Source organism: Kitasatospora sp. NPDC096140 (assembly GCF_040303045.1).
Lineage (GTDB): Bacteria > Actinomycetota > Actinomycetes > Streptomycetales > Streptomycetaceae > Kitasatospora.
On the sequence record NZ_JBEOUW010000019.1, the window covers coordinates 96257 to 152554 of the forward strand.

A 56298-nucleotide genomic window follows, 5' to 3' on the forward strand; every position below is an offset into this window, starting at 1 on the left:
CTGCTGTCGCTGGTCGACAAGTCCCTGCTGGTCGCCGACCTGGACGGCGCCAGCCAGCCGCGCTACCGGATGCTGGTGTTTTCCCCACTCGGGTAATAGGCTGGAAGCAGTCAGCCCGTTACCGATTCTCTGGAAGGACCGCCGTGGAGCTCGCCTCGTACGCCGACCTCGCCGTTCGGCTGGTGAACACCGAGGAGCCGGAGCGCGGCACCGACACGCTGACCTCCGTGGACGCGGTGCGCGCCCTGTTCTCCGACTCCTCCCGGGCCGCCGCGCTCGCCGACGAGTCCGACCTGCCCCGGCTGCGGGCCGTGCGGACCCGGCTGCGCGGGGTCTTCGAGGCCGCCGCCGACGGGGACGAGACCCGCGGCGTCGACCTGCTGAACAGCCTGCTGATGGAGTACCCCGTCAGCCCGCTGATCTCCGGGCACGACTACCTGGACGACGCCGGACGGCCCCGCTGGCACCTGCACCTGGCCGACAACTCGCCGACCGCCACCGCGCACTTCAGCGCGGTCGCCTGCATGGGCCTGGCCGTCCACCTCACCGAGCTGGGCGGCGACCGGCTGGGCATCTGCCAGGCCGCGCCCTGCCGCAACGCCTACCTGGACACCTCGACCAACCGCTCCCGCCGCTACTGCTCGGACCGCTGTGCGACCCGGGCCAACGTCGCCGCCTACCGGGCCCGCAAGCGCCAGGAGGCGGAGGCCGCGCTGGGCGGCGGGCAGTAGGCGCTAGACGTCCTCCACCCAGGCGCCGAGGCGGCGGGCCAGGCCCGGCACCCGGGCCAGCCGCGGGGCGAGCAGCAGCCGCTCCAGCCGGCGGCCCGGCGCCAGCCAGGACGGGCGCGGGCTCAGCCGCAGCAGCACCCGGCCGAGCACCAGCTCGTCCGGGACCGCGCCGTAGCTGCGGCTGTCGCTGTCCACCGGACGGTTGTCGGACAGCAGCCACCACCCGCCGGGCCGGCGCCCGGCGGCCCGCTTCACCACCAGCAGGTCCTGCTGGAAGGGGTGGCGGAAGAGCACCACCGCGCCCGGCCGGATCGGCGCGCCGTAGCGGACCAGCAGCCGGTCGCCCTCGCGCAGGGTCGGGACCATCGACGGGCCCGCCACGTCGACGACCCCGAACGGCAACACGCCGCCCCCGGTCCGGCCCTCCGGTTCCGCGCTCCGTGCCACGACTCCTCCTCCCGCACGCCCGCCCCCAGTCTGCCGTACGGACCGTCACCTGTTCGGTGTCCGGATTACCCCGGTTCCGGGTCCGCCTTTTGCCCTAGGCCCACCGCCCGATCGCGAAACCACGAGGGCGGAAGGGTAATCTCGGGCGCGGGAAGACGATCTAAGGAAGGACTCCCATGTTCTCTCGTCTGTTTGCACCGCGTGCCACCGCTCACGCCCACTGTGACCTGCCCTGTGGCGTGTACGACCCGGCGCAGGCCCGGATCGAGGCCGAGTCGGTCAAGGCCACCCAGGAGAAGTACCAGGCCAACGAGGACCCGCACTTCCGTGCCCGCGCCGTCATCATCAAGGAGCAGCGCGCCGAGGCCGTCAAGCACCACATCTCGGTGCTGTGGAGCGACTACTTCAAGGCCCCGCACTTCGAGAAGTACCCGCAGCTGCACCAGCTGATCAACGACACCCTGAAGGCCGCCTCGGCCACCAAGGCGTCCACCGACCCGGCCACCGGCCAGGCCCTGCTGGACCTGATCGCCGAGGTCGACAAGATCTTCTGGGAGACCAAGCAGGCCTGAGCCTGACGCGTCGCCACCCGACCGCCCCCGTCCGCACCGCCGGACGGGGGCGGTCGTGCGTTCACACCCGACCCGACCTCGGTAAGGGTTGCCTACCCTGAGTGCCTGTTATGCTGCCAGGGCGTCCGAGGGGGAAGTCCGGTGAGAATCCGGCGCTGACCCGCAACGGTGAGCACGGCCCGCACCCGCGGTGCGGCCGCGCCAGCCCGATCGCCCTCGGCCGTTGGACTCCCGAGAACTCGCCGTGGACTGCGAGGGGGACGGCGCCCGGGCACGCCCCCGGCCGGCGCCCGCCCCGGCGCACCCGCGGCCCGAGGCAAGGCGCATCCGTGACCCGCGCACCCATGACCCGCGCACCCGTGACCCGCGTAGCCGGCGGCCCGTCCGTCCACCGGACACCCGTGCTCCCGCTCACCGTCGGCCTCGGCGCCGCCCTGCTGCTGTCGCTGGTCTGCGGGGTCGCGCTGGGCTCCTCCGGGATCGGGCTCCCGCACGTACTGCGGCTGCTGGGCGCCGGACTGACGGGCGGTCGGCTGGAGGCCGACGAGGCGGCCGCGTACGCCATCGTCTGGGAGATCCGGCTGCCGCGCACCGTCCTGGCCGCCGTGGTCGGCGCCGGGCTGGCCGCCACCGGGGTCGCCGTCCAGGCGCTGGTGCGCAACGCCCTCGCCGACCCCTTCGTCCTCGGCATCTCCTCCGGCGCGGCCGTCGGCGCCAACGCCGTCCTGCTGTTCGGCGCCTTCGCCTCGCTCGGGGTGTGGGCGATCTCCGCCTCCGCCTTCGGCTCCGCACTGCTCGCGATGACGCTGGTCTACCTCGCAGCCCGCACCGCGTACGGGCTCACGCCGCTGCGGCTGGTGCTCACCGGCACCGCCCTCTCCTACGGCTTCGCCGCCGCCACCACCCTGATGGTCTTCGCCGCCGACCGCGGCGACGCCGCCCGGAACGCGATGATGTGGCTGCTCGGCAGCCTCGGCGGTGCCACCTGGGGCTCGGTGCCGATCGCCGCCTGCACCGTCCTGGCCGGGCTCGCCCACCTCGGCTGCGCCGCCGGACGGCTGGACGCGCTCGCCATGGGCGACGAGACCTCCGCCTCGCTCGGTGTGGACCCGGACCGGATGCGCCGTGAACTGTTCGTGGTGACCGCCGCCGTCACCGGCACGGTGGTCGCGGTCAGCGGTGCGATCGGCTTCGTCGGGCTGCTGGTGCCGCACGTGGCCCGGATGCTGGTCGGCGCCGGGCATCGCCGGGTGCTGCTGGTCGCCCCGCTCGCCGGGGCGCTGCTGCTGGTCTGGGTGGACATCGCCTCCCGCACCCTGCTGGCACCCGCCGAACTGCCCGTCGGGGTGTTCACCGCCGTGCTCGGCGTGCCCGCCTTCCTGCTGATGATGCGTCGGCGCGGCCACGCCTTCGGAGGCCGACGGTGACCGACGCGATCGGTACGACCGATGCCATCCGTACGACCGGCCCGGCCGCCCCGGCCGCCCCGGCCGGCTCGACCGCCCGGCCCGACCGGGCGAAGGCCCAGGACCTCGGCGTCGACACCGTCTCGGTGGAGTCGGCCGGCACCCGGATCGTCCACGAGGTGAGCCTGGCGGCCGCCGCCGGGCAGGTGGTCGGCCTGGTCGGACCGAACGGCAGCGGCAAGTCGACCCTGCTGCGCTGCGTCTACCGGGTGCTGAAGCCCACCGGCGGGGCCGTCCGGCTCGACGGCGACGACCTGCACGCGCTCTCCGCGCGGGAGACGGCCCGGCGGGTGGCCGCGCTGACCCAGGAGCACTCCGCCGAGTTCGACTTCACGGTGGCCGAGGTGGTCGCCATGGGCCGGCTGCCGTACCGGCGCGGCCTCGGCGCCCCGACCGACGCGGACCGGGAGCGCTGCGCCGGCGCCCTGGCGAAGGTCCGGGCCGGGCACCTCGCCGGACGGGGCTTCCTGAGCCTGTCCGGGGGCGAGAAGCAGCGGGTGCTGTTCGCCCGCGCGCTGGTCCAGGAGCCGCGCCTGCTGGTGCTCGACGAACCCACCAACCACCTCGACGTCGCCCACCAGTTGGAGGTCCTGGCGCTGGCCCGCGAGGCCGGCCCGACGGTGCTCGTCGCGCTGCACGACCTCAACCTGGCGGCGAGCCACTGCGACCTGCTGTACGTCCTGCGGGCCGGCCGGATCGTGGCCTCCGGACCGCCCGCCGAGGTGCTCCGGCCCGCCCTGCTGGCCGAGGTGTTCGGTGTCCGGGCCACGCCGGTCCGGCACCCGGAGACCGGCGCCCTCCAACTGCTGTTCGACCGCCTCGACCGCTCCCTCGACACCCGGACGCCCGGGACCCGGACCGCCGACGCCCGTACCCCCGACGCCCGTACCCCCGACGCCCGTACCCCCGACGCCTGAACCACCGAAGGAACCACCGTGCGCACCAAGGCCGTTGCCGCCGCCACCCTGCTCGTCCTCGGACTCACCGCCTGCGGCGCGGAGATCGCCCCCCGGCAGGCCTCGACCGGCTCCGCCCACTACCCGGTGACCGTGCAGAACTGCGGCGAGGAGCTGACCTTCCCGCAGAAGCCGGCCCGGGTGGTCACCAACGACGTCAACATCACCGAACTGATGCTCTCCCTCGGCCTGGCCGACCGGATGGCCGGCTACGTCATGCCCGACGACAAGGGCCGGGTCGACAAGGTGCCGTGGAAGGACGGCTACCAGCAGACCGCCTGGCTCTCCAGGAAGGTGCTCACCAAGGAGATCGCCCTGGACGCCAGGGCCGACCTGGTGCTGGCCGGCTGGCACTACGGCTTCGACGAGGGCAGCGGCGTCACCCCGCAGGCGTTCAAGGCCCTCGGCATCGACTCGTACGTGCTCAGCGAGTCCTGCCGCAGCGGCAGGGGCACCGAACGCGGCGTGATGGACCCGCTGGACGCGCTCTACACGGACCTGGCCAACCTCGGCGAGATCTTCGACGTCAAGGACCGCGCCGACCGGCTGATCGCCGACTCCAGGGCCCGGATCGCCGCCGTCCCGCAGCCCGAGCGCCGCCCGTCCGTCTTCCTGTACGACAGCGGGCAGGACAAGCCGTACACCGCCGGGAAGTTCGCCGCCGCCGACGAGATCATCGCCAAGGCCGGCGGCACCAACATCATGGGCGACCTCGCCGACACCTGGGTCACCGCCGGCTGGGAGAGCGTGGTGCAGCGCGACCCCGAGGTGATCGTGATCAACGACTACGCGACCCCGGACGCCGAGGAGAAGCGGAAGTTCCTGAAGTCGTTCCCGCCGCTGGCCGGCGTCTCCGCGATCAGGAACGACCGGATCTTCGTACTGGACTACGTCGACCTGGTGGAGAGCCCGCGCAACCCGGCCGCGATCGGCACCCTGGCCGAGTACCTGCGCACCGTGCCGGCCCGCTGAGCGGCCCGGTCTCCGGCCCCTCCGGTCGGTGGTGCCGGGCGTAGGCTCTAGGTACGAGCCGACGGACCCCGACCGGAGGAGCGAATCATGACCACCATGGCGGCCCCCGCCGCCTTCGACACCCGCGCCCTGCGCGAGGGCATCGAACGCTGCGACGCCGACGCCCTCCTGGCGCTCTACGCGGAGGACGCCGAACTGCGCGTGGTCGACCGGAAGACCCAGCCCAGCCACCCCCTGGTGATGCACGGGCTGGAGGAGATCGGCGCCATGCTGAGCGACATCTACGGCCGCGAGATGACCCACAAGCTGGAGCAGGTGGTGGTCCAGGACGACCACGTCGCCTTCCTGGAGTCCTGCCGCTACCCGGACGGCGTCCGGGTGCTGATGGCCTCGATGGCCGACCTGCGGGACGGAAGGATCGTCGATCAGACCTCCGTCCAGGCCTGGGACGAGACGGGGCCCGAGCAGTAGGCTCGCTGGCATGATCCGCACCGCAGTCGCCACCGACGTTCCCGTCATCCACGCCATGATCCGTGAGCTCGCGGAGTACGAGAAGGCCCCGCACGAGGCCGTGGCCACCGAGGAGCAGCTGCGCGAGGCCCTGTTCGGCGCCGATCCGGCCGTGTTCGGCCTGATCGCCGAGGACGGGACCACCGGGGAGCCGGTGGGCTTCGCCCTCTGGTTCCGCAACTTCTCGACCTGGCGCGGCACCCACGGGATCTACCTGGAGGACCTGTACGTCCGCCCGGAGGCGCGCGGCGGCGGCCACGGCAAGGCCCTGCTGCTGGAGCTCGCCCGGATCGCCGTGGAGCGCGGCTACTCCCGGGTGGAGTGGTCGGTGCTGGACTGGAACCAGCCGTCGATCGACTTCTACAAGTCGATCGGTGCGGTGCCGATGGACGAGTGGACCGTGTACCGGCTCACCGACGAGGCACTCGCCGCCGCCGGCCGCCGCTGAGCGGACCGACGGAGTCCGGGAAAGGGTCTGCCACCCTGCGTCGCAATGCCTTACCATGAGTAACCCCGAACCGGGGTGCAACAGGGCAGGCAGAGTGATGGCGGACCCGCAACCCCGGTGCCTCCTTTGAGAGGCGGCAAGCAGGGGTAACAAGCGGGGTACCAAGCAAGCACAGCGCGTCACCCAGGAGGCAAGGGTGTCCCAGATCGACGGCGATCTCGGTGTTCAGGATTTCGTGGAGGTCCGGCTCCCCGCGGCGGGGGCCTACCTCTCCGTGCTGCGAACAGCGACGGCCGGGCTGGCGGCCCGGCTGGATTTCACCCTCGACGAGATCGAGGACCTGCGGATCGCGGTCGACGAGGCCTGCGCCATCCTGCTGCAGCAGGCGGTGCCGGGCTCCGTCCTTTCCTGCGAGTTCCGCCTGGTCGGCGACTCGCTGAAGGTGACCGTCGCCGCCCCGACCACCGACGGCAAGGCCCCCGAGCGGGACACCTTCGCCTGGACGGTGCTCTCCGCGCTGGCCGGCGAGGTCGACTCCTCGGTCGGCGAGGACAACACCGTGTCGATCAGCCTGCACAAGAAGCGCGGCGGGTCCACGGCCCACTAGCCGGGCGCCGGACCGCACCGCACAGACCGAGCAGCACCCGCGCAAGGGCCGTCCGCCGCACCCCCTCCCGGGGCCGGGCGGACGGCTCCCGGTACCGCCTCCGGGCGGTACGACCAACGAGACGATTCCGGGGCCGCGGCCCCGGTGCTCCCGGAACGGAACGGGGGAATGGCCGTGAGTGATCTGGACCGTACCGGCCTCGCGACGGCGGGACCTGCCGTACCGACCCAGGCGAGCGTTCCCGGCCTCGCCGCCAACGACGAAGCGCACCCGAAGGACGCCCACCGGATGAGCCACCCGACCGAGCCGACGTCTGAGCCGACGCCCGACTCCGTCCCCCCGCCGGAGCCGGCGGACCGGGCGGACGAGACGGCCGAGGCTGAGCTGCACGGCGCCGTGCCCGCGCAGGGCGCGCACCGCTCCGGCGCCCCGGACCGGGAGGCCGCCCGCGCCCTGTTCGTCCGCCTGTCGGCGCTGCCCGAGGGCTCGCCGGAGCGGGTCGAGCTGCGCAACCAGCTGGTGCGGATGCACATCCCGCTGGTCGAGCACCTGGCCCGGCGCTTCCGCAACCGGGGCGAGCCGCTGGACGACCTCACCCAGGTCGCCACCATCGGCCTGATCAAGTCGGTGGACCGCTTCGACCACGAGCGCGGGGTCGAGTTCTCCACCTACGCGACGCCGACCATCGTCGGGGAGATCAAGCGGCACTTCCGCGACAAGGGCTGGGCGGTGCGTGTCCCGCGCCGTCTGCAGGAGCTGCGGCTGTCGCTCACCACGGCGACCAGCGAGCTCTCCCAGCGGCACGGCCGCTCCCCCACGGTGCACGAGCTGGCCGAGCACCTGGGGATCTCCGAGGAGGACGTCCTGGAGGGCCTGGAGTCCGCCAACGCGTACTCCACGCTGTCCCTGGACGTGCCGGACAGCGACGACGAGTCGCCGGCCGTCGCGGACACCCTGGGCGCGACCGACGAGGCGCTGGAGGGCGTCGAGTACCGCGAGTCGCTCAAGCCGCTGCTGGCCCAACTGCCGCCCCGGGAGCAGAAGATCCTGGTGCTGCGGTTCTTCCGGAACATGACCCAGTCGCAGATCGCCGCCGAGGTGGGGATCTCCCAGATGCACGTGTCCCGGCTGCTCGCCCGGACGTTGGCCCAGCTGCGGGAGAAGCTGCTGGTGGAGGAGTAGGACTGACGGCCGCTCAGCTCCGGCTGCGCGGCCGTCCGGCCCTCCGGCGGCCCTGTGCGCTCAGTCCTCGGACGGGGCGTACAGGGCCGCCGTCGACTTCGGGTTCAGCAGCGAGCCGATGCCCACCAGCCCGAGCAGGCCGACCAGCGCGCCCACGGCGATCATCGTGCCGCCGCTCTGGAACATGTAGTAGGCGACCGGCAGGCAGATCGAGTTGGTCAGCACCGCCGGGCTGCGGCCCCAGCGGCGCTCCTTCAGCAGCGCGCGGGCGGCCAGCACCGGCAGCACGCCGAGCAGCACGATGACCACGCCGCCGAACTCGTTCAGGGCGAGCTGCTTGGACTGGCCGGACAGCGCGGCCACCATGTCCCAGACGCCGACGACGGCCAGCGCGGCGCCCTCCAGGGCGGTGATGGCGGCGCCCAGGGTCAGGGACGCCGGACGGCCGGAGTCGGCCGCGGGTACGGGTGCGGAGGTTTCTGCGGTCACTCCAGCAGGGTAGCCGCCGGTTGGTCCGTACCGCCCCGTAGGCTTTCCCCATGCGCGCTCTCCTGGTCGTGAACCACAAGGCCACCACCACCAGTGGCCGGACCAGGGACGTCCTGATCCACGCCCTGCGCAGCGACCTCAAGCTGGAGGTGGCCGAGACGCAGTACCGGGGCCACGCGCGCGACCTGGCCCGCGAGGCGGCGGAGGACGGCACGGTCGACCTGGTGGTGGCGCTGGGGGGCGACGGCACCGTCAACGAGGTGGTGAACGGGCTGCTGGCGCACGGCCCGGGCGAGAAGGTCCCGCGACTGGCCGTGGTGCCGGGCGGTTCGACCAATGTGTTCGCCCGCGCGCTGGGCCTGCCCAACGACCCGGTGGAGGCCACCGGGGCCCTGCTGCACGCGCTGGAGCACAAGCAGGAGCGCCCGATCGGGTTGGGCAAGGCGATGACCGACGGCCTGCCCGACCGCTGGTTCACCTTCACCGCCGGCCTCGGCTTCGACGCCGGCGTGGTCGGCCGGGTCGAGGAGCAGCGCAGGGCCGGGCGCAAGTCCACCCACGCCCTCTACGTCACGCAGGCGATCCGGCACTACTTCACCCAGCGTGAGCAGCGCCGATCCGGCCCGGTCTCCCTGGAGCTGCCGGGCCGCGAGGCCGTTCCGGGGCTGGTGCTGTCGATAGTCAGCAACACCTCGCCGTGGACGTTCCTCGGCAACCGCCCGGTCTACCCCTCACCGCTCGCCTCCTTCGACACGGACCTCGACGTCTTCGGCATCACCCGGATGACGGCGTTCGGTACGGCTCGAACGATCCGTCAGATCCTGCGGTCACACACGCCTTCGAGCGACGGCGCACCGCCGGTCGGCCCGTCCGGGAAGCACGTCGTCTCCTACCACGACGTCCGGCACTTCACCTTGGTTTCAGAGGAACCGGCCCCGTTCCAGGTGGACGGCGACCATCTTGGAGACAGGAGTCGCGTCAGTTTCACAGGCGTTCGGCGGGCACTGCGTGTGATTGTGTGACCGGAAGCGGGGTTCGCCCTTCTTCTCGAACGCACAAGCCCCCTTCACTCCATAGAAGTACTGGCTGTGAGCTAGGCGACACCGAAGAATCAAAAATTCCTCCCCGAAGGGGGTTGTATCCGAGCCCGAGGTTTGCGAACCTCTACATGGCGATCGGGACACATCGCAGCGACGGCGACTCCGGAACCACGGAGCACCGACCGCGGGGTGTCCCTCGAATCGCCGAATCCCCCCCAGCACAGACCACCCGGGCCCGGTAGGCCTTTGGTCTCTTTTGCTGTTGCGGGATTCGTGAAAGCGTTCACATTCACAAAGCCATCGATTATGCCGCCCGGGCAACCCCCGTCGGCAGGAGGAGTTGGACGACCATGGACTGGCGCCACCGCGCTGTCTGCCGCGAAGAGGACCCGGAGCTGTTCTTCCCGATCGGGAACACCGGTCCTGCTCTGCTGCAGATCGAGGAAGCCAAGGCCGTGTGCCGCCGCTGTCCGGTGATGGAGCAGTGCCTCCAGTGGGCCCTCGAAACCGGCCAGGACGCCGGCGTCTGGGGCGGCATGAGCGAGGACGAGCGTCGTGCGATGAAGCGCCGCGCCGCCCGCAACCGCGCCCGCACCGCCTGATCGCGCCGATCACACGGCGTAGCACCAGCAGTGACCGCAGTACCGATCAACACATGATCAAAGGCTTCCCTGCACCTCCTGGTGAAGCCTTCCGCACAAAGGACCTTGCCCGGCTTGGTCCTGCGACACCGGACCCGTCCAGCCACTTGATACTGTTCACTTAGAGCAATATCGTGGAGCTGTGGCGCTCACCGTGTGCAACGCACCGGCGAGGTGTCGCTCTACCCAGAGCCCCCGTTCCGGCCGACTCCCCCCGACGGCCGGAACGGGTTGAGAGGCCCTGTCGACCCACCCCCCCCCGGTCGACAGGGCCTCGTTTCTGTTTCCGCGACCGTTCGCTCCCCGCGCTCCGCCGCTCCCCCGCCACGTCCGGCCGAAGCGGCACGGGGCGGCCGGAGTGCGCAGCCGGCGCTTCCGCCGAACGCGCGCCCCCGCCGAGCGCCCTCGTGCAACGGATTCTCAGCAGAATCTCAGCCGGGCCGGACCCGGCGGACCGGGCCCGCGGCGGACCGGGGTCCTCAGCGGACCGGGATCTCCAGAACCACCTTCGTACCGCCGTTCGGACCGGCCACCATGTCGAAGGTGCCGCCCAACTCGCCGGTGGCCAGCGTCCGGACGATCTGCAGGCCGAGGTTGCCCGCCGTCTTGGGGTCGAACCCCTCCGGCATGCCGCGGCCGTCGTCCTGCACGGTGATCAGCAGGTACTCCTCCGGTCGGGCGCCGCCGTTCCAGCTGTCCGACCAGCCCATCCCGGTCGCCGGGGCCCGCCCGCGCAGCGCGCTGACCTCCAGGTTCCCGGAGGCCGTCGGGCCGAAGGCGTGCTCCAGGGCGTTCTGCAGCAGCTCGGTCAGCACCATCGACAGCGGGGTGGCCACCTCGGCGGACAGGATGCCGAAGCTGCCGGTGCGGCGGGTCGCCACCCGGCCGTCCTGGGACAGCTCCATCACCATCGCCAGCACCCGGTCGGCGATCTCGTCGAAGGCCACCTGCTCGTCCAGGGCCTGGGAGAGCGTCTCGTGCACGATCGCGATCGAGCCCACCCGGCGCACCGCCTCGTCCAGCGCGGCCCGGCCGGACTCCGACTCCATCCGGCGGGACTGCAGCCGCAGCAGGGCCGCGACGGTCTGCAGGTTGTTCTTCACCCGGTGGTGGATCTCCCGGATGGTGGCGTCCTTGGTCATCAGCTCGCGGTCACGGCGGCGCAGCTCGGTGACGTCGCGGCAGAGCACCAGCGATCCGGTCAGGGTGCCCTTGGGCTTGAGCGGGATCGCCCGCACGGTCACCACTCCCCCCTGCGCCTCCACCTCGGTCTGCCGGGGTGCCCAGCCGCTGGCCACCTTCACCAGTGCCTCGTGGACGGCGCCGCGGGACGGCGGGGCGAGGTCCGCGGTGGTGCGGCCGAGGTGGCTGCCGACCAGGTCGGTGGTGAGGCCGAGGCGGTGGTAGGCGGAGAGCGCGTTGGGGCTGGCGTAGGTGACGATGCCGTCCGCGTCCAGGCGGATCAGGCCGTCGCCGACGCGGGGGGCGGCGTCCATGTCGACCTGTTCGATGCCGGGGAAGGGGAAGCTGCCGGCGGCGATCATCTGGGCCAGGTCGGAGGCGCTCTGCAGGTAGGTGAGCTCCAGCCGGCTGGGGGTGCGGACGGTCAGCAGGTTGGTGTTGCGGGCGATCACCCCGAGCACCTTGCCCTCGCGCCGGACCGGGATCGACTCGACCCGGACCGGGACCTCCTCGCGCCACTCCGGGTCGCCCTCGCGCACGATCCGGCCCTCGTCGAAGGCGGCGTCCAGCAGCGGGCGCCGACCGCGCGGGACGAGGTGGCCGACCATGTCGTCCTGGTAGGAGGTCGGCCCGGTGTTGGGCCGCATCTGCGCCACCGAGACGTAGCGGATGCCGTCCCAGGTGGGGATCCACAGCACCAGGTCGGCGAAGGAGAGGTCGGAGAGCAGCTGCCACTCCGAGACCAGCATGTGGAGCCATTCCACGTCGGCCCCGGTGAGGGTGGTGTGGCGGCGGACGAGTTCGTTCAGCGAGGGCACATGGCGAGGGTAGCGCCGCCGGTCCGGGCGGGGCGCGGCGGACCGGCGGTCGGACGGCGCGTGACGGCCTCCCGACGGCCCGGAGTTGTTTAGACCAATTCGCCGAGCGGCCTGGACAACCCAGATTGGTCTAGTCCACAATGAAAGAGCACCAAGGAGCGGACCCCGCGCAACTGCCCTGACCGCGCGCGGCCCCTCCTCGGTCGGACGCCGCCGAACGAGGACCCCGCACAGTCCTCGATCGTCCCCGGCGCCCGACGACAGCTCCGGGCTGCGGTGCCGCACGGGTTGAGGGTCCCGTGTCGGCGCCGTGGCCCGTAGTGCTTTCCGGCCGCCGCGCGGCCCCGGACCACGTTTCCGCCGCTCAGCGGACCGGCCCCCGTCCACAGGCTGTGGACGGGGGCCGGTCCGCGCGCGGGGCCGGTCTTCCTCGGTCTACCGCGGTCTACCTCGTCTCGGTGACCTTGGCCAGGGCGCGCGGGGCGTCCGGGTCCTGGCCGCGGGCGATGGTGACCTCGTACGCCAGCAGCTGCAGCGGCAGGATCTCCAGGATCGGCTGCACCTCCTCCGGCACTCCGGCCGGCAGCACGAAGCCCGCCGAGGCGGCGTCCACCTGTGCCTGCTGGCCGATCACCACCAGGTCCGCGCCGCGGCCGCGCAGCCGGTCCAGGACCGGCTGCAGGGCTTCGCCGCCCTTGCCGTCCGGGACGATCGCGATGACCGGCGAGACGTTGTCCACCATGGCCAGCGGGCCGTGCAGCAGGTCCGCGCCGGAGAACGGACTGGCCGGGATGTAGGTGGTCTCCATCAGCTTCAGCGCCGCCTCGCGGGCCGTCGGGTAGCCGTAGCCGCGCGAGGTGATGACCAGGCGCTGGGCGAAGCGGTAGCGCTCGGCCAGCGCCCGCACCTCGGCGTGCCGCTCCAGCACGCCCGCGGCCAGGGCCGGCAGCCCCTGGGCGGCCGAGCCCTCCCCGGGCTCCCGCCGGGAGTACCCCCAGGCCTCCGCGAGGCCCTCGACCAGCAGGTAGAGCGCCAGCAGCTCGGCGGTGTAGGTCTTGGTGGCGGGCAGCGCCTTCTCCGGGCCTGCCAGCACGTCGATGTGGAACTCGGAGACCTCGGCCAGCGGCGAGGAGGCGTTGTTGGTGACCGCGAGGGTGATGGCGCCGGCCTCGCGGGCGGCCTTGGTGGAGGCCACCAGGTCCGGCGAGCCGCCGGACTGGCTGACGGTGATCACCAGGACGTCGGTGAGGTCCGGCTTGGCGCCGTACGCGGTCGTGGTGGACATCGAGGTCAGACCGGCCGGCTTGCCGAGCAGGATCTCGACCAGGTACTTGGCATACAGCGCGGCGTTGTCGGACGTGCCCCGCGCGGTGAGCAGGACGAAGCGCGGGTTGCGGGAGGCGATCTCGGCCGCGATCCCGCGGATCTTCGGGGCGCCCTCGTCGAGGATGCGCTGGAGGACGGCCGGCTGCTCGGCCATCTCCGCCGCCATGATCCGGCCGGGGACGGGAGCGGTGTGCGGGTCGGACATCTGGGTCTGCCTCCGATGAGACGGTTCGACCCCGCCCGGGCGGCTGCCCGACGGGGACCTCTACGGCGGCGAGTCCGCACACTCGCGGCGGTTCTTCGTGCCCGGCAATCCTATGGGCGCGCCCGGCCCGGAGCACCTCCGAACTTCCCTGCCGCACGCCCGTCGTGCGCCCCGCGCGCCCGGCGCGCGATCCGTCTCCGGACCTCCGTCCGACCCGCCGCCCGCCGCTCCCGGAGGCGGGAGGGCGGACGGCGGCGGGGCGGCTCAGGACGTCTTGTTGATCAGCTGGTCGATCGCGGCGTCGGCCTCCTTGGTGGCCTGGTCCACCGACTTGCCCTTGAGGATCGCGCTCAGCATGTCCGGGATGACCTTCTGCTTCTCGACCGCGCCCCAGCCGGGGGCCAACGGGGTGAACCAGGCGTCCGGGACGGCGTTGGCCGCGGCGGCGGTGGACGGCTTGTTCTTCAGCGGGTTCAGCTGGGTGAGGTTGTTCGGCAGGATGTCCTTGTCGGCCAGCGCCTGCTCGGACTTGCTGCTGGTGAACATCCGGATCCAGTCGGCCGCCAGCGCCACCGACGGGGACTTGGCCGTGACGGCGAGGTCGGAGCCGCCGATGAAGGTCGGCAGCGGCTTGCCGTCCGGGCCGGGCATGGTGGCCACCTTGACGGCGTCCTTGAGGCTCGGGTCGCCGGTGACCGGCGCGGTGACGGAGGCCGCCTCGTAGCCGTTGCCGTAGAAGGACGCGGCGTGCCCGCGGGCCATCGACTCGAACTGGTTCTGCTCGTTCACCGTCAGGTCGCCCTTGTTGTACTTGCGCACCAGGTCGACGAAGTGGCCGATGCCCTCCTGGGACTTGGGGTCGTGCAGGGTGCCGTGCCAGTTCCCGGCGCTGTCGAACTTGGCGATGCTGCCGCCGTACGCGGCCACGTAGCTCATCGCCGCGTACCAGTACGGGCCGGGCAGGTAGAGCGGGGAGAAGGTCCTGTCCGCCTTGTTCCTGTCCGCGACCTTGTCCAGCGCGGCCAGCAGTTCGGGCTCGGTCTTCGGGAACTCGGCGCTGCCGGTGACCTGTTGGAAGGCCGCGGAGTTGTAGATGGCGACCCGCGAGCCGGCGTAGTACGGCACGCACCAGAGCTTGTCCTGGTAGGTGCAGGTGTTGGCGAGCGCCTTGATCCAGCTGTCGGAGTTGTCGAAGCTGGTCCGGTCCACCGGGGCGAGCGCGCCGGACAGCACGTACTTCATGGTCTCCGTGTTGCCCAGCTCGACGACGTCGGGGGCGGAGCCCTCCGCGATCGCCTTGTCCAGCTTGGTGACCTTGTCCGCCCAGCCCTGGTACGAGAGCTTGAGGGCGACGTTCGGGTACTTCGCGGCGAACTCGTCGTTGACCCGCTGGACGAGGTCGGGCCAGTTCTTCTGGGCGTCGTCCATCAGCCAGACGGTGACGGTGCCGGTGGCGGCCTTCGAGGCGGCGGAGCCCTTGCCGTCGCCCGACGGTGAGCCCGACGAGGAACACGCCGTCAGGCCCGCCGCCAGTGCCATGGTCCCGAGCGCCGAGATGAGCTGACGCGTCTTCACGCCGTCCTCCGAGGGTGTTGAGAGCCGTGATGCCCGCCGGCAGCGTGATTGGCGCCCGCAGCGGAGAGTCCGGACAGGGGGCGGCGACGTGCTTCGGGGTGGGCCGATACCACATCCGGTGAGGTTGAAATTCGAACCGGATGACTGGACTCTGGCCTAGACCAATGGCGGTGTCAACGGCCAACAGCCTTTGCGACCAAGGCCGTTGCAGAGCCGTTGTACCCCGTGGCGATCAGTCGCCGCCCCGTCACCGTAAGTGGAAATTAAGGTGGATTTAAGGCTCACTTGAGGGAACACGGTCACCCGGCGGATCCGCGGGCCAACGCCGGGGAAACGGAAACGGGCCCGCCATGCGACATGCGCATGACGGGCCCGTGGGCCGACGTCCACCGGCTCCGGCCGGTGACGTTCCCCTGGTCGGTTCAGCCGATCGCTCCCGGCTGCCCGGTGAGCACCTCCACGGCCGCCAGCCCGCAGACCCGGGCGGCGCCGTGGGTGGCGATGTGGAGCGCGCCGACCGGCTCGGACTGGGGCAGCCCCATCTCGACCACGGCGGCGTCCGGGCGGGCCGCCACCAGGCGGCCCAGCACGGCGGACATCCACGGGTAGCGGTGCACGTCCCGGACCACCAGCACCAGGCGGCGGCCCTCGGCCCCGGCCAGCAGCTCGTCGACCAGCGCGTCCAGCTGCTCCGGGGCGGCCTCGGCGGCCGACACCGCGCGGGTGCGGGTGCCGGGGAAACGGTCGGCCAGCATGCCGGCCACACCCCACGGGGTGACGTCGCCGACGGCGATGTTCGGCTCGTCCGAGAACGAGGCCACGTACGGGCGCTCGCTCACCGGAGGCGCCACCAGGCCCGGCGCCCGGACCACCTTCAGCGCCCGGCGCGCGGCCCGCAGGCCGACCGCCAGGTCCGGCTCCGGCCGCTCGCCCTGGGCCGAGATCCGGCCCCAGCTGCCCAGCGCCCGGACCCGCGCGGCGGCGTCCGCCAGCCGCTCCTCGCCCAGCCGGCCGGCCCGCACGCCCGCCACGATGGCGTCGCGCAGCATCAGGACCGTCTCCTCGTCGGCGAGCCCGCCGCCGACGCAGATCGCGTCCGCGCCGGCCGCCAGGGCCAGCACGGTGCCCTCGCCCATCCCGAAGGTGTCGGCGATGGCGCCCATCTCGATCGCGTCGCTGACGATCAGGCCCTGGTAGCCGAGGCCGCCGTCGGCCGGCGCGGCGCGCAGCAGGTCGCGCAGCACGGTCGGGCTGAGGGTGGCCGGCAGCTTCGGGTCCAGCGCCGGGATCATGATGTGGGCGGTCATCACGGCCTTGGTGCCGGCCGCGATCGCCGCCTGGAACGGGATCAGGTCGCGGGCCCGGAGCACGTCCAGGTCGACGTCGATGACCGGCAGGCCGTGGTGCGAGTCCACCGCAGTGTCGCCGTGCCCCGGGAAGTGCTTGGAGCAGGCGGCCACGCCGGCCGACTGCAGGCCCTCGACCCAGGCGGCGGTGTGCCGGGCGCACAGCTCGGGGTCGGCGCCGAAGGAGCGGACCCCGATGACCGGGTTGCGCGGGTTGGAGTTGACGTCCGCGGTGGGCGCCCAGTTGTAGTTGACGCCGGCCGCGGCCAGCGCCCGGCCGAGCTCGCGGGCGACGTCCCTGGTCAGCGCCGGGTCGTCGATCGCGCCGAGCGCCAGGTTGCCGGGCCAGGAGGAGCCGGAGCCCGCCTCCAGCCGGGTGACGTCGCCGCTCTCCTCGTCGATGGCGATCAGGAGGTCGGGGTTCTCGGCGCGCAGCGCCCGGGTGAGCGCGGACAGCTGGTCGAGGTCGGCCACGTTGCGGTCGAACAGCGCGACCGAGCCGAGCCCGGCGGCGAGGTGGCGCAGCACCCACTGCGGCGGCTCGGTGCCGACGAAGCCGGGCTGCAGGACGGTCAGGGCGTCGCGGTGCAGCTGGTCGCTGTCCGGCACGGTGGGAACGAGGATGCTCACGGTGACTCAGCCCTTCACGGCGCCGTCGGTCAGACCGCCGACCGCCTTGCGCTGCAGGAAGATGAACAGGATCAGCACGGGGATGGCGAACATCGTGGACGCCGCCATGGTGGCGCCCCAGTCGTTGCCGAAGGCCGTCTTGAAGGAGGACAGCCACAGCGGGAGGGTCTTGCCCTCCTCCTTGTTCAGGATCAGGACGAGCGGGAACTCGTTCCACGCCGTGATGAAGCCGAACAGCGAGGTCGACATCAGGCCGGGGGCCAGCAGCGGGAAGATCACCTTCACGAAGGCCTGGGTGCGGGTGCAGCCGTCCACCATGGCCGACTCCTCCAGCTCCTTCGGCACCGCGGCGATGAAGCCGCGCAGCGTCCAGATGGTGAAGGGCAGGACCATCATCATGTAGAAGAGCGTCAGCGGCAGCAGGCTGTTCAGCATGTCGTTGTCGCGGGAGATCATGTACACCGCGATGGTCATGACCTCCCACGGCGCCATCTGCGCGATCATGACGACCAGCACGAAGGCCTTGCGGCCGCGGAACTTCATCCGGGCGATGGCGAAGGACGCCAGGGTCGCGATCACCAGCGAGAGCAGCACCGCGCCGACGGTGGCGGTGACGCTGTTGGCGACGTACGTCCAGAAGTTCGGCGCGTTGACCGCGGTGGTGAAGTGGTCGAGCGTGCCGTCGAGCGGGAGGAACACCGGCGTCTTGCTGATGATGTCGCGGTCCTGCTTGAAGGAGGTCGCGACCATCCAGTAGACGGGGAAGATGAAGAAGACGAAGAGGACGACCGCGATCACGTTCGGCCAGGTACGTCCGAAGAGAGAGCGCCTCACAGCTCGTCCTCCTGCTTGATCATGATGCGGAAGTAGTACGCCATCAGCGCGCCCAGCATCAGGATGGTGAGCACCGCGATCGCGGAGCCGATGCCGTAGTGCTGGCCGGACGAGCCCTCCAGGAACGCGTGCACGGGCAGGGTCCTGGTCAGGTTCTCGGGGCCGCCGCCGTTGATCGCGTAGACCTGGGTGAAGGACTTGAACACCCAGATGACTTCGAGGAAGGTCGTGGCGAGGAAGAACGGCTTCAGGTTGGGGAAGATCACCAGGCTGAAGATCTTGCCGGAGCCGGCGCCGTCCATCCGGGCGGCCTCGTAGAGCTCCTTGGGGATGGTGGTCAGAGCGGCGTACATGTTGAACGCCACGAACGGGATCGACTGCCAGACGATCAGCAGGATGACCACGAAGAAGGTCGAGTACTGCGAGCTGAGCCAGTTGTAGTCGGCCATGGAGTGCCAACCGAGCTGGTCCAGGAACCAGTTGACGACGCCCCACTGCTGGTCGAACAGCCAGGTGTAGACGGTGGTCGCGGCGACCACCGGCATGGCCCAGGCCATCAGCAGCGAGATCGACAGCGCCAGGCGCATCCGCTTGCCGAGGTGGTTGAGCAGCAGGCCGACCAGCGTGCCGCCGACCATGATCAGCACCACGTTGACCAGGGTGAAGACGACGGTGCGCCCGGTGACCGACCAGAAGTCCGGGTCGGTCAGCTGCTCCTTGTAGTTGTCGAAGCCGGTCCACTCCGTGAGGTGCATGACCAGCTGGCGCCTGTTGAGGTTCTGGAACGACAGCAGGACCGTCTTGACCAGCGGCCAGCCCAGCAGGGCGATGGTCGCCAGGGTGGCCGGCAGCAGCAACAGGTACGGCGCGAAGCGGGAGCCCAGTCCGGGGGCGCCCGGCGGTCTGGTGCGCTTCGGTCCGGCGCCGCCGGCACCGCCGCCCGCGACAGTCGTCCCGGTCCCGTCCACCACGGCCTCCCCCGCGTCCGGGGACGGTGCCTGCACCCGCTCTGAATGCACAGCCATCGTTCTCACTTCCTCACAACCCGACCACGACGGACGGGCGCCGCCCACCGGCCCCCCGCCGGGAGCCGGTGAGCGACGCCGCTCGATGCCTACTGCTTCTGGTTGAGCCGCTTCGCGATCTCGTCGTCGTACTTCTTGGCCGTGGCGGCGTAGTCGCCGCCCTGCAGGGCGGCGGTCAGGAAGTCCTTGATCGGGTTCGGCTTGTCCTCGACGCTGGCCCAGTTCGGGGTGTTCGGGGTGATGCCGCCGACCGCCGCGGCCGTCTGGGCGGCCTTCGCGAAGTCACCGGTGATCTGGCTGTTCAGCGCGGCCTTGTTGGGGATGTTGCCCGCAGCGGCGACCAGGCCCTCGTTCTTGTCGTTGAGGGCGACCTTCAGGAAGTCCTTCGCCATGTCGGTGTTCTTGCTCTGCGAGGCGACCGCGAGGTTCGAGCCGCCGAGGAAGACACCGGAGGGCTTGTCGGCGGTCTTGCCCGGGAGCGGGAAGAAGCCGATCTTGTCCTTGGCCATCTCCTCCGGCTTGGGCAGCTCCCAGCCGAGGGCGATCATGGCGCCGACGTTGCCCTTGGCGAAGACGTCCTTCTGCTGCGGGGTGGCCTCGTCCTTGTCCTTCGGACCGGTGGCCGAGTAGCCCTGCAGCTTCTTGTAGGTCTCGAAGGCCTTCTGCGCCTCGGGCGAGGACAGGCCGCCGACCCACTTGTCGCCGTCCTTCTTGGCGATCTTGCCGCCCTCACCGGTCAGCAGGCCGAAGTAGGTGTACCACTCCTGGCCCGGCAGGTAGATCGGGTCGGCGACGCCCTCGGTGCCCTTGAGCTTGTCGAGGTCGGTGTAGAACTCGTCCAGGGTCTTCGGGGTGTCGGTCAGGCCGGCCTTGGCCCACAGGTCCTTGTTGTAGGCGACGACGCGGTTGGAGACCCACCACGGGGCGGCGTACTGCTTGCCGTCCAGGATCGCGGCCTCGTTCTGGTTGGCGGCCCAACCGTCGCCCCCCAGGGCGGACTTGTCCTTGGTGATGTCCAGCAGGCCGCCCGAGGCCGCGTAACCGGCGGTCTGGGTGTTGCCGATCTCCAGGACGTCGACGGAGCCCTCGGACAGCGCGGCGGTGACCTTCGGGCCGATGCCGTCCCACTCCTGGATCTGGAAGTCGACCTTGGAGCCCGGGTAGGTGGTCTCGAAGTCCGCCTTGACCGCGTCCGTCCAGCCCTTCGGGGCCGAGCCGGTCATCAGCCACACCTTCAGCGTCTTGCCCTTGTACTTGTCGGCCGCCGAGGAGGACGACGACTTCGAGTCACCGTCACTCTTCTTGCCGTCCGAGCCGCAAGCCGCCAGGCCGACGACCATTGCTGCGACGCCGACCGCCGCGATGAGCTGACGCTTCACGCCATCCTCCTGAGGGATGCCTGGTTTACCCCCGTCGGGCGGCAGCGGCAGACCCACACAAAGCGGGGGAATCGGTGCCGCGGAACCCTTCGAACGGGTGGGGGGATGAATAGTGACCGGCCTAGTGGTGTAGACCAGATGCCTGGAGCTTGGCCTAGACCAATGGGCCTGTCAACGGCTGTTCGACCGATCTCGACCACCCGTTATCAAGCCGACACCGCACATCGTTCATCGCGTGATGAGGTATTCGTTCCGCAGCCATACATGCAACGATGTGAGCCGTTAACGATGTGGTGGGGCCTGTGAAGGCCCTGCGAGAAGCGGGAGAACAGGTCCGATGAGCAGCGACGGGGGAACCACCGCCCAGGCCGAAGACCCCGAGGTGAAGAACCTCCCGAACCAGGCCGGCACCGACCCGACCGCGCGCGTCCCCAAGTACTACGGGCTCAAGCGCCACCTGCTGCAGCTCACCGAGACCCAGCCGGCCGGCACCCCGGTCCCGCCGGAGCGCGCCCTGGCCGCCCAGTTCGACACCTCGCGCACCACCGTCCGCCAGGCCCTGCAGGAACTGGTCGTCGAGGGCAGGCTGGAGCGCATCCAGGGCAAGGGCACCTTCGTCGCCAAGCCCAAGGTCGCCCAGGCGCTGCAGCTCACCTCCTACACCGAGGACATGCGGGCCCAGGGCCTGGAACCCGCCTCACGGCTGATCGAGATCGGCTACATCACCGCCGACGACCACCTCGCCCCGCTGCTCGACATCAAGCCCGGCGGGCGCGTGCTGCGGATCGAGCGGCTGCGCCTGGCCAACGGCGACCCGATGGCCATCGAGGTCGCGCACCTGTCCGCGAAGCGCTTCCCCGCCCTGCGGCGCAACCTGGCCAAGCACAACTCGCTGTACGCGGCGCTGCGCGAGGTGTACGGGGTCACCGTGGCCGAGGCCGAGGAGACCATCGAGACCACCCTGGCCAACCCGCGCGAGGCCGGGCTGCTCGGCTCCGACCTCGGCCTGCCGATGCTGCAGCTGTCCCGGCACTCCTTCGACGCCGAGGGCAACCCGGTCGAGTGGGTCCGCTCCATCTACCGGGGCGACCGCTACAAGTTCATCACCCGCCTGAAGCGCCCGGAGTAGGCGCCCGGAGCAGGCACCCGGGACGGCTCCCGGAGCGGGTGCCGCCCCGGCTGAAGCGTCCGGCGCGGACGCACTCCCCCACCGCGCCACGGGCACCGGCGCGCGCGACCTGCGCGCCGGTGCCTTCCGCTTCCCGTGACGGTGTTTTTCGTGTCCCGCGGCGGCGGGGATCGGTCGGTCACGTCCGACTGGTGGGAAGTTCCGTCGTTCCCGGTGACATGGATCACGCCATGCTCTAGATTGCGCAGCCGTACTGACTGCCGATCACCGATGGTGCTGCCCGGCGGGCTCGCGGGGGCGTGCGGTGCTCCCGGGGCTGCGGCGCCGACGGGGAGAACCCTCCGGAGCGGAGCCGAAGATGCCGTCTGATCCCGATACGTTCGAAGATGTCATGCCCGAGCCAGTCGGGGCGCCCGTCCCGGCGGTGACCCCCGAGCGGGTGCTGGCCGGTCTCGCCCTGCTCGTGCCGATCGTCGCGATGCTCTGGGTGTCCTCGTACGACAAGTCGGACCCGGCGGTGGCCGGGATTCCGTTCTTCTACTGGTACCAGCTGCTCTGGGTGCCTGCGTCGGCCGTCTTCACCGTCGCCGCGTACCTGCTGATCAACCGGGACGAGAAGGCCCGCAAGGCGGCCCGGAAGGGCGGTGTCCGATGAAGGACGTCAACGTGCCGGCCCTCGTGGTCTTCGTGCTGTTCTTCGCCCTGGTCACCGTGATGGGCTTCCTCGCCTCGCGCTGGCGCCGCGCGGACGACGCGGCGCACCTGGACGAGTGGGGCCTGGGCGGGCGCAGCTTCGGGACCTGGGTGACCTGGTTCCTGCTCGGCGGCGACCTGTACACCGCGTACACCTTCGTCGCCGTCCCGGCCGCCGTGTACGCCACCGGCGCGGCCGGGTTCTTCGCCGTGCCGTACACGATCATCGCCTACCCGCTGGTCTTCCTCTTCCTGCCGCGGCTCTGGTCGGTCTCCCGGGTGCACGGCTACGTGACCCCGGCCGACTTCGTCCGCGGCCGGTACGGCTCGCGGCCGCTGTCCCTGGTGGTCGCGCTGACCGGGATCCTGGCCACCATGCCGTACATCGCCCTGCAGCTCGTCGGCATCCAGGCGGTGCTGGACGTGCTGGGCGTCGGCGGCGGGGAGAACGCCAACTGGTTCGTCAAGGACCTGCCGCTGTTCATCGCCTTCGGTGTGCTGGCCGCCTACACGTATTCCTCCGGCCTGCGCGCCCCGGCGCTGATCGCCTTCGTCAAGGACGCCCTGATCTACATCGTGATCATCGTCGCGGTGATCTACATCCCGATCCGCCTCGGCGGCTACGGGCACATCTTCGACGCGGCCGCGCACAAGTTCGGCGCACCGGGCGCCAAGGGGGCGATGACCGTCCCGCACGACAAGCAGTGGACGTACGCGACGCTGGCCCTCGGCTCTGCGATGGCCCTGTTCATGTACCCGCACTCGGTGACCGGTGTGCTGGCCTCCAAGTCCCGCAACACCGTGCGCCGCAACATGGCGATCATGCCCGCGTACTCGCTGATGCTGGGCCTGCTGGCGCTGCTCGGCTTCATGGCGATCGCGGCGGGCGTCGGCAAGGGCGACAAGACCTACAACGCCCAGCTCTCGGTGCCGCAGCTGTTCGCGAGCATGTTCCCGGACTGGTTCACCGGCGTGGCCTTCGCCGCGATCGGGATCGGCGCGCTGGTGCCGGCCGCCATCATGTCGATCGCTGCGGCCAACCTGTTCACCCGCAACGTCTACAAGGACTGGCTCAAGCCCGCCGCCACCCCCGCCGACGAGACCCGCGTCGCCAAGGCGGTCTCGCTGCTGGTGAAGGTCGGCGCGCTGGTCTTCGTGCTCGGCATGGACAAGCAGGCCGCGATCAACCTGCAGCTGCTGGGCGGCCTGTGGATCCTGCAGACCTTCGTCGCCATCGTCGGCGGCCTGTTCACCCGCTGGTTCCACCACTGGGCGCTGTTCGCGGGCTGGGCGGCCGGCATGGTCTACGGCACCTGGAAGGCGTACGGCCTCGCCAGCCCGGCCACCAAGCACTTCGGCGGCAACGCCGCCGAGATCCCCGGCATCGGCGAGATCGGCTACATCGGCCTGACCGCCTTCGCGCTGAACCTGATCGTCGCGGTGGCGCTCACCCTCGTGCTGCGGGCCGCCAAGGCGCCCGAGGGCCCGGACGAGACCAAGCCGTCCGACTACAGCGCCGACGCCGGCGACGACGAGCTGAAGAACGCGCCGGAGCCCGTAGCGGCGCACTGATTCGCGACGTACGCGCCCTGTGATCGTGCCGCCTTCTCCGTGAACACTGGAGAAGGCGGCGCGATCATATGTATGAACAGGCGTGCACGCCGGGCACCACCAGACCGGACCGGCAACCGGCCGGGACCTGATCGACCACGGGGAGCTCGCGGCCATGGCAGAACTCGGTACCACCCTCAACGGCCAGCACCAGTCCACCCAGAGCCACCACCACCTCACGGCCCATCGTCCGGCGGCGGCCACCCGGCTGCCGTCCGTCCTGATCGCGACCCGGCACGGCGAGTCCACCGCCAACGTGGAGTTCCAGCTGGCCGAGGCCGCCGGCGCGCTCAGCGTCCCGATCAGCTGCCGCGACGCCGACATCCCGCTGTCGCTGCACGGCCGGGAGCAGGCCCGGGCGCTCGGCCGCTGGTGGGCCGCCCTGCCCAGCGCCGACCGGCCGCGCAGCGTCTGGTGCTCACCGTACGTGCGCACCACGGAGACCGCCGGAATCGCGCTCGCCCAGGCCGCCGGGCTCGGCGCCGTCCCGGTCTCGCTGGCCGTCCGCTACGACGAGCGGCTGCGCGACCGCGAGCTCGGCGTCCTGGAGATGCTGCCGAAGGCCGCCATCGAGGCCAAGCACCCGGAGGAGGCGGCCCGGCGCCGCAAGATGGGCGAGCTCTACTACCGCCCGCCCGGCGGCGAGTCCTGGGCCGACGTCGCGCTGCGGGTGCGCAGCCTGCTGCGGGACGTCTGCGAGGAGGAGGCCGGCCGGCCCGTCCTGCTGGTCGCGCACGACTGCACGGTGCTGATGCTCCGCTACGCGCTGGACCGGCTCACCGAGGAGCAGCTCGTCGCGCTCGGGCCGGTGCACAACTGCTCCACCAGCATGTGGCGGGCCCAGGAGGGGCGACTGCGGCCGGACCGCTGGAACGTCGTCGACCACCTGGCGGCCGCGGAGGACTGACGCACCGTCGTCTCGGCGCCGCAACGCCCACGCCCTCACGCCGGTGCCGTCACACCAGCGACGGATCGGCGAAGCCGCGCCGGTAGGACAGCGGCGTGGTGCCCAGCCGGCGGCCGAAGTGGTGCCGCAGCGCGGCCGCGTTGCCGAAGCCGCAGCGGGCGGCGATCGCGTCCACCGGCTCGGTGGTGGACTCCAGCAGCCGCTGGGCGAGCAGCACCCGCTGCCCGACCAGCCAGCGGTGCGGGGTGGTCCCGGTCTCCTGCCGGAACCGGCGGGCGAAGGTGCGCGGCGACATGTGCGCCCGGGCGGCCAACTGCTCGACGGTGGACTCCTCGTCGAGGTGGTGGCGCATCCAGTCGAGCAGCGGGGCCAGCGAGTCGCCGCCGCCCTCGGGCAGCGGGCGGTTGACGAACTGGGCCTGCCCGCCCTCCCGGTGCGGCGCCACCACCATCCGGCGGGCGATCTCCCGGGCCACCTCGGCGCCCTGTACCTTGCGCACCAGGTGCAGGCAGGCGTCGATGCCGGCCGCCGTCCCGGCGGAGGTGATCACCGGGTCGTCGTCCACGTACAGCACGTCCGGCTCGACGGTGGTCAGCGGGAAGCGCGCGGCCAGTGCCTCGCCGTACCGCCAGTGCGTCGCGGAGCGGCGGCCGTCCAGCAGCCCGGCGGCCCCCAGGACGAAGGCGCCGCTGCAGATGGAGAGCACCCGGCCGCCGTCCGCCACCACCGCGCGCAGCGCCGCCAGCAGCGGCTCGGGGTACTGCGCGCGGACGCCCGACGCGGTGACCACCGCGAGGTCGGCGCCGGCCAGCCGCTCGGGGCCGTGCGGGACGTCCACGGTGAAGCCCGAGTGGGTGGTGTGCGACCCCGGACGGGCGCCGGCGATCGCGAAGTCGTAGCCGGGCAGTCCGTCGGCGGTCCGGTCGAGGCCGAACACCTCGCAGGCGACGCCCAGTTCGAAGGGGTGGATCTCCTCCAGCACCACCGCGACCACGTTCTGCAGCCTGCCCCCGCTGTTCCGCATGCCGTCCAGGATGCCCCGGGAGCCCCGCGCGGGGGAAGGCGTCGGCTGGCAGGATTTCGAGGGCATCGGTCATTCCTGCCACTCGTGGGCGCCGCCGCGCCCGGCCAGAGTGGAGCGCATGGACAACGACACCATCGCCGGCGCACTCGCCCTGGCCGGAGCCGTCGGCGGCTTCGGCCTGCTCGGCGTCCTGATCGGCCGCGAGGTCTCCCGCGGCGCGGCGGCCGGCCGCGACAACCACCACCGCCCGGGCGGCTACCCGGCCGACCTCGCCCGGCCCGACCGGCTGTACGGCACCGCGCCCACCATCCCGCCGCACCCGCCGCACCCGTCCGCCCCGGCCTGCGCCCCGGCCGAGGCGGCCCGTTCGACCCCGGAGCGTTGCACCCCGGCCGGGGCGGCCCGTTCGACCCCGGAGCGTCGCACCCCGGCCGGCTCCGGCACACTGGCCGCATGGACTACCTCATCCGCCCGGCCCTTCCGGAGGACCTCGAAGACGCCGGCCGCATCACCGTCGAGGCCTTCGTCGACGGCGGCTTCACCTCGCCCGGGAGCAGCTACGTCGAGCTCCTGCGCGACGCCGAGCGCCGGGCCCGGGAGGCCGAGCTCCTGGTCGCGGTCGACCCGGCCGAGGGACGGGTCCTCGGCTGCGTGACCTTCGCGGTCGGCGGCACCGAGTGGGCGGACATCGCCACCGAGCGCGAGGGCGAGATCCGGATGCTCGCCACCGACGCCGCCGCCCGCGGCCGGGGCGTCGGCGAGGCGCTGGTGCGCGCCTCCCTCGCCCGCACCCGCGAACTCGGTCTGGCCGGCATGGCGTTCTCCACCCGCCCGGAGATGACCGCCGCCCACCGCGTCTACGAGCGGGTCGGCTTCCGACGCACCCCCGAGCGCGACTGGGCGCCGTACCCGGGGATGGACCTGATGGTCTACACCCTGGCGTTCTGAGCGCCGGTCACGCCCGCGCGGCGCCGGTCACGGCTGCTTGTCGTAGCCGGGCGCCACGTAGACGGTGTACTGGCCGTGCGGGCCGCTCTTCACGACGGTGACCACCCGGTACCCGGCGGCCTTCAGCGTCGGCTGGATCGCCTTGTCGGTGGCCCCGGTCTGGGTGAAGTCCAGGACCACGACCTTCCACTCGTGCGCCTGGATGCCGGCCTGGATCGCGGGCACGCCGTTCTGCATCTCGCCGGTGGCCGGGTCGCGGCGGAAGACCGCCACCAGGTCGTGCCACTGCTGCCAGTTGCTCTGCTTGCGCAGGTAGTACGCCGGGACGTTGTAGTTCTCGACCAGGTACTTGTCCTCGCCCTTGACGATGTACGGCTCCAGCGCGGCGACGAACCCCTTCGAGTTCGACCACTCGCCGTACATCTCCCGGCCCTGGGCGGCGCCCACCCAGGCCAGCGGGCCGACCACCAGCACGGCGGCCGCGACCCCGGCCACCAGGTGCAGGCGGCCCTTCAGCCACAGCACCGTGCGGGCCAGCACCAGGCCCACCACGACGCAGGAGAACCAGGCCCCGAAGTCGACGTGCTTCTGCAGCGACAGCCAGGTGTGGATGCGGACCTGGTTCACCGGCGCCATCAGCCCGGCCAGCAGCAGCAGGACGGCCAGCCAGAACTCGGGCCAGGCCGCGCCGCCGCGCCGGCGCGCCCGCACCAGCTGCACCACCACGCCGATCAGCGCCACCACCAGCAGCGGGCCGACCCAGCGGGCGGCCTCCGAGGCCACGTAGGAGTACGAGTCGTGGCCGGGGGCGCGCTTGAGCGTGGTGTGGTTGAAGCCGTTGACGTAGCGCTCGCCGGCCGCCGCGGCCGCCGCCCCGACCGCCACCACGAAGGTGAGCAGGACCAGCAGCCCGCGCCGCCAGGCCTCCCGGGAGCGCAGCGACCCGCGCGGCCCGGCCAGCACCGCGATGCCCGCCACCACCGGGACCCACAGCAGCGCGGCGTACTTGGTGGCGCCGGCCAGCGCCAGCAGCAGACCGGAGGCGACCAGGCTCGGGTACCCGCCGCCGGTGGTCAGCCGCACCGCGAAGTACCCGGCCCAGGCGAGGATCGCCAGCGCCATCGCGTCGTAGGTGGCCAGGCCGCCCAGGAACTGGGTGGGGCCGAGCGCCACGAAGGCCGCCGCCGCGCAGAAGGCCGCGAGCGAGCCGTGCAGCCGCCGGGTCGCCAGGTGGACGGCCACGGTGGCGGAGAGCATGAACACCAGGCTCAGCAGCCGGGCGCCGTTCAGCCCGCCGGCGAAGTCCGCGGCGGCCACCACGACCGGGTAGATCAGCGGGGAGCCGGAGAAGAAGGTCTCGTACGTCGACACCGGGGTGCCGTGCCGCAGGTGCGCGATCTCCTGGTAGCCGGCGTAGATGTAGGTGCCCTCGTCGATGAAGGCGGTGTTGCTGAGGATCAGGTGGTACGAGAGCGCGCCCTGGACGAGCAGCACGGCCAGCAGCGGCAGCCAGTCGGCCCGCAGCGCCGGCCGGGCCGGGTGCGGCACCCGGGGCGGGCCGGACTTGCGGCGGCGCCGGTCGGCCGGGGACGGCTGCGCCGGCGCGGCGGCCGCGCGGTCGCGCTCGCCGAGGGCCACCCCGCCCTGCCTGGCCCCGCCCAGGACGGGCTTGCGGGTGGACTCGGGCCGGATCCAGCGGCCGTCCGCGCTCATCAGTACTGCTCCTCATCTGGGCTTTCGCATCCGGACGCGCGCCGGCGGGCGCGCGCCCCGGGGCGCGCTTCGGCCGCCGCCCCCCACTGCCGGGGCGCGGCGGCCGGACGATCGGGAGGCCGGGCGGCCCCGGGCGGGCTCAGCCGCTGAGCCAGGCCCCCACCGGTGGGACGGACGGCGGCGAGCTCGGACCGGCGACGATCTTGACGATGTCGGCCTCCGGCAGCACCTGGCTCCAGAGCTGGATGTCGGCGACCGCGCCGTGCCAGGGGTCGGCCCACTGCGAGTTGGAGCTCAGCCGCCCCACCTGCAGGGAGTTGGTGCCGCTCGGCTGCACCCCGGCCGACTTGGCCGAGGACTGCGGAGCGCCGTTGACGTACAGGGTGAGCTGGCCCGTCGGGTCGTCGTACACCCCGGTCAGCAGCACCCACTGGTTGACCGTCGCGTCGCCCTTGGACCAGGCGATCGCCGAACCGCCGCCCGGCACCTGGACCTTGAAGTACCACTGGTCGTGCCCGTTGTTGTTGGCCCGGCCCAGCGAGTACGAGTAGTACTGGCCGTCGCCCTGGCTGACCGCGCTGCGGTTGCCGTTGGGCAGGTCGACCAGCACCCGGGCGGAGACCGTGAAGCTCTTGTTCACGTCGACGATCGAGGTGGACGTCGAGGCGAAGGAGTCCGGCCCGCTGGGCAGCCTGAGGACCTGTCCGGAGAACCCGGCCATCGTCCCCTGCTTGGCGTCGGCGCCGAGGTTCAGCGGCACCTGGCCCGTCTTGGCGGGCAGGCTGCCGACGGTCGGCGGGCTGTCGATGCCCTTGACCGGCGGGGCGCTCGACGGGGTCGACGGGCCGGTCGAGACCGGGGCCGTCGGGCTCGCCGAGGTGGTGTTCTGCGTGGTCTTCTTGGTGTCCTTGGAGTGCTGGTAGTACCAGAACCCGCCGCCACCGGCCGCCGCCACCACGACCACCGCGGTCAGCACGCCGACCAGCTTGAGCCGGCGGCCGCGCTTGGCGGCCTGCTCGTTCCGCTCGGCCAGCGCCTCCCAGTCCGGCGTGCCGGAGGAGCCGGCCGGCGGCGGGAAGCCGCCCTGCTGCTGCCACTGCGTCGCGGGCTGCGTGGGCTGCGCCGGCTGCGCGGCCGACGGGAACGCCTGCGGGCCGGGCTGCGGCGCGGGCGGCTGCTGGACGGGCTGCGGGACGGCCTGGGGCTGCTGCTGGACGGGCGGCTGCGGCAGGGGCGGCTGCTGGACGGGCGGCTGCGCCTGCGGCGGCGCCACCGGACCCGGCTGCACCGGACCGGGCACCACCGGGGCCGGCCCGCCGCCCGGCTGCGGCACCGGCGGCACCGGCTGCGGGAACGGATGGGGCGTCACCTGCTGGGGCTGCTGCGCAGGCGCACCGGGCGGCGGCCCGTAGCCGGACGCGGGGCCGAAGGCACCGCTCGGAGACTGCGGTGGCACACCGGTGGCCGGAGCGGCCCCCCCGGCCGGTGCCTGCTGCGGTGGCGTGGGCGGCTGGCCCGGCTCGCCACTCGGTACCGGTCGATCGCTCATGGCCGGAATGCTAGGGCATCCGCCCCGACACGCCCATGGGGGGTGCGCGGACGGAACGTCAGTGCCGTTCCGTCCCCGGTCGCGCGGCGCCCCGTCACGCAACCCCGTTGTACGGCAGCTTCCAGCGCTGCGAGACGGTGTCCGCGCACGACCTCAGGAGCACCGGCGTGCCGTCCGCGAGCGCACCGCCCGCGGTGCCCAGGCACAGACCCGAGTCCGGGTGCCGCAGTCGCTGCCCGGGGGCGGCCACCCAGCGCTGCGCGGAGCCGCCGGTGCACTCGGCCAGCGTCACGGACGCGCGGTCGGCGGTCGGCGCCAGGCAGGCCGCTCCGCCGCGCAGCGAACCGTCGTTGCCCACCGTCCAGCCGGTCGAGACGCCCGGATCGCCGCAGGTCCCGACGGTCACCGGGGTGCCCGCGAGCCCGCCGCCGCCGTGCCGCAGGCAGATCCCGGGCGCCCCCGCCGGGACCTCCCCGGCCGGCAGGCCGACCCGGTTGTGGAAGGCGAAGGACTCGCTGCGCAGGCCGGTGCCGCCGCTCCACACCTCGAAGCCCGCCTGCACCCGGCACAGGTAGGAGCCCTTGGGGACGTACCCGCGGGCCATCGCGTCGGCGGTGAACAGCCGCAGGTTGAGGCCGCGGGTGGTGTGGGTCGGCGCCGTGCGCACGTAGCTGATGACGCTGTGCGGGCCGGTGATCGGCGCCTGGTAGACGTGGTAGCTCGCGTCCCCGAACTGCTGGGAGTCCGCGACCTTGTCGCCGGCCGGGCGCACGCTGTCGGTGGCGTCCAGCCAGACCATCAGCTCGGCGCTCTCCCCCGGCAGGCAGTTGTCCGGGGTGGAGCCGTACCAGAGGTCGAAGGAGAGGTTGAAGGAGCCGCTGACCCGGCCGTTGGCGTCCCAGTCGGCGGTCGCGTCGCCCAACGCGCTGACCGGTACGGGCAGTCCGCTCGCGCCCGGGGCGGTGGAGACGTTGGGGTAGGCGCCCGGGGCGAGCGGGTTCTTCGGGACGAAGTCGCGGATCTGGCCCACCGTGAACCCGCTGTCCCCGACCGGGTCCACGCAGACCGTGCCCGCGGTGTTCCACGGGTTCGGTTCGAGGACCTTCGACCCGCCGTCCATCGCCAGCTTGGGGAAGGGCTCCTGCACGGTCGAGCAGAGGCCGGACCCGGCTGCCGCGGTCGTCGCGGTGACGGCCGGCGGCTGTTCCACCGCCCCGACCTCGCCGCTGCACCCGGCCAGCAGCGCCGCGACCGCGCCGAACGCGGCCGCCGCCCGCAGACCCCGCGCCACGCGTCTGGCCGAGCCGTCCTCGATGATCATCACTCTTCCCCGAACCGTCCTCACCCGCTGGGCGGACACCGTACACAAGCGCTCCACCCGCACTTCCGTTCACATCACGATCGGAGCTCGATATCGGTTCCGGGTCGCCGACCGAAGAGGGGGGAGAGAACTCACAGCAACCGGTCCCGTACGATCCTGGCGTCCCCCCGCGCACCGACCGACAACGGCCGCCGTGCGGGGAAGGTTCAGACTCAACACGGCTTCGGGGGAGTAGAGCACGTGACTGTCACCGAGGGCACGCGACTCGCGGGCAGCGGTCAAACGCCCGTCTCACGACGCCGGAGCCGACGGGACCCGGCCGCCCGCAACCAGTGGGGCCTGCTCCCCCAACCCCCGGACAACACCGAGAAGTACCTGTACGCGCGCACCAACCTCTGGGTGCTGACCTGCTTCTCCGTCATCAGCTTCGGCTGCATGGTGGCCAGCGAGATCGGTCTGCTCAGCGCGACGCCGTGGTTCTTCGTGTTCGTCCCGCCGCTCGCCTTCACCATCGCCTACTACCTGATCTCCCGGTGGGTGCACGGCTTCAACCAGACCTTCGACGTGGCCGCGCACCGCGCCCTGGTCAAGTCCTGGCAGCCGGAGCGCCATCCGACCGTCGACGTCTTCCTGCCCGTCGCCGGCGAGCCGATCGAGGTGCTGCACAACACCTGGACGCACGTCGCCCGGCTGCGCGACCACTACCCGGGCGAGGTCACCCCGTACGTCCTCGACGACAGCAACAGCCCGCAACTCGCACAGATGGCCGTCGACTTCGGGTTCGTCTACGGCACCCGGAACAAGCTCGGCTGGTTCAAGAAGGCCGGCAACCTGCAGTTCGGCTTCCGCAACTCCGACAGCGACTACATCCTCATCCTGGACGCCGACTTCGCGCCCCGGCCGGACCTGCTGAACGAGATGCTCCCCTACATGGAGGCCGACCCCCGCCTCGGCATCGTCCAGTCCCCGCAGTTCTTCCGCATCCTGGACTCGCAGAACTGGATCGAGCGCGGCGCGGGCGCCGTCCAGGAGCTGTTCTACCGGACGGTGCAGGTCTCCCGGCAGCGCAACGACGGCGCCATCTGCGTCGGCAGCTGCGCGGTCTACCGGCGCGCCGCGCTGGAGGAGAACGGCGGCACCACGCTGATCGGCCACTCCGAGGACGTGCACACCGGCTTCGACCTGCGCCGCCTCGGCTGGGACCTGCAGTACATACCCGTGGCGCTCGCCACCGGTGTCTGCCCGGACAACGTCGGCGGCTTCTTCAACCAGCAGTACCGCTGGTGCACCGGCTCGATGAGCCTGCTCGGCAGCAAGAAGTTCTGGACCACCAAGCTCCGGCCGGTCACCCGCGCCTGCTACCTCTCCGGGTTCTTCTACTACATCCACACCGCGCTGTTCACCGTCGTCTCGCCGCTCATCCCGATCGTCCTGCTGCTCGCCCGGCCCGACCTGATCCGCTGGCAGAACACCGCGCTGGTGCTGCCCGGACTGCTCTACGCGACGGTCGTCTTCCCGCTCTGGCACCGCAACCCCTACCGGCTGGAGGCCTGGGCCGCCCGCATGATGTACGGCTGGGCGCACGTCTTCGCCATCTGGGACATCGTGCGCCGCAACCGGATGGCCTGGCAGCCGACCGGCTCCAGCGGCGCCAAGAAGAACAAGACCCGCCGCTTCTGGATCGCCGTCATCGCCTGGGGCGGCGGGACGGCCCTGCTCTGGGTGTTCCTGAGCATCTGGCGGATGCTCACCATGGGCCCGCTGAACTTCGCCCTCGTCCTCGCCTCCGGCCTGTTCTACGCCACCATCGTGGGCCGGGTCCTCGTCCAGCCGCGCCCCACGGAAGCAGTGTGATCGCCATGACCGCACACCCCCGACGGGCCGGTCGGCTCCGTCGCCGGCTGGCGCTCCCGGTGCTGACGGCCGGCCTGCTGCTCCTCACCGCCTGCGGCCCGGAGGACCCGGGCTTCGCGATGCAGAAGGGCTTCGCCCCGCCCGCCGCGGTCACCACCACCGCCCCGGGCCAGGCGGCCGGCGGCACCGCGGCCGCGGCCGGTGCCGCCACCGCCCCCACCGGGGCCGCCACGCCCAAGGCCCTGCCGGCCGGCGTCCCGTACGACGTCACGCCGCTGCTCAAGCCCGGTCTCAAGTACCTCGGCGCCGCCCTGCCCGATGTCCCCGCCTCGATGGACGCGCTGGGCCCCTACAGCGCCACGATCGGCAAGCAGCCCAACGTCCTGGAGTACTACGCCCACTGGAAGGGCGGCTTCGACACCGCCGGCGTGCGGCGGATCTACGAGGCCGGGGCGCTGCCGTACATGGCCTGGGAGCCGTACGACCACTCGCTCGCCTCGATCGCGGCCGGGGACACCGACGACTACGTGCGCGGCGTCGCCAAGGCCGTCGCCAAGCTCAACCTGCCGATCGCCGTCAGCATCGCCCACGAGATGAACGGCGACTGGTACCCGTGGGGCCGCCAGGCCTCCAGCCCGGCGGACTTCGTCGGCGCCTGGCGCCACGTCCACGACATCTTCGACCAGGCCGGCGCGACCAACGTGATCTGGGTGTGGAGCCCCAACATCACCGACCCCGCGCCCAACACCCGCCTGGCGCCGTACTACCCCGGCGACACCTACGTCGACTGGGCCGGCATGACCGGCTACTTCACCAAGAGCGGGCCGAAGACCTTCGAGACCCTGTACGGGCCGACCATGGCCGAGATCCGCACCTTCTCCAAGAAGCCCTTCTTCATCAGCGAGACCGCCTCCGAGCAGGGCAAGCGCCAACGCGCCGACATCGACCAGCTGTTCTCCGGGCTGGAAGCGCACGACGACATCGTCGGCTTCGTCTGGTTCAACATCGTCAAGCGGGCGGACTGGCGGGTCGAGGCGGTCCCGGACACCCTCGCCGCCTTCAAGCAGCGCGTGTCCGACCCCCGCTACGGCTTCGACATCCGGAACCCCCGATGAGCACTGACTCCGACTTCAACCCGTTCGCCCCCATCCCGCGCCGCCGCGCGCCGAAGGGCGACGCACCGCCCGGCGGCGCCGTGCCCGACGGGCCCGCGCCCGACGGCAGCGCGCCCGACGGCAGCCGGCAGAGCGGCACCGCGCCCGAGCGCACCGTGCCCGCCGGCTCCGCGACCGGCCGCGCCGCCCGTCGCCGGGCCGCGGGGTCGGAGCCGACCGTCCCCGGGCCCCGCACGGACACCGCCACGCCGACCGCAGCACCGGCCAGGGCGGCCACGGCCACGGCGACCGCGACCGCGACCGCGACCGCCGAGGCCAACCCCGACGGCATCGAGCTGGCCCCGTACACCATCCCGCAGGTCCCCACGATCGGCTGGGACCCGGGCACCAGCCCGCGCCGCCGCTGGATCGCCCGCGGCCTGCTCGGCGCCGTCCTGGCCGTCCAGGCCGCGCTCTCGCTGCGCCTGCTCGCCGCCGCGCACCCCGACGAGGCCGCCGCGATGGTCGCCGGCCGCCAGCAGCTCGCCCATCTGATGCACGGCACCCCGGTCACCACCGACCTGGTCGACCGGATCAACGGCTCGCCCTGGCTCTACCCGCCGCTGGCGGGCGCGGCCGCCGACGCCAACGGCATCTGGGGCACCCGGCTGCTCAGCCTCGGCTTCGCGCTGGCCACCACCGTGCTGCTGTACTCGCTGACCCGGCGGCTGTTCAACGAGCGGGTCGCGATCTGCGCGATAGCCGTCTACGCCGTCCTGCAGTCCACCGTCGTGGTCGGCTTCTACGCCGCCCCCGAGTCCCTCGCCGTGCTGCTGGTCGCCCTCGCGGCCTGGGCCACGGTGTTCACCTCACGGCGACATCCGGCGCTGGTCCTGACCGCCGCCCCGGCCGCCGCGCTCGCCTGCGCCGTCGCGTACTCCGCGGCCTTCGCCGTGCCCGCCCTGGTCGGCCTCGCGCTGGCCACCGCCCGTCCGCACCGCCGCCTCGGCCCGGCCGCCCTGCGCGCCCTGCTGCTGGCCGCCGGCACCGTCGTCCTGCTGCTGCCGTACGGCACGCTGGGCGAGCTCGCCGGGTGGTCGCCCTCGCACGGCAACGCCCCCGGCTCGGCCCGCGCCGTCCTGCTCTCCACCGTCCAGTGGAGCGGCCTGTTCACCGTCCTCGCGGTGGCCGGCACGATCGCGTACGCGCGCCGCGAGCAGATGAACGAGCACGACGCGCCCGAGAAGGAGGCCGTTCCCACCTCGCGCGGCCACCGCGCCCTGCTCGGCACCGTGCTGACCGCCACCGCCCTGCTCGTCCCGGCCGCGCACGTGTGGACCGGCACCTCCGGGGCACTGTTCCGCCACCTCGCCTACGGCATGCTGCTGGCCGCCCCGCTCGCCGGGGTCGGCCTGACCCGGCTGGTGGGCGCCCACTTCCGCCACCCCCAGCTCGGCATCCTGGTCTGGGTCGCGCTGCTCGCCCTCGGCCTGGAGCAGTCCGCCCTGCGGTACCAGAACGGACCCGACTCCGGCCGCCTGCTGGCCGTCCTGCGGTCCCACGCGGTGCCCCAGGGGCGCTACCTCACCGAGGTCGACGGACTCGCCGAGTACTACCTCGGCGCGGTCAGCAAGCCCGAGCAGTGGGTCTCCGCGCGCACCGGCACGGAGTACCGCGACGCGGCCGGCGTGCAGCACCACGGGGACGACGGGAGCGTCGCCGCGATCCGCGACGGCTGGTTCACGATGGTCGTCCTCGACAGCACCGCGCCGCGCGCCACCGACCGCGCCCTGAGCGCCGCGCTGGCGGCCGGCGGGCAGTACCGACTGGTGGCGCAATTCACTTCGCCGACCGGCGATTCGAGCACGTACAAGGTCTATCTCAAGCACTGACCGGCCGACGGGCCCGCCCACGCGGGCGACACGACAGGCACAACATATGGTGCCGCCGCAGAGCAGCGGCACTACATGTATGCTCGCTTCTGCTGTCGATGCAGGGGAACCCGGTGCGAATCCGGGACTGCCCCGCAGCGGTGTGCGGGCGGCTGGAGCAGCTGTCCCCGCGAGTCCGAGTACCTGCCGGCGGCGTGCGCCACGGCCCTCCCGCAGAGGCCGCGCCAGCACCAAGCACCACCCCTCCGGGCCTCGCGGGCGGGCCGGGGAGACACCGTCGCGCGACGCCGTTTGCGTTCGTGCCGTGCTCCCCTGCCCCGACCGGCCCGAGGCTCCGATCACCGCCGCCGATCGCCGCCAGGAGAGAGCGCCTTGACCACCGCTGCCTCAGCCACCCTGCCCGCCCAGGGCTCCGGTACCGCCTTCATCGACCCGAAGGTCTCCGACCCCGGCGGCGCCCTGCTGCGGCTGCTCACCGACCGCAGTGTCGACCTCCCCGAGGTCGACCCCGGCCATGTCGCCGCCGCTGCGCTGCGCGGCCGCCACGCCGGCTCGGACTTCGCCGAGCTGCGCGGGCTGGCCGTGGACGCCGCCGCGTCGATGATCGCCGAGGACCCGCAGTACTCGAAGCTCGCCGCCCGCCTGCTCGCGCTGGAGATCGTCGACGAGGCGAACAGCCAGGGCTCCACGTCCTTCTCCGCCTCGATCGCCGTCGGCCACGCCGAGGGCCTGATCGGCGACACCACCGCGGACTTCGTCGCCAAGCACGCCGCCGCGCTGAACGCCCTGATCGACGCCGCGGGCGACGACCGCTTCGAGTACTTCGGCCTGCGCACCGTGCAGTCCCGTTACCTGCTGCGCCACCCGATCACCCGCAAGGTGGTCGAGACCCCGCAGCACTTCCTGCTCCGCGTCGCCTGTGGCCTGGCGGTCGGCGACAACGAGCAGTCGGTGCGCGAGGTGGCCGAGCTGTACGGCCTGATGAGCCGCCTGGAGTACCTCACCTCCTCGCCGACGCTCTTCAACTCCGGCACCCGCCACCCGCAGATGTCGAGCTGCTACCTGCTCGACTCCCCGCTGGACAACCTGGACTCGATCTACAACCGCTACGCGCAGATCGCCCGCCTGTCCAAGCACGCCGGCGGCATCGGCCTGTCCTACTCGCGCATCCGCTCGCGCGGCAGCCTGATCCGCGGCACCAACGGCAAGTCCAACGGCATCGTGCCGTTCCTGCGCACCCTCGACTCCTCGGTCGCCGCCGTCAACCAGGGCGGCCGCCGCAAGGGCGCCGCGTGCGTCTACCTGGAGACCTGGCACGCCGACATCGAGGAGTTCCTGGAGCTCCGCGACAACACCGGCGAGGAAGCCCGCCGCACCCACAACCTCAACCTGGCGCACTGGATCCCGGACGAGTTCATGCGCCGGGTCAACGCCAACGCGGACTGGTCGCTGTTCTCCCCGGCCGACGTTCCCGAGCTGGTCGACCTGTGGGGCGAGGAGTTCGACGAGGCCTACCGCAAGGCCGAGCAGGCCGGCAAGGCCGTCCGCACCATCCCGGCGCAGACCCTCTACGCCCGCATGATGCGCACCCTGGCGCAGACCGGCAACGGCTGGATGACCTTCAAGGACGCCTCCAACCGCGCCGCCAACCAGACCGCGCTGCCGGGCCGCACGGTGCACTCCTCCAACCTGTGCACCGAGATCCTGGAGGTCACGGACGACTCCGAGACCGCCGTCTGCAACCTGGGTTCGGTCAACCTCGGTGCGCACGTGGCCGTCGGCGCCTCCGCGGACGACCTGCTCGGCGCGATGGACTGGGAGCGCCTCGACGCCACCGTCCGCACCGCCGTCACCTTCCTCGACCGCGTGGTGGACATCAACTTCTACCCGACCACCGAGGCCGGGACGTCCAACTCCCGCTGGCGCCCGGTCGGCCTCGGCGTGATGGGCCTCCAGGACGTCTTCTTCAAGCTGCGGATCGACTTCGACTCCGCGCAGGCCGCGCGGCTGTCCACGCTCATCGCCGAGCGCATCATGCTCACCGCGTACGAGCGCTCCGCCGACCTGGCCGAGCAGCTGGGCCGCCACGAGGCGTACGGCGAGACCCGCGCCGCCCGCGGCGAGCTGCACATCGACCACTTCCCGACGGCCGCCCCGCAGTGGGCCGACCGCTGGACCGCGCTGCGCGCCCGGATCGCCGAGACCGGCCTGCGCAACTCGCTGCTGCTGGCCATCGCGCCGACCGCGACCATCGCGTCCATCGCCGGCGTGTACGAGTGCATCGAGCCGCAGGTGTCCAACCTGTTCAAGCGCGAGACGCTCAGCGGCGAGTTCCTCCAGGTCAACCCGTACCTGGTGCGCGAGCTCAAGGAGCTCGGCGTCTGGGACCAGCAGACCCGCGACTCGCTGCGCGACGCCAACGGCTCCGTCCAGGAGCTGAACTGGCTGCCGGCCGAGGTCCGTTCGCTCTACCGGACGGCCTGGGAGCTGCCGCAGCGCGCGCTGATCGACCTGGCCGCGGCCCGCATGCCGTACCTGGACCAGAGCCAGTCGCTGAACCTGTTCATGGCGGCGCCGACCATCGGCAAGCTCAGCTCGATGTACGCCTACGCGTGGAAGGTCGGTCTGAAGACCACCTACTACCTGCGCTCGCGCCCCGCGACCCGCATCGCCCAGGCCGCCTCCGGTGCCGCCCGCAGCGCCGTGCCGGTCCCCGCCCCCACCATGACCCAGGCCGAGCAGGACGCCATCGCCTGCTCCCTGGAGAACCCCGAGTCCTGCGAGGCCTGCCAGTGAGCACCCCCGACGACCGCAAGATGCTGCTCGACCCCGGCTTCGAGCTGACCCTGCGCCCGATGCGCTACCCGTCGTTCTACGACCGGTACCGGGACGCGATCAAGAACACCTGGACCGTGGAGGAGGTGGACCTGCACTCCGACGTCGCCGACCTCGCCAAGCTGAGCGACGGCGAGCGGCACATGATCGGCCGGCTGGTCGCCTTCTTCGCGACCGGTGACTCGATCGTCGCGAACAACGTGGTGCTGAGCCTCTACAAGCACATCAACTCCCCGGAGGCGCGCCTGTACCTGTCGCGCCAGCTGTTCGAGGAGGCCGTGCACGTCCAGTTCTACCTGACGCTGCTGGACACCTACCTTCCGGACCCGGAGGACCGCAACGCGGCCTTCGCCGCGGTGGAGAACATCCCCTCCATCCACCAGAAGGCGCAGTTCTGCTTCAAGTACATGAACGCGGTCGACCACATCGACTCGCTGCAGACGAAGGAGGACAGGCGGGCGTTCCTGCTCAACCTGATCTGCTTCGCGGCGTGCGTCGAGGGCCTGTTCTTCTACGGCGCGTTCGCGTACGTGTACTGGTTCCGGTCGCGCGGCCTGCTGCACGGCCTGGCGACGGGTACCAACTGGGTGTTCCGCGACGAGTCCATGCACATGGACTTCGCGTTCTCGGTGGTGGACACCGTCCGCGAGGAGGAGCCCGACCTCTTCGACGACGAGATGGCCAAGCAGGTCACGGAGATGCTGGAGGAGGCCGTCGAGGCCGAGCTCCAGTTCGCCCAGGACCTGTGCGGTGAGGGCCTGCCGGGCATGAACACCGCCTCGATGCGGGAGTACCTGCAGGCGGTGGCCGACCAGCGCCTGGCGCGTCTGGGTCTGCCGATCCGGTACGGGTCGACCAACCCGTTCGGCTTCATGGAGCTGCAGAACGTCCAGGAGCTGACCAACTTCTTCGAGCGGCGCGTGTCGGCGTACCAGGTCGCGGTCGAGGGTTCGGTCTCCTTCGACGACGACTTCTAAGTCGACAACAACGTTCAGCGAACAGCGGAGCTGCCGTCACGGCAGCTCCGCTGTCGGTTCTCGGTGTTCGGGGGATAGCCAGGAATGTCCAAGCTCCAACAGCGTGTGATCAACGGCCCGTTCGAGCCGATCCAGGTCAGTCATGACCGCTGGCCGTCCGTCGTGGCCCGGGTGCAGGGGGTGGGGATGCCCACCGTCACGGTGGTGCCCGACCGCGAGCACGGCGCCATGAACGTCAACGGCCAGAACGTGCCGATCAGGCGGAAGTCGCGCACCCGCACGGCCGTGGTGGGCGACCGCACCTACGAGCTGCGGGCCACCAGCCTCCGCCGGGCGGAGCTGCGCCGCAACGGGGTGCGCATAGCGGATGCCCGCGGCTCGTACCGGGCGTATGCGCCAGGAAGCACGATTCCCGGCCTGAGCGCCCGGATCACCTGGTCCCAGGGCATCGACCCCACGGATGTGGCGGTCGCCCAGTCCATGGTCCTCGCCTTCGGTGCAGGTGCTCCGGGAGCGGTCCTGAGGACCGTGTTCTTCTGGGTCGACAATTTCAGCTGAGAGCAGGATGCTGCCCCGCACGGCCACAGCCGTGCGGGGCAGCACTGTTGGATTAGTTGGTCGGAAACTCGCCGGACTTGACCCCGGCGAGGAAGGAAGACCAGGCATCCGCCGGGAAGAGCAGAGCCGGCCCGCCAGGATCCTTGGAGTCCCGGACAGCCATTGTCGCCAGCCTGACCTGCGTCTCAACGCAGTTCCCGCCTTGCCCGCTGTACGTGCTCTTGTGCCACTCAAGCCCAGGAACCGCCGTGACTACCGCCATCTCGACACAGTCGCTCTGGGCGCCTGAGTAGGAGGACTTGCGCCACTCAAGTCCGGCGGCCGAAGCTGACGGCAGGAACATGCTCACCATTTCTAGATCTTGTCCTTTGCGCGCTCGATGAGTTCGATCGATTCGGTGCGCGGCAGCGACTCAGCCAGGGCACGGCGGAACAGGTCGGTGTATTTGAACACTTCCTCCGGTTCCTCGATGTAGAGCGTGCTGAGAAGGCTGTCGACGTACACCACGTCCGTCTCCGTCGCCTCTGGGAAGCTCAAGATGGCGACAGGACCGAACAGTGCAGCGTGGACGTCTGATTCCTCCGGCAAGACCTGGATGTTGATGTTCGGCTGCTCCGCGCTCGCCACCAGGGATTCGAGCTGGTCCCGCATGACCGCCCGGCCACCGATCCGATGCTTCAGCACGGACTCGGAAAGGACGACCCACATGCGGAGCGGCGCCTCACGCATCAGCACCGCTCGCCGTTCCTGGCGAACCTTCGTGAGCCTCTCGACCTGCTCCGACGTCGCATCCTCTATCTGAGCGCGGACCACCGCACGCGTGTAGTCCTCGGTTTGGAGCAGCCCCGGCACCAGGAAGGTCTGGATGCTGTACATGTCCGACGCGTCGGACTCCAGCGCAATGAAGTCGGCATACAGCGGCGACAGCGTGTCCGAGTACCGGTCCCACCATCCGCGCAAGCGGCCTTCACGCGACAGTGCCTCCAGCCGGCTCCGCGTTGCCGGGTCTCTCACCCCGTACAGGTCGAGCAGCAGCCGGAGATCCACCAGCCGAATCCCTGACTGTGCGGCCTCGATTCGGCTGATCTTGCTCTCGGCGCACTCAAGATGCCGGGCCGAGTGAGCGATCGTCAGGTTCGCATCCGTCCGCAGCTCCTTGAGAGTTCGAGCCAGACGGCGCTGCCGAACTGTCGGGTTCCGGTTCACGGGCAATGTCGCGACCTCCTCACTTCCGTGATCTGCCAGTCTGCCCCTCTCTGTCAGCTGACAACAATCTTTGATCACTTCCAAAGTAGGGACTTGCACCATGGAAGCTCCCAAGAGCATGCTACTCAACGTAGTCCGCTAGAAGACACAAAGTGATCATGGCGGGCTTCACCCGGGCATTCCCATGCCTTCTTCAGCTGCTGTCACCCGCACACTCCAGAGGTGGCCCCGCCATGCCTGAAACCGTCTCCCCCGCCCCCGCCGAGCAGACCTGCTGGCTGCCCCGGCACCACAAGTCCCCCCGCGCCGCCCGTCAGGAGCTGCGGGACTTCCTCCTGCCCCACCCCTCGGGCAAACCCCTGCTCCCCACCGGTGAGTTGCTGGTCAGCGAGCTGGTCACCAACGCCGTCCAGCACGCCCGCACGCCGCGTGGGCGCCTGATCTTCATCCGCTTCCACCTCTCCTCCGACGACGACACCCTCCGTATCGAGGTGCACGACGCCGACAGCGAGAAGCCGTCCCTCCGCGACACCACCACCGCCGACGAGAGCGGCCGAGGCCTGCTCCTCGTGCACGAGTTGGCCACCCAGTGGGGCTGTTCCCCGCGCGCCGGCGGCATCGGGAAGTTCGTCTGGTGCCACGTGTCCGCCCCCGCCGAGGCCGCCGCGTGAGCACCGTCCGGGCCGAGATCTCGGGCATCATGCTGCCCACGGTGTTTCCCAGCCTCGACCACGCCCTCCCCGTCATGTGGGAGCGCGTCCGCAACCTGCCGATCCGCGAGGCCCACCGGGACCTCATCCGGATCTGCATCGGCCCGGGCGGCGGCGAAGGGGTCGCCCGCCGCCTCGACCAGGACGGCAGCTGGAGCATCACCCTCTACGTCGGCGACATGACCGACTGGACCGCCCACCCGATCACCATCACCACCGACCGCCCCTGAACTCCCCCGCCCCGCCCCGGCATTCACGCCGGGGCGGGGCGGCCGAACCCCCTTTCCCGCTCTCGAAAGATCGCGTCCTTGACCCCGAAGCGCCAGGCGGGAAAGCCTTGGAACCGACGAGTCACCCCCTCTGGAGGATCACTTCCGTGCTCAAGGGTCAAGACTTCAGCCGCCTCTTCGAGACGTTCGAACAAACGGCCTTCCGACTCGAAACACTGGCCGACTACGGCAAGTCCGGCAACGTCGATGCCTACCGAGCGTTCTTGGCCGGGGAGCCTCAGCCTGCCGGTTACAACGCCGCATGGCTGGCGAAGGTCCGGCGAAACACCGAGGCCGGCCGCCGGATGTACCGCGTCCACGTCCTGGCTCGGCCCCTCACCCCGTATCTCCAGTTCGAACTGGGCTGGGGATACCGAACGAACGCCACCGCCGGTGAGGAGTTCTTCATCCTCGACATCACTGAGAAGCCGAATCCCCTCGAAGGGGTACCCGACTTCTGGATGTTCGATGAGTCGACAACATTCTCGATGGCGTACGACGACGAAGGCGGGTTCCTCGGGGCAGAGCACGAGCTCGACGCCGACCGGTGGATGCACCGCCGAGACACCGCCCTACTCCATGCAGAGCCGTTCGCCGACTGGTGGGAGCGGTACGGCAACCGGTGAGGAACTACTTTCCCGTCTTGGAAAGATCGCATCCTTGACCCTCCGCCCAACGGGTCGGGAGCATTGGCCATGACAGGAACCACGGGCAACTGGAGGCACACGATGCTGCGTTGGCTGGCTGGGGACGGGTCCTGCAAGAACGGGAACTGCCCCACGCTGTGGGGCACCGAGAACGGGGACTTCGTGGTCCAGGGATACACGATCACTGATCCTCACCACCTGGCGGAGCTGAGCCTGCCTGACGGTGAGTCCGCTGTCGTGATCCCCGCTGCGGTCCTGGAGGGATACTTCCGTGCTCAAGGGTGAAGACTTCGGCCGCCTCTTCGAGACGTTCGAGCGAACGGCCTTCCGACTCGAAACACTTGCCGTCTACGACGTGGACGAAGAACGGGAGGAGTTCGAGGCCTTCCTCGCTGGCAAGGGGTTGCCGCCCGACTGCTCCGACAACCCGTGGGTTCGTTCCATGACCGACCTGGGCAAGCAGGTGGCTCGGGTGCACGTCCTCCGGTCACCCCTCTCGGATTACCTCCGGTACGAGTTGGCGGCATACCCCGGCAACATCAAGGCCGGCGAGTCGATCGGCATCATCGACACGGCCCGTCAGCAGGTGGTCGGACTGCCCGACCACGACTTCTGGCTGTTCGACGACGCCAAGGTCTACCGGATGCACTACACCGAGTCCGGCCAGTTCATCGGAGCCGAACTCCTGCCCGCCGACCGACTCCCGGAGTACCAGCAGTACCGGGACATCGCCCAAGCGAACGCCATGCCCTTCGGGGAGTACAGGGCGGCTTGAGCGGCGAACGGCACAGCGACTTGGGCAAAGCCCTGCGGGCGTTACGGATCGCCTCGGACAAGACGGCCGAGACCGTAGCCCGCAGGGCTTCCATGTCTCCGGCCAAGCTCTCGAAGATCGAGAACGGCAAGACCCTGCCCAGCGTGCAGGACGTGGACCTCATCCTGACCGCACTCGGCATATCGGATGAGGCCAAGGCCGAGTTCCTGGAAGCAGCCCGCGGAGCAGCCACCGAGGAGACGGCCTGGCGGGAACTCCGCCGCACTGGCCACTGGAAGCACCAGCACGCCATCAGGGCCATCGAAGCCCGGACATCCCTCCTCCGGCTGTTCCAAGGGCAACTGATCCCCGGCCTGCTTCAAACCGCCGAGTACGTCTCGGCCGTGTTCTCCTTGCCTCCGGAGCTGCCTGCCGAGTCCAAGGCGAGGACCATCTCAGCCCGTTTGGAGCGCCAGGCAGTCCTGTACGACCGCCACCGCGAGTTTCATTTCGTCATCTGCGAACACGTGTTGCGGTGGCGGATCTGCCCTGCCGCTGTCATGGCGACGCAGCTGGATCGCTTGATCTCGTTGTCCAGACTTCCCAATGTGACCATCGGGGTGCTTCCCTTGTCGCGGCCGATGCCGGACTTCCCGATGACATGCTTCAGCATGCATGACGACCGCCTGGTCATTGTGGAAACGTTTCATTCGGAGATCACAACTCGCGACCCCAGGGATGTCGGCCTTTATCTTTCGACATTCTCCAGATTTGATGATGCGGCGCTGCACGGGGATGACATGCGCGCACTGATCGAGGGAATCCGCGACGAGTTCTTTCGGGAACAGGAAATCGTGCAGGAATAGCCCCGAATCCCCCGTAGCTTGGTGGCTCACCGAAACGATCCGCGAGTCACGGGAGCCTTCCATGCCCGCTGCCGGTTCCGCACAGCCGACCACGCCCAATCGTCGCCGCACGCACACGGAACTCATGGATCGGATCGACAACAACCCGATCCGGAAGGACCTCACCACCGGCGGCCTGGTCGAGATCGTCGGCGTCGAGAACGGCCGGGCTCTGGTCAGGCCGCTGTTCGAGCCAGGCGCCCCGGCGCGCCAGGTGCCCGTCGACCAGCTCACCACGCGCATCAGCCTCTGGGGCTGAACCCGCTCCCGCGATTCCTCCTCTCACACGTCCGCCCAACTCCTGGGCGGAGCGGGGCCGTTTCGCGCCCCGAAGCATTACCGGAAGGTGCAGGCAATGACCGATCACAACCTGTACGAACTCGACCTCTCGCAGATCGAGTTCAACCGCGCGTGCGGTGGCAACCAGGGCGGAGGTGACGACGGCACCGAGACCTGCGTGACCCTCGGTGCCGTGCCCGACGCCCCGGGTGTCTTCGCCCTCGGCGACAGCAAGCGGCCCGACCGTGAACCGCTGCTGTTCACGGCCCAGGAGCTGACCGAGGCCGGGATCGACCCGGCGCGGTTCGGCCTGTCGGTCTGACGTCCCCCGACAGCCTCGGCCGCCCGCAGTCCCGTGCGGGAGGCCGAGGCCCCCAACCCCTGCGAGGAGGAGCGCGCTTGCATTTCCACGGCTACGAGTGGGCCGGTGACGGCCGACTGCTGGCGCGGGAGTCGGAGCGCCGACCGGTCGAGGCCGCACGGTTCGGCCTCTCGGAGCTGCCGCCGATGATGACGGGCTGGTGGCTGCTGCGGCCGCCCTCCCAGGTCCGAGCCACCTGGAAGCACCCGGAAGGTGCAGCCGACTGGCTCGCGGAGCGCTACGAGCAGCACACGCCCGGCGGCGACCCCTGGCTCCCGACCGCCACGCGCCGCCGGTTCGCCCTCGACCAACTCGCCCGGACCTCCGACGTGGTCTGGTCCCGCTGGGTGTCCGACATCCGGTGGTCGGGCCACTACGTGATCGTGTGCCCCAATCGCACCTGGCCGGGCCTCCCCTGCCCGACCGGCCGGCTCGCTCAGTAGTTCATGGTGTAGGTCCAGTCACCCCGCAGGGCAGCACACATCCCGTCGAGCGCCTGCCGGTTGAAGGCCCGGACGCAGAGCCAGCCGAGTTCGACGTCGGGGTCCGTCCGGTCGATGCACACCAGTACCTCCGGTCCCGCGTACCACCGGCGGCCGTCCTCCTCCGGCCCTTCCTCGAAGGGCGGCACCGGGGTGAACTCCCGCTCCACGTAGTCAATGTCGCCAGGCGCCGCTTCCCGACGCATCCCGCCCATGTCGTCGCAGAGGAGGTTCCCGTTCAGCACCGACTCCACGAAGGCCGCGGAGAAGCGGTCGGCCATCGGCTCCCACTCCGCCTCCACCGGATCGCCCGGGGTCGCGTCGGTCACCAGTGGCGGGTCGTCACCGCCGGCCTGGGCGAGCCGGATTCCGACCGCCCAGTACCAGTACCGCTCGGCCATGAAGATGAGGATCCCGTCCTCCACCTCCACATCCTCCAGCGGGATCCACTGTTCCTGGCCGCCGAACAGGTCGAAGCGCCGCCCGAACCGGCCGTACGCCTCGCGCAGGGCGCCGGGCAGCGGCAGGCCGAGGCGCTGCTCGGCCGCGGCGAGCTCTTCCTCCGTGCAGCCGTGCGCCTCCTCGACCGGTGCTCCGAGGTGTGCGGCGAACCGTTCGACGAACTGCCAGGCGGCGGCCGGGCCCGCGAGCGAGGCGGACAGCTCGGCCGGAAGATCGAATGTCGTGGACACCCCGGTACGGTACCCGGGCGCCACGACACCGCCCGGGCCGGGCGGACGGCCGCAGCGCGGGCGACAGCCCGTCAGTCCTCCTGCCAGTCCTCGATGCAGAACCGGGCCTCGCTGAGCATGATGTCCCCGGCCCTGGCCGCCCGGACGTAGATGCCGGTCCCGTCCGGCCCCTGGTCCCCGGCGCAGGTCACGCGCAGGCCCAGGTCCCGTTCCTCGGCGTGGCGGGCGATGTCCGCGTCGACGTCGGCGAGGGGCCGGCCGATCAGCCGGATGCCCGCGTACTCGATCCGGGGCCCGGTGCGCCCGTGCACGGTCACCGCCGCCAGGGCGGGGGCGCCAAACCCGCCCCCGTAGTGGGCGGTCACCCCTGTCCCGTCGAAGACGTCCGCGCCCAGGTTCCACTGTGCGTCCTGGGCGTACGGCGACGGCCAGCCGGCCCACGGGTGGGAGCCGAGCCGGGCGGACGGGATCTCGCCGCCCAGTGCGGCTGCCACCTCGGCCGGGCTCATGCCGAACCGGAGCGGGCCGACTCCCTCCAGCGGGGTGCAGTCCCAGCGGGGCCGGGCCTCGTCCGCCGTCACCTGCCACGTCCCGGAGTACGCGTCCTCGGCGCGGGCGCGCGACCAATCACGCACCGGCCCGGGTCCGTACGGGTCCTCGGCCAGTTCGGGGCCGAGCAGCAAGGCGCCGGTGATCGCCCGGCTCGTCCGCTGCACGTACCCCTCGGGTGCCCTCCCCCACTCCTGTCCGGTGTCCATGGACACCCCCCAGGCGGCCACCTCCGGGTCGCCGCTCCGGTTCTCCCGTACGGCCACTCCTTCCCGGCGGGCGAGTTCGTGGAGGTCCGCACGCACCTCCGACGGCACCCGGGCGATCAGCTCGACGCCTCGGAGCCGTACCCGCGGTTCGGCGAGTTCGTCGATCGCCACCGCGAGCAGCCGCGGCTCCGGCCCGAAGAACGCGGTCACCCCGAGGTCGTGGTACTCCTGCCTCGCCGGCTCGCCCCCCGCGCGCCGAGCGACCCAGACGACGGCTCCGGCAAGAGCCGCCGCCACCTCGTCGGGGCTCATCCCGAACCGCAGCGGCCCGACCCCCACCAGCGGGTCCAGCACCCACTGCGGACGTTCCTCCTCGGGCTTCCTGTTCCACCAGCCCACCGGCACACCTCCGCACTCGCCCCGACCAACCCGGCACCGCCGGCCGATGATCTTGTCGGCCAGCCTAGGCGCGTCCCCTGACAGCTCCCCCCGCCCCGCCCGTCCGGATGAACTCCCGGGCCACACCGGCCTCCCACGCATGCGGACGACCGGGCCCCGGCTACGTTCCGCGCACAGCCGCACGACGAAAGGGGCCCACCCGTGCCGACGACCGGAATCCTGGACTACCAGAGCGACGCGATCGTCCAGCTCATGAGCATGGCCGAGGAGGACTGGACGGAGCAGGAACTCAAGGACGCCCTCCAGCGGGCGATCATGCTGGAGCTCTCCACCATCCCGCCCTACGCCACCGCCCTCTGGTCGATCACCGATCAGGACAACAGCAAGCCGGTCCGCCACACCATCCGCGAGATCGTCTTCGACGAGATGTCGCACTTCGGTCTGGTCTGCAACATGCTCACCAGCATCGGCGGCACGGTCGTCCTCAAGGACCCGCTCACCGTCCCCAAGTACCCGGGCGAGCTGCCGGGCGGGGTCAACCCGGGGCTGGAGGTCTTCCTCAGCGGGCTGAGCCGGGAGTCGGCCACGCTCTTCTCCGACATCGAGAAACCCGAGAACCCGCTCGCCTTCGCCGCCGACGGCAACACGATCGGCGCCTTCTACCAGCGCATCGCCAACGTCTTCCCGAAGTTCGCCCACCTGCTGACCGGGCAGAACCAGGTGACCTTCCCGCTCGGGTCGCAGCACGGCACCGGCAACGACATCGTCGCGATGAACACCATCGACGACGTGCTGAAGGCGATCGACGTCATCCGGACGCAGGGCGAGGGCACCGACGCCTCCCCGGACAACCCGTTCCCCGGTCAGCCGGGCGAACTCGCCCACTACTACGCCTTCAAGGAGATCGCCGTCGGCAAGAAGCTGGTCTTCGACGACCAGACCGGGAAGTTCGAGTTCGCCGGCCCCGACCTCCCGCTCCCGGACACCTCACCGGTCGCCCGGGTGCCCGCCGGCGGCTGGGCCAACTCCCCCGGCAACGAGCCCGACCAGGCCACCGCCGCTCTGCTGCACGACTTCAACACGACCTACAGCGACATGCTGCGCGCCCTCGAATCGGCCTGGGGCGGACACCCGAACTCGCTCTTCGATGCGATCGGGCACATGAGCGACCTGGGCGGCACCGCCCAGCAGTTGAACGCCATCAAGCTGCCCGCCGACCCCCGCTTCACCTACGGCCCGGAGTGGCTCTTCCTCCCGTAGGACCCGACCCGGACGCCGGGGCCGGTGCGGCACCCTCCGCCGCGCCGGCCCCCGTCCTACCTCGCGCCTACCTCCCGCCGCCTTCGAGGCCCCGGGCCCCCAGCCCCTCGGCGAACGCCCGCGCCGCCGCCAGGTCCTCCGCGCCCGGCCGCGCCTTGTTGAGGCCGCCGACGAGCCTGAACGGGAGCCAGGTGTCGAAGCCCCGGCAGGAGAAGGCGTCGGCCACCTCGAAGCCCTTCTGTTCCAGGGCCCGTACGAGCGGACGCGTGAAGGGCCGGACCGGCAGTTCCGGCAGCCCGCTGGTGGCGAACACGAACGCCCTGCCCCGCTGCCCCCGCGGAACCGACCGGACGAAGTCACGCAGCCGGGGGTGGAACCGCCCGGTGAAGATCCCCGAGCCGAATCCCACCAGGTCGTAGCCGGCCAGCTCCGCCGGATCGACCTGCTCGGGCTCGACGACCGGGGCCGACAGCACCCGGCCCATGGCCTCGGCGATCCTCCGCGTGTTGCCGTGGGACACGGACGCGCACACGATGACGGCCTTCATGACGGATCTCCTTCGCTCGGTCACACGCTCGGTCACACCCACCGGGTAGACCGGACGCCGCGCGAGGACGTGACATCCCGCGGCCGGGAACGCCCGAAGGCCGGTGCGGACAGGTCCGCACCGGCCTTCGACAATGACCGTTCCGCCGTTACGCGTTCGGCACGGTCGCGTACTTCGGGGTGCCCTCGGCCATCTGCTTCAGGGCGTCCTTGCGGTCGCGCTTCGACAGCTTGTCGATGTAGAGGGTGCCGTACAGGTGGTCGGTCTCGTGCTGCAGGCAGCGGGCGAAGAAGCCGGTGCCCTCGACGCGGATCGGCTTGCCGTCCTTGTCGACGCCGGTCACGGCGGCGAAGTCCGGGCGCGGCAGCTCGGCGTACGCGGTGGGGACGGACAGGCAGCCCTCGTTGCCGTCGTCGAGGACCCGGCGCCGGTCGGCCGGGTACTCCTCCAGCTTGGGGTTGATCACGTGGCCGATGTGGCGCACGCCCTCGTCGTCCGGGCAGTCGTAGACGAAGACCTTGAGGTCCACGCCGATCTGGTTGGCGGCGAGGCCGACGCCCTCGGCGGCGTACATCGACTGGAACATGTCGTCGATCAGCGCGGAGAGCTCGTCGTCGAAGGCGGTGACGTCCTTGACCTCGCGGTGCAGGACGGGGTTGCCGACGACGGTGATCGGACGGGCGGTGCCCTTGCCGAGGTCGGGCTCCTCACCGATCACCTTCACGGGAGCCTCGGGCGCCGCCCCCTCCACGTCGTGCTCGTGCTCGTGCTGCTCGGCCTGCTCCGCCATGTCTTCCGCTTCCATAGGTCCTACGCGTACCTCACCAGGGTACTCAGCGGGGTTCAGCAGACCTCTTCGAGATCCCGGTACGCCCGGGTCCCCGGGGAGGCCGCGACCCAGCGGTCCAGCAGGGTGCGCACCAGGTGGGCGGGGGCGGCGATCCCGCACTCGCGCTCGACCAGCCAGGACATCCCGGCCGCGCCGCCCTGGCTGAGGTGGCTGAGGTGGCCGGGGTGCGCGGCGTCGCCGTCGTCGTGCGGGTCGTGGTGGGCCGCGACGCCGTCGTCGGAGGCCATCCGGCTCTCCGAGCAGGCGCGGCAGAGCAGCCGTACCGACGAGGTCCAGTCCTCGGCCGCGTAGCCGGCGTCGGCGACCAGCCGCTCCAGCGCGTCGCGGTCCCCGGCCGTCGCGGCCTGCAGCAGCACCACGTAGGTCGGCACCGGGGAGGGGGCCCAGAGCTCGATCTCGTCGAACACCGGGTAGGCGACGCCGTCGGTGACCCGCTCGCCGTGCGGGGCGCCGTCGTGCAGCACCACCTCGCCCCAGCGGCGGCCGGAGGAGGGCAGCGGGATGGAGAGGACCTCGATCCGGGCCGGGTCGAGGCGGCGGCCCCAGACCACCTCGGACTCGCCGTCCGGGGAGAGCCGCACCGGGGTGGTGCCGAGGTCCAGGCTGACCGGGCCGTCGGGCTGCCCACCGGGGCCGCCGGACAGCTTGAGCCCGTACGCCTGCCAGGCGCGGCGGGCCAGCGGCCAGTCCTGCAGGGCGGTGGCGGTGATGCCGAGGTTCCACCAGTCGGGGGCGCCGTGTTCGCGGTCCAGCAGGGCGACGGCACGCAGGCCGGCCGAGCGGGCCTGCTCCCAGTCGCGGCGGAACTTGTGCAGGAGGGCGAGGTTGAACCACGAGTCGGAGAGCCACGGCTCCAGGTCGGCGGCCATCACCAGCAGCGCGCCGGCGTCCTCGTAGCGACCGTCGCCGATCAGCGTGAAGGCCCGGTCGGTCGTCTGCCGCCAGGTGGCGGACGGCCGGTGCCGTGCCCGGTGGAAGATCCTCACGTTCGTCCCTGCCGTCGTCGTCCGCTCAAGTCCCGTGCCACCGTGCCCGTACCGCCTCGGACGGCGTACCGGGCCCGGCGCTCCGGGTCGGTGTTCCACGCTACGACCGCATCCAACCACGCCCGCCCCCGCCCGCGCTCCCCACCGCCGAGGTTGGGGCCCGCCCCTCCCCAGCCTGCCCGCCCGGCCGCGCCCTCTCAACCCCTGGCGGGTCCGACCCCGACTGCGGCCCCGGCTGCGGCCTCGGCTGCGGCGCCGGTTCCGGCCCTCGGGCGGCAGCCCCGGCCGTCAGCCCCTGGCCTGTCCGCCGACCCTGGCCAGGGCGTCCACCACCCGGGCGTCGTAGACCCGACCGCGCCCCAGCCGGATGACCTCCAGCGCCTCCAGCCGCCCGACGGCCTCACCGACGCCCCGGCCGCGGGCCACGGTGAGCAGGTCGTCGTGGGCGTTGGCGACCCGGATGATCCGGGCCGCGAGCGGCACCGGGCCCTCGCCGACGGCGGGCCCGGCGCAGGGGTCGGCCAGCCGGGCGACCTGCTCGGCGACCTGCTTGGGCACGCCGGTACGGCTGATCACCTCGCTGCCCAGCCGGGCGATCCGCTGCTGCTCGACGCACGGCAGCACCGCGGTGGCGCCGTCCGGCACCGGTTCGACCAGGGACAGCTGGCCGACGTCGTGCATCAGCGCGGCGTACTCCAGCAGGGCGAGCTCGCGGGTGCCCAGACCCAGCTCGCGCCCCAGCGCGCACGCCGTGTCCGCGACCCGGCGCGCGTGCCCGTGCGGGGTGTAGCCGGCCACCTCGGTGGCCCGGGCCAGGCTGGCGATGGTCTGACCGGTGGTGGCCCGCACCGCGGCGGCACGCCGGAAGGACACCTGGGCGAGCAGCAGCGGGGTGCAGAACAGCGGCAGCGCCCAGAGCCCGACCTCGCCGGCCGCGAGGCTGACCAGCATCCCGGTGGCGACGATCGCCGAGCCGATGCCGAACAGCGAGCGCAGCTCGTCCTCCAGCGCCGCGGGGAACCGCAGCCCGCCCGCCGAACGGCGCAGCAGGGCCGCCAGGGTGGCGTCGCAGAGCGCGGCCAGCGCGGCGACGACGGTCAGGAAGGCCCCGTACGCCGGGCCCTCGGGCGAGAAACGGTCGACCAGGCCGCCGTTGTAGAGCGGCTGGAAGACAGCGGCCGCGAAGCCGACGGCGAGCAGCCGGCGGACGGCGCTGTCGCGGCGGGCCGGGTCGGCCCAGGGCGGGCGGCGGTGCGGGCGCTCGGGGCGGTGCGGCAGGGCGGCGAGCCCGGGCAGCCAGGCCAGCAGCAGGCCGGCCCCGGTCACCGCGACCACCTGGAGCATCCCGTGCGCGGTCGGCACCCCGCGCAGCGGCCCGAGCAGGGCGTACGCCAGCGCACCGGCGGCGCCGATGGGCGCCTGTTCGCGATCGCCCGGAAGGGTGATCCGGACGCATTCGCCGAGCGCGATCAGCAGGGTGAACGCCAGCGCGACCTTGGGCTCCGCGACCCCGCGCACCGCGACCGCGCCCAGCGCGAGCGCCAGCAGTGCGGCGGCGGCCGCGTGCACCGCGCGGGTGGTGGGCCCGCACGCCGTGCGGTCGGCGGGCGTCCGGCTGCGGGCCGTCCGGCCGAGGGCCGCGCGCCCGGGCGCCGTCACGGCTGCCCGGGCGCGGGGGCGCCGCCCTGCGCGGGTACCCGGCCGGGAGCCGTCCGGACCGGTTCGGGCACCCCGAGCGGGATGTCCGGGACGGCCCGCACGCAGTCCTCGGAGTGCACCACCGGCCGCCAGTCGTGGGCGGCCAGCGCGTCGATCAGCGCCCGCACCATCACCGGGTCGAACTGGCTGCCCGAGCAGCGCTCCAGCTCGGCCACCGCCTCGGCGACCGGGCGGCCGCGCCGGTAGGAGCGGGTGGAGGTCATCGAGTCGAAGGCGTCGGCGACCGAGATGATCCGGGCGAACTCGGGGATCCGGTCGCCCGCCAGCCCGCTCGGGTAGCCCCGGCCGTCCACCCGCTCGTGGTGGTGCAGGATCCCGGCGTGCGCCTCGCCGAGGAAGTCGATCCCGCGCACCAGCTCGTACCCGTACACCGGGTGGATCTCCACGGCCCGGCGCTCCGCCTCGGTGAGGGGACCGTTTCTGCGCAGGAGCTCGGTGGCCACCCCGAGCTTGCCGACGTCGTGCAGGATCCCCGCGAAGCGCAGGGTGCGCAGCCGGTCGGCCTCCATGCCGAGCTGAGTGGCGATCAGCACCGAGGCCCGGCCGACCCGTTCGCTGTGCCCGCGGGTGTAGGCGTCCTTGATCTCCACGGCCTGCACCAGTGACTGCACGGTGGCCTGGTGGGCGTCCTGCTCGCGCTGGCCCTGGGCGAACACCCAGGCGGAGATGGACAGCGGCAGCAGTGCCAGCAGCGCCGCGAACGCACCGTACGGGCCCTGCCAGAGCACGGCGACCATCAGCCCGCCGGCCGCGTGCACCAGCACCGGCAGTCCGCACACCGAGCAGGCCCCGCGCAGCAGCACCCCGGCCCCGCGGCCCTCGCTGAGCATCACCATCACGCCCACCACCACCCCGTTGACCAGGCAGAACGCGGCGACTGCGGTGAAGCCGGGCAGCAACGCGGCCGGGAACCGGGAGCCCAGCAGCAGTTGCGGGCCGCGCAGCAGGTGGAAGACGACCGAGGAGGTGAAGGCGCACAGCGCGAGCTGGGAGCCGTTGAACAGCTGGCGCCCGCGGCAGCCGCGCCCGCTCGGCCCGCCGAGCAGGGCGGCCGGGGCGGCGACCAGGGCGGCGGCGGCCGGAGGGAGCATCAGGACCCCGGCGAACAGCACCGGGAAGAAGGCGTTCACCCCGGGCCGGGCGGGTACCCGCTCGGGCGGCGCCGGGCGGCGCAGCAGTCTGCGCACCAGCACCAGACAGGGCGTCGGCAGGCCCTGCGCCAGTGACTCCCAGCAGCCGTGCAGGAAGGCGAGCAGCCCGACCTTGGGCCAGTCCACCGGCTGGCCGAGCCAGCGCGGGACTCCCGGGGTGGCCCCGGCGGGCAGCAGCGGCACCAGGCAGCACAGCGCCGCCACCGGGACGGCCACCAGGTAGCGCGCCGCGCCGGGCGGCAGGGTCGCGCCCCCACTGTCGGTAGCGATGTCGACCTCCCCGCCGTCCGGGCCCGTGTTGCCTCAACACGCCGGGCGAACCGGCGGTGAGCGTCCGTCAGGAGGATAGGCCGCCGTCCGGGCGCGGGGACGCATGGTCGCGCAATGGCGCAGTTGGCGCACCGCCAACTCACCCGAACGAGTGACGGCGCACGTGAGCAGAACGGGAGCGGCCCCGGGAGCACATGCTCCCGGGGCCGCTGGACTCCCTTGGCCCGGACCGGGCGGGCCGCCCTCGTCGACGGGCCGGCGGACGCCTACGCCCGGACGCCCACCCTGACGGTCACTCCGCCGGGGCGCCGGCCTCGACCGGGGCGCTCGGACGCTCGGCCGGCTCCTCGCCCGCCTCACCCTGCGCCAACTTCGGCGCCGGCCGGGCGGACTCGGCGTGCACCTCCACGGAGGCCTCCACCGCGACGACCACCTGCTCGCCCGAGCGCTGTCCGGCCCGGATCGAGTCGATCCTGGCCAGCACCTTGCTGCGCAGATCGGTCGGGGTGTCGTCGCACCCGCAGGAACGCTTGATCAGCGCCTTGATCGCCTGCTCAAGCCCGTACTGCTTCAGGCAGGGCGAGCACTCCTCGAAGTGCACGCGCAACTTCGCGCAGTCGCCCTCGGCCATCTCGTTGTCGAGGAATTCATAGAGGTGGTCGAGGACCTCGCCACACTCGGTTTCGTGCGGATCGCCGCAGCTCATGAGCCCGAGCCCTTCGCTTCCTGCCCTGCCCCGCTGCCGGCCGGGACGAGCCCGCGCTCACGGGCGTAATCCTCCAGCATGCCGCGCAGCTGACGGCGGCCGCGGTGCAGCCGGGACATCACCGTACCGATGGGAGTACCCATGATGTCCGCGATCTCCTTGTACGCAAAGCCTTCTACGTCCGCGAGATAGACGGCGATCCGGAATTCCTCCGGGATGGCCTGGAGCGCGTCCTTCACATCGCTGTCGGGGAGGTGGTCGAGCGCCTGGGTCTCCGCCGAGCGCAGGCCGGTCGACATGTGCGACTCCGCCCTGGCCAGCTGCCAGTCCTCGATCTCCTCCGCCGCGGTGCGCTGGGGCTCCCGCTGCTTCTTGCGGTACGAGTTGATGAACGTGTTGGTGAGGATGCGGTACAGCCAGGCCTTGAGGTTCGTGCCCTCACGGAACTGGTGGAAGGACGCGTACGCCTTGGCGAACGCCTCCTGGAGCAGGTCCTCCGCGTCGGCCGGGTTGCGCGTCATGCGCAGCGCCGCCGAGTACATCGGGTCCAGGTAGCCCAGGGCGTCGCGCTCGAAGCGCTCCCGCCGGGCCTCCTCGCTCTCCTCCGCCGACACCCGGTAGGTGTCCTCACCGATCGCCTCGGCCAGCTCCTCACCGGTGAGCGCCTCGCCCGCAGGCCGGACCTCGTCCGGGCCACGACCCGGCTCGGCCTCGTGCTCGGTCCCGACGACCGGACCCACCTCCTCGGCATGACGGCCACGGCCCACGGCGGGCCGCCCAGAAATGGAGGATATCGGGCTGACGGGCTTCTCGCCCGCGTCGATCCACTCCGACCAGGAGGGGACGAGGGCCGTGGCGGCC

At 71.7% G+C, this 56298-nt stretch carries 55 protein-coding genes and 1 riboswitch; of the genes, 31 read left to right on the plus strand and 24 right to left on the minus strand.

All coding sequences use genetic code 11. From position 1 onward, the window contains the following. Positions 1-143 precede the first annotated feature (143 nt). Positions 144-731: a CGNR zinc finger domain-containing protein gene (locus tag ABT048_RS21120; protein WP_350522966.1), complete on the plus strand. Its 588-nt coding sequence runs from the start codon at positions 144-146 to the stop codon at positions 729-731. 3 nt (positions 732-734) lie between these two features. On the opposite strand, the gene sodX is transcribed toward ABT048_RS21120, so the two are convergent. Beyond that, complete coding sequence (gene sodX, locus ABT048_RS21125) at positions 735-1097, minus strand: nickel-type superoxide dismutase maturation protease (RefSeq protein WP_396544727.1); 363 nt, start codon at positions 1095-1097, stop codon at positions 735-737. A 257-nt stretch (positions 1098-1354) separates the two neighbouring features. Here sodX and sodN point away from each other — a divergent pair, with 257 nt between their 5' ends. The 8 genes from sodN (at position 1355) to ABT048_RS21165 (ending at position 7891) form a co-directional block, all read left to right on the plus strand. Continuing rightward, complete coding sequence (sodN, locus tag ABT048_RS21130; RefSeq protein ID WP_350522968.1) at positions 1355-1750, plus strand: superoxide dismutase, Ni; 396 nt, start codon at positions 1355-1357, stop codon at positions 1748-1750. Positions 1751-2094: 344 nt separating this feature from the next. Further along, positions 2095-3177: a FecCD family ABC transporter permease gene (locus ABT048_RS21135; protein ID WP_350522969.1), complete on the plus strand. Its 1083-nt coding sequence runs from the start codon at positions 2095-2097 to the stop codon at positions 3175-3177. Between the two features lie 125 nt (positions 3178-3302). Beyond that, complete coding sequence (locus tag ABT048_RS21140; RefSeq protein ID WP_350523032.1) at positions 3303-4133, plus strand: ABC transporter ATP-binding protein; 831 nt, start codon at positions 3303-3305, stop codon at positions 4131-4133. Between the two features lie 18 nt (positions 4134-4151). Next, positions 4152-5144, plus strand: a complete 993-nt coding sequence (locus ABT048_RS21145; RefSeq protein WP_350522970.1) for an ABC transporter substrate-binding protein — start codon at positions 4152-4154, stop codon at positions 5142-5144. Between the two features lie 87 nt (positions 5145-5231). After that, complete coding sequence (locus tag ABT048_RS21150; RefSeq protein WP_350522971.1) at positions 5232-5615, plus strand: nuclear transport factor 2 family protein; 384 nt, start codon at positions 5232-5234, stop codon at positions 5613-5615. A 10-nt stretch (positions 5616-5625) separates the two neighbouring features. Then, entirely contained in the window at positions 5626-6102 is a 477-nt protein-coding gene (locus ABT048_RS21155; RefSeq protein ID WP_350522972.1) for a GNAT family N-acetyltransferase, read from the plus strand. A 196-nt stretch (positions 6103-6298) separates the two neighbouring features. After that, positions 6299-6709, plus strand: coding sequence for an ATP-binding protein (locus tag ABT048_RS21160; RefSeq protein WP_218203464.1), 411 nt, complete (start codon positions 6299-6301; stop codon positions 6707-6709). 168 nt (positions 6710-6877) lie between these two features. Continuing rightward, complete coding sequence (locus ABT048_RS21165; protein ID WP_350522973.1) at positions 6878-7891, plus strand: RNA polymerase sigma factor SigF; 1014 nt, start codon at positions 6878-6880, stop codon at positions 7889-7891. Between the two features lie 60 nt (positions 7892-7951). Here ABT048_RS21165 and ABT048_RS21170 read toward each other — a convergent pair whose 3' ends face one another. Then, on the minus strand, positions 7952-8380 hold the full coding sequence (locus ABT048_RS21170) for a hypothetical protein (protein ID WP_350522974.1): 429 nt from the start codon (positions 8378-8380) through the stop codon (positions 7952-7954). A 50-nt stretch (positions 8381-8430) separates the two neighbouring features. On the opposite strand from ABT048_RS21170, the gene ABT048_RS21175 reads away from it, so the two are divergent. After that, positions 8431-9402, plus strand: coding sequence for a diacylglycerol/lipid kinase family protein (locus ABT048_RS21175; protein ID WP_350522975.1), 972 nt, complete (start codon positions 8431-8433; stop codon positions 9400-9402). Positions 9403-9770: 368 nt separating this feature from the next. Further along, on the plus strand, positions 9771-10022 hold the full coding sequence (locus ABT048_RS21180; RefSeq protein ID WP_014138019.1) for a WhiB family transcriptional regulator: 252 nt from the start codon (positions 9771-9773) through the stop codon (positions 10020-10022). Positions 10023-10540: 518 nt separating this feature from the next. On the opposite strand, the gene ABT048_RS21185 is transcribed toward ABT048_RS21180, so the two are convergent. The 7 genes from ABT048_RS21185 to ABT048_RS21215 form a co-directional block, all read right to left on the minus strand. Continuing rightward, positions 10541-12061, minus strand: a complete 1521-nt coding sequence (locus tag ABT048_RS21185) for a sensor histidine kinase (RefSeq protein WP_350522976.1) — start codon at positions 12059-12061, stop codon at positions 10541-10543. A 445-nt stretch (positions 12062-12506) separates the two neighbouring features. Then, on the minus strand, positions 12507-13592 hold the full coding sequence (locus ABT048_RS21190) for an SIS domain-containing protein (RefSeq protein WP_350522977.1): 1086 nt from the start codon (positions 13590-13592) through the stop codon (positions 12507-12509). Positions 13593-13856: 264 nt separating this feature from the next. Next, entirely contained in the window at positions 13857-15131 is a 1275-nt protein-coding gene (locus ABT048_RS21195; RefSeq protein WP_502894050.1) for an extracellular solute-binding protein, read from the minus strand. A 458-nt stretch (positions 15132-15589) separates the two neighbouring features. After that, positions 15590-17143, minus strand: a complete 1554-nt coding sequence (locus tag ABT048_RS21200; RefSeq protein ID WP_350522979.1) for a glycoside hydrolase family 3 protein — start codon at positions 17141-17143, stop codon at positions 15590-15592. Between the two features lie 6 nt (positions 17144-17149). After that, a complete protein-coding gene (locus ABT048_RS21205) occupies positions 17150-17977 on the minus strand; it encodes a carbohydrate ABC transporter permease (protein WP_350522980.1) in 828 nt (275 codons plus the stop codon). Further along, entirely contained in the window at positions 17974-19002 is a 1029-nt protein-coding gene (locus ABT048_RS21210; RefSeq protein WP_350522981.1) for a carbohydrate ABC transporter permease, read from the minus strand. The genes ABT048_RS21205 and ABT048_RS21210 overlap by 4 nt, the downstream gene beginning before the upstream one ends. A gap of 89 nt (positions 19003-19091) precedes the next feature. Beyond that, entirely contained in the window at positions 19092-20381 is a 1290-nt protein-coding gene (locus ABT048_RS21215; RefSeq protein ID WP_350522982.1) for an extracellular solute-binding protein, read from the minus strand. A 337-nt stretch (positions 20382-20718) separates the two neighbouring features. Here ABT048_RS21215 and ABT048_RS21220 point away from each other — a divergent pair, with 337 nt between their 5' ends. The 4 genes from ABT048_RS21220 (at position 20719) to ABT048_RS21235 (ending at position 24721) form a co-directional block, all read left to right on the plus strand. Next, positions 20719-21510, plus strand: coding sequence for a GntR family transcriptional regulator (locus tag ABT048_RS21220; protein WP_350522983.1), 792 nt, complete (start codon positions 20719-20721; stop codon positions 21508-21510). Between the two features lie 391 nt (positions 21511-21901). Then, entirely contained in the window at positions 21902-22165 is a 264-nt protein-coding gene (locus tag ABT048_RS21225; RefSeq protein WP_350522984.1) for a DUF3311 domain-containing protein, read from the plus strand. Then, positions 22162-23775 (plus strand): monocarboxylate uptake permease MctP, encoded by a 1614-nt coding sequence (mctP, locus tag ABT048_RS21230; RefSeq protein ID WP_350522985.1) that lies wholly within the window; start codon positions 22162-22164, stop codon positions 23773-23775. Before ABT048_RS21225 ends, mctP begins: the two co-directional genes overlap by 4 nt. Positions 23776-23929: 154 nt before the next feature. Next, entirely contained in the window at positions 23930-24721 is a 792-nt protein-coding gene (locus ABT048_RS21235; protein ID WP_350522986.1) for a histidine phosphatase family protein, read from the plus strand. Positions 24722-24770: 49 nt separating this feature from the next. Here the strand turns inward: ABT048_RS21235 and ABT048_RS21240 are convergent, their stop codons facing one another. Next, positions 24771-25745, minus strand: coding sequence for a helix-turn-helix domain-containing protein (locus tag ABT048_RS21240; protein WP_350522987.1), 975 nt, complete (start codon positions 25743-25745; stop codon positions 24771-24773). A gap of 453 nt (positions 25746-26198) precedes the next feature. Here ABT048_RS21240 and ABT048_RS21245 point away from each other — a divergent pair, with 453 nt between their 5' ends. Next, complete coding sequence (locus tag ABT048_RS21245; protein ID WP_350522988.1) at positions 26199-26693, plus strand: GNAT family N-acetyltransferase; 495 nt, start codon at positions 26199-26201, stop codon at positions 26691-26693. Between the two features lie 27 nt (positions 26694-26720). Here ABT048_RS21245 and ABT048_RS21250 read toward each other — a convergent pair whose 3' ends face one another. The 3 genes from ABT048_RS21250 to ABT048_RS21260 form a co-directional block, all read right to left on the minus strand. After that, a complete protein-coding gene (locus ABT048_RS21250; RefSeq protein WP_350522989.1) occupies positions 26721-28406 on the minus strand; it encodes an ArnT family glycosyltransferase in 1686 nt (561 codons plus the stop codon). A gap of 139 nt (positions 28407-28545) precedes the next feature. Next, on the minus strand, positions 28546-29955 hold the full coding sequence (locus ABT048_RS21255) for a LamG domain-containing protein (RefSeq protein ID WP_350522990.1): 1410 nt from the start codon (positions 29953-29955) through the stop codon (positions 28546-28548). 94 nt (positions 29956-30049) lie between these two features. Then, a complete protein-coding gene (locus tag ABT048_RS21260; protein WP_350522991.1) occupies positions 30050-31276 on the minus strand; it encodes a ricin-type beta-trefoil lectin domain protein in 1227 nt (408 codons plus the stop codon). Between the two features lie 435 nt (positions 31277-31711). Between ABT048_RS21260 and ABT048_RS21265 the strand changes: the two genes are divergently transcribed. The 6 genes from ABT048_RS21265 (at position 31712) to ABT048_RS21290 (ending at position 40486) form a co-directional block, all read left to right on the plus strand. Further along, on the plus strand, positions 31712-33130 hold the full coding sequence (locus ABT048_RS21265; RefSeq protein ID WP_350523033.1) for a glycosyltransferase family 2 protein: 1419 nt from the start codon (positions 31712-31714) through the stop codon (positions 33128-33130). 5 nt (positions 33131-33135) lie between these two features. Then, on the plus strand, positions 33136-34245 hold the full coding sequence (locus ABT048_RS21270; protein WP_350522992.1) for a glycoside hydrolase family 26 protein: 1110 nt from the start codon (positions 33136-33138) through the stop codon (positions 34243-34245). Beyond that, a complete protein-coding gene (locus ABT048_RS21275) occupies positions 34242-36116 on the plus strand; it encodes a glycosyltransferase family 39 protein (RefSeq protein ID WP_350522993.1) in 1875 nt (624 codons plus the stop codon). The genes ABT048_RS21270 and ABT048_RS21275 overlap by 4 nt, the downstream gene beginning before the upstream one ends. A gap of 73 nt (positions 36117-36189) precedes the next feature. After that, positions 36190-36321, plus strand: a riboswitch (cobalamin riboswitch). Positions 36322-36512: 191 nt separating this feature from the next. Beyond that, positions 36513-38912, plus strand: a complete 2400-nt coding sequence (locus ABT048_RS21280) for a ribonucleoside-diphosphate reductase subunit alpha (RefSeq protein WP_402800947.1) — start codon at positions 36513-36515, stop codon at positions 38910-38912. 20 nt (positions 38913-38932) lie between these two features. Further along, the gene (locus ABT048_RS21285; protein WP_350523035.1) at positions 38933-39928 is read left to right on the plus strand and encodes a ribonucleotide-diphosphate reductase subunit beta; all 996 of its coding nucleotides are present in this window, start codon (positions 38933-38935) and stop codon (positions 39926-39928) included. Between the two features lie 84 nt (positions 39929-40012). Continuing rightward, on the plus strand, positions 40013-40486 hold the full coding sequence (locus ABT048_RS21290) for a hypothetical protein (protein ID WP_350522994.1): 474 nt from the start codon (positions 40013-40015) through the stop codon (positions 40484-40486). Positions 40487-40538: 52 nt separating this feature from the next. Here ABT048_RS21290 and ABT048_RS21295 read toward each other — a convergent pair whose 3' ends face one another. Both ABT048_RS21295 and ABT048_RS21300 read right to left on the minus strand, forming a co-directional pair. Continuing rightward, positions 40539-40838: a DUF397 domain-containing protein gene (locus tag ABT048_RS21295; RefSeq protein WP_350522995.1), complete on the minus strand. Its 300-nt coding sequence runs from the start codon at positions 40836-40838 to the stop codon at positions 40539-40541. A gap of 2 nt (positions 40839-40840) precedes the next feature. Next, positions 40841-41692, minus strand: a complete 852-nt coding sequence (locus tag ABT048_RS21300) for a helix-turn-helix domain-containing protein (RefSeq protein WP_350522996.1) — start codon at positions 41690-41692, stop codon at positions 40841-40843. A 233-nt stretch (positions 41693-41925) separates the two neighbouring features. Between ABT048_RS21300 and ABT048_RS21305 the strand changes: the two genes are divergently transcribed. The 8 genes from ABT048_RS21305 (at position 41926) to ABT048_RS21340 (ending at position 46060) form a co-directional block, all read left to right on the plus strand. Beyond that, positions 41926-42363, plus strand: coding sequence for an ATP-binding protein (locus ABT048_RS21305; protein WP_350522997.1), 438 nt, complete (start codon positions 41926-41928; stop codon positions 42361-42363). Next, positions 42360-42632 (plus strand): hypothetical protein, encoded by a 273-nt coding sequence (locus tag ABT048_RS21310; protein WP_350522998.1) that lies wholly within the window; start codon positions 42360-42362, stop codon positions 42630-42632. The genes ABT048_RS21305 and ABT048_RS21310 overlap by 4 nt, the downstream gene beginning before the upstream one ends. Positions 42633-42778: 146 nt before the next feature. Next, a complete protein-coding gene (locus tag ABT048_RS21315) occupies positions 42779-43297 on the plus strand; it encodes a DUF6879 family protein (RefSeq protein WP_350522999.1) in 519 nt (172 codons plus the stop codon). Between the two features lie 292 nt (positions 43298-43589). Further along, complete coding sequence (locus tag ABT048_RS21320) at positions 43590-44093, plus strand: DUF6879 family protein (RefSeq protein WP_350523000.1); 504 nt, start codon at positions 43590-43592, stop codon at positions 44091-44093. Next, positions 44090-44938 carry a helix-turn-helix domain-containing protein gene (locus tag ABT048_RS21325; RefSeq protein ID WP_350523001.1) on the plus strand — a complete coding sequence of 283 codons (849 nt, stop codon included), beginning with the start codon at positions 44090-44092 and terminating at the stop codon, positions 44936-44938. The genes ABT048_RS21320 and ABT048_RS21325 overlap by 4 nt, the downstream gene beginning before the upstream one ends. Positions 44939-45062: 124 nt before the next feature. Next, the gene (locus tag ABT048_RS21330; protein WP_350523002.1) at positions 45063-45236 is read left to right on the plus strand and encodes a hypothetical protein; all 174 of its coding nucleotides are present in this window, start codon (positions 45063-45065) and stop codon (positions 45234-45236) included. Positions 45237-45332: 96 nt separating this feature from the next. After that, positions 45333-45578 carry a DUF397 domain-containing protein gene (locus ABT048_RS21335; protein ID WP_350523003.1) on the plus strand — a complete coding sequence of 82 codons (246 nt, stop codon included), beginning with the start codon at positions 45333-45335 and terminating at the stop codon, positions 45576-45578. Positions 45579-45655: 77 nt separating this feature from the next. Further along, positions 45656-46060 (plus strand): hypothetical protein, encoded by a 405-nt coding sequence (locus tag ABT048_RS21340; protein WP_350523004.1) that lies wholly within the window; start codon positions 45656-45658, stop codon positions 46058-46060. Here the strand turns inward: ABT048_RS21340 and ABT048_RS21345 are convergent. Then, positions 46054-46791, minus strand: a complete 738-nt coding sequence (locus ABT048_RS21345; protein WP_350523005.1) for an SMI1/KNR4 family protein — start codon at positions 46789-46791, stop codon at positions 46054-46056. The genes ABT048_RS21340 and ABT048_RS21345 overlap by 7 nt on opposite strands. Before the next feature lie 71 nt (positions 46792-46862). Then, entirely contained in the window at positions 46863-47948 is a 1086-nt protein-coding gene (locus ABT048_RS21350; protein WP_350523006.1) for a hypothetical protein, read from the minus strand. A 201-nt stretch (positions 47949-48149) separates the two neighbouring features. Between ABT048_RS21350 and ABT048_RS21355 the strand changes: the two genes are divergently transcribed. Next, positions 48150-49208 (plus strand): ferritin-like domain-containing protein, encoded by a 1059-nt coding sequence (locus ABT048_RS21355; RefSeq protein WP_350523007.1) that lies wholly within the window; start codon positions 48150-48152, stop codon positions 49206-49208. A 67-nt stretch (positions 49209-49275) separates the two neighbouring features. Here ABT048_RS21355 and ABT048_RS21360 read toward each other — a convergent pair whose 3' ends face one another. The 7 genes from ABT048_RS21360 to ABT048_RS21390 form a co-directional block, all read right to left on the minus strand. Beyond that, a complete protein-coding gene (locus ABT048_RS21360) occupies positions 49276-49755 on the minus strand; it encodes a flavodoxin family protein (protein WP_350523008.1) in 480 nt (159 codons plus the stop codon). A gap of 148 nt (positions 49756-49903) precedes the next feature. After that, a complete protein-coding gene (def, locus tag ABT048_RS21365) occupies positions 49904-50545 on the minus strand; it encodes a peptide deformylase (protein ID WP_350523009.1) in 642 nt (213 codons plus the stop codon). 53 nt (positions 50546-50598) lie between these two features. Next, positions 50599-51591, minus strand: a complete 993-nt coding sequence (locus ABT048_RS21370; RefSeq protein ID WP_350523010.1) for a tetratricopeptide repeat protein — start codon at positions 51589-51591, stop codon at positions 50599-50601. A 288-nt stretch (positions 51592-51879) separates the two neighbouring features. Then, positions 51880-53250, minus strand: a complete 1371-nt coding sequence (locus ABT048_RS21375) for an HD-GYP domain-containing protein (RefSeq protein ID WP_350523011.1) — start codon at positions 53248-53250, stop codon at positions 51880-51882. After that, the gene (locus ABT048_RS21380) at positions 53247-54677 is read right to left on the minus strand and encodes an HD-GYP domain-containing protein (RefSeq protein WP_350523012.1); all 1431 of its coding nucleotides are present in this window, start codon (positions 54675-54677) and stop codon (positions 53247-53249) included. The genes ABT048_RS21375 and ABT048_RS21380 overlap by 4 nt, the downstream gene beginning before the upstream one ends. Before the next feature lie 346 nt (positions 54678-55023). Further along, positions 55024-55437 (minus strand): mycothiol system anti-sigma-R factor, encoded by a 414-nt coding sequence (gene rsrA, locus ABT048_RS21385; protein ID WP_350523013.1) that lies wholly within the window; start codon positions 55435-55437, stop codon positions 55024-55026. Next, positions 55434-56177 (minus strand): sigma-70 family RNA polymerase sigma factor, encoded by a 744-nt coding sequence (locus tag ABT048_RS21390; RefSeq protein WP_396544461.1) that lies wholly within the window; start codon positions 56175-56177, stop codon positions 55434-55436. Before ABT048_RS21390 ends, rsrA begins: the two co-directional genes overlap by 4 nt. Between the last annotated feature and the right edge of the window lie 121 nt (positions 56178-56298).

Bases quoted from the DNA above. Each gene is read 5' to 3' on its own strand.
- mctP (WP_350522985.1), top strand. From the start codon at position 22,162: ATGAAGGACGTCAACGTGCCGGCCCTCGTGGTCTTCGTGCTGTTCTTC.
- ABT048_RS21240 (WP_350522987.1), bottom strand. From the start codon at position 25,745: ATGCGGAACAGCGGGGGCAGGCTGCAGAACGTGGTCGCGGTGGTGCTG.
- ABT048_RS21165 (WP_350522973.1), top strand. From the start codon at position 6,878: ATGGCCGTGAGTGATCTGGACCGTACCGGCCTCGCGACGGCGGGACCT.
- ABT048_RS21225 (WP_350522984.1), top strand. From the start codon at position 21,902: ATGCCCGAGCCAGTCGGGGCGCCCGTCCCGGCGGTGACCCCCGAGCGG.
- ABT048_RS21175 (WP_350522975.1), top strand. From the start codon at position 8,431: ATGCGCGCTCTCCTGGTCGTGAACCACAAGGCCACCACCACCAGTGGC.
- ABT048_RS21270 (WP_350522992.1), top strand. From the start codon at position 33,136: ATGACCGCACACCCCCGACGGGCCGGTCGGCTCCGTCGCCGGCTGGCG.
- ABT048_RS21210 (WP_350522981.1), bottom strand. From the start codon at position 19,002: ATGGCTGTGCATTCAGAGCGGGTGCAGGCACCGTCCCCGGACGCGGGG.
- ABT048_RS21360 (WP_350523008.1), bottom strand. From the start codon at position 49,755: ATGAAGGCCGTCATCGTGTGCGCGTCCGTGTCCCACGGCAACACGCGG.
- ABT048_RS21190 (WP_350522977.1), bottom strand. From the start codon at position 13,592: ATGTCCGACCCGCACACCGCTCCCGTCCCCGGCCGGATCATGGCGGCG.
- ABT048_RS21250 (WP_350522989.1), bottom strand. From the start codon at position 28,406: ATGAGCGCGGACGGCCGCTGGATCCGGCCCGAGTCCACCCGCAAGCCC.
- ABT048_RS21295 (WP_350522995.1), bottom strand. From the start codon at position 40,838: ATGGTGAGCATGTTCCTGCCGTCAGCTTCGGCCGCCGGACTTGAGTGG.
- ABT048_RS21150 (WP_350522971.1), top strand. From the start codon at position 5,232: ATGACCACCATGGCGGCCCCCGCCGCCTTCGACACCCGCGCCCTGCGC.
- ABT048_RS21260 (WP_350522991.1), bottom strand. From the start codon at position 31,276: ATGATCATCGAGGACGGCTCGGCCAGACGCGTGGCGCGGGGTCTGCGG.
- sodN (WP_350522968.1), top strand. From the start codon at position 1,355: ATGTTCTCTCGTCTGTTTGCACCGCGTGCCACCGCTCACGCCCACTGT.
- sodX (WP_396544727.1), bottom strand. From the start codon at position 1,097: ATGGTCCCGACCCTGCGCGAGGGCGACCGGCTGCTGGTCCGCTACGGC.
- ABT048_RS21335 (WP_350523003.1), top strand. From the start codon at position 45,333: ATGACCGATCACAACCTGTACGAACTCGACCTCTCGCAGATCGAGTTC.
- ABT048_RS21285 (WP_350523035.1), top strand. From the start codon at position 38,933: ATGCTGCTCGACCCCGGCTTCGAGCTGACCCTGCGCCCGATGCGCTAC.
- ABT048_RS21265 (WP_350523033.1), top strand. From the start codon at position 31,712: ATGGTGGCCAGCGAGATCGGTCTGCTCAGCGCGACGCCGTGGTTCTTC.
- ABT048_RS21275 (WP_350522993.1), top strand. From the start codon at position 34,242: ATGAGCACTGACTCCGACTTCAACCCGTTCGCCCCCATCCCGCGCCGC.
- ABT048_RS21135 (WP_350522969.1), top strand. From the start codon at position 2,095: ATGACCCGCGCACCCGTGACCCGCGTAGCCGGCGGCCCGTCCGTCCAC.
- ABT048_RS21290 (WP_350522994.1), top strand. From the start codon at position 40,013: ATGTCCAAGCTCCAACAGCGTGTGATCAACGGCCCGTTCGAGCCGATC.
- ABT048_RS21220 (WP_350522983.1), top strand. From the start codon at position 20,719: ATGAGCAGCGACGGGGGAACCACCGCCCAGGCCGAAGACCCCGAGGTG.
- ABT048_RS21195 (WP_502894050.1), bottom strand. From the start codon at position 15,131: ATGGCACTGGCGGCGGGCCTGACGGCGTGTTCCTCGTCGGGCTCACCG.
- ABT048_RS21255 (WP_350522990.1), bottom strand. From the start codon at position 29,955: ATGAGCGATCGACCGGTACCGAGTGGCGAGCCGGGCCAGCCGCCCACG.
- ABT048_RS21180 (WP_014138019.1), top strand. From the start codon at position 9,771: ATGGACTGGCGCCACCGCGCTGTCTGCCGCGAAGAGGACCCGGAGCTG.
- ABT048_RS21330 (WP_350523002.1), top strand. From the start codon at position 45,063: ATGGATCGGATCGACAACAACCCGATCCGGAAGGACCTCACCACCGGC.
- ABT048_RS21155 (WP_350522972.1), top strand. From the start codon at position 5,626: ATGATCCGCACCGCAGTCGCCACCGACGTTCCCGTCATCCACGCCATG.
- ABT048_RS21235 (WP_350522986.1), top strand. From the start codon at position 23,930: ATGGCAGAACTCGGTACCACCCTCAACGGCCAGCACCAGTCCACCCAG.
- ABT048_RS21245 (WP_350522988.1), top strand. From the start codon at position 26,199: ATGGACTACCTCATCCGCCCGGCCCTTCCGGAGGACCTCGAAGACGCC.
- rsrA (WP_350523013.1), bottom strand. From the start codon at position 55,437: ATGAGCTGCGGCGATCCGCACGAAACCGAGTGTGGCGAGGTCCTCGAC.
- def (WP_350523009.1), bottom strand. From the start codon at position 50,545: ATGGCGGAGCAGGCCGAGCAGCACGAGCACGAGCACGACGTGGAGGGG.
- ABT048_RS21305 (WP_350522997.1), top strand. From the start codon at position 41,926: ATGCCTGAAACCGTCTCCCCCGCCCCCGCCGAGCAGACCTGCTGGCTG.